The sequence below is a fragment of the Nocardia aurantia genome, assembly GCF_009604425.1.
Lineage (GTDB): Bacteria > Actinomycetota > Actinomycetes > Mycobacteriales > Mycobacteriaceae > Nocardia > Nocardia aurantia.
This window is the reverse complement of the sequence record NZ_WEGI01000014.1, coordinates 1-56,050: the sequence shown is the minus strand read 5'-3', so window position 1 is coordinate 56,050 and position 56,050 is coordinate 1. Positions and strand designations below refer to the sequence as shown.

Sequence of the window (56,050 nt, the reverse complement as noted above, 5' to 3'; positions counted from 1 at the left end):
CGGGCGATCAGCTCGGTCAGGGAGGGGTGTGTCATACGAAACCACCTGTTTCATAATGCGGAATGCTTTCCGCCATTCGATACTCACGGTAGGCCCCGGGTCTGGTCGGGTCAATGTCTTCGCCGGCCGGGCATTCGAGGCTCGCGCCCTGGTCGGGGCAGCGTTCAGCGGCGCGGGTGGACGTGCCCCGAGGGGGACCGGGCACGTCCGCCCGCGCGCTGCGAACCGGTGCGATGATCAGCCGACGAACATGTCGTTCACCGCCCGGTAGGCATAGGTGTAGTTGCGGGCGTTCGCCAGACCGGTGACGTAGCCCTTCAGCTCGCGGGTGGCCGCGGCGTTGCCGGTGGCGTACAAGCCGGCGATCGCGCTGCCGTCGCGGCGCAGCACCCGCGCCGAGGGGTCGATCGCCAGGCCGAGCGAGCACAGGCCGACCCCGAGCACGTGCAGGGGTAGCGCATAGAAGGGCGCCGTGGCGACCGCGCCGAGATTGGGGTTGGGGTAGCGGGGATCGCCGTACGCCTTGCGAGCGAAAGGCAATGAGCCCCTTCCGAAGTCGGCGTCCTCGCCCGTTTCGGCGAACCGGTTGAACCGCGCGACGGTGGCCGCCAGTCCCGGCTCGTCGATGCCGAGTCCGGTCGCGAGTTCGCCCAGCGAGTCGAATCGCAGGACGTCGGCGGGATGGTCGGCGCCGGGGGCGTAGGGACCCAGCGGGTAGTTGCGGCGGAACGATTCGTCGAACACCAGCCAGCACGGGAAGTTCGCCCACTGCTTGCGACGCGAGTCGAAGCTGCGCAGGCCGCGGATGAGCGCACCGTAGTAGCTCTCGTCCCCGAACCGGTTGCCGTCCCGGTTCACGATGATCGAATGCGGGAAGCCGAGGTTCTCCAGCAGCTGGCTGAACAGCGGCTCGTCGCTGCCGGGGTGGGTATGGTCCTCGAAGCGGGCGCCGAGCACCACGAACGGGTCCGCGCCGCGGACGACGGTCGCGCCGACGCTCTGCGCCAGCGTGAGGCCGTCGCCGGAGACGACCGGCGGGGACGCCTCGATCAGCTCGGGGACGTCCTCGAGTTCGGCGGCGTCGGGCGCGTTGCCGTAGCCGCCGACGGCGAGGAGCACGCCCCGGGTCGCGGTGATCTCGACCCGGCCGTCGGGGCCCTCGGCGATCACCCCGGTCACGCGGCCGTCCTCGTGGCGCAGGGCGACCACGCGATGTTCGAGGCGGCACTCCACGCCGCGGCGGACCAGCGCCGCGCGGGCGAAGCCGGCCGCGAGGCCCACACCGTGGGTCAGCAGGTCCTCGTCTTCCCGTTTCGCGGCGAGGGCGAGCCGGGCCGCGACATCGCCGGCGAGCACGTGATAGCTCTCGTCGCGCGTGACGCCGGTGCGGTAATAGACGCTGGGGCGCAGGTGTTCTCGCCACGGGCCCAGGTCCGCGCCCGGCACCGCGCACTCGAGCAGGCGGCCCTGGGCGGTGGAGCCGGGCGCCGGCTCGTACAGATCGGCCGCGTCCCGGATCAGCGAGAACGGCACACCGGCCGCGGCGAACCAGCGGGTGGCCTCGATCGCGGACTCGAGATATTCGCGGCGGGCCGCGCGGTCGACCGGACGACCGCTGCCCTGCACCTGGTCGAGGTAGTCCTCGGTGGCGGCCAGGGTGTCGCCGCCTACGTCGAGATGGTTGGCGCCGACCCAGCAGAATCCGCCGCTGTAGGCGGCCACGCCGCCGATCATCGCCGAGCGCTCCAGCACGAGCACCCGGGCGCCCAGGTCGTGGGCGCGCACCGCCGCGGCGAGACCGCCGAGACCGCCGCCTACGCAGACGATGTCGTATTCGGTCGCGCTCATCGGGCCGCCACCGGGCCCGTGCCGCGGCCGGACGCGATCCCGCGGCGATGTCCGCCGCTCGAACGGGTGATCGGCGTCGAACCGGTTCGGATCATGGCGTAGTCCTCTCGGGTCAGAGCACGGCGACCGGCGCGATGGGGCTGCCGGTGCCGCCGGGCAGTCGCAGCGGGGCCGCCACGATCAGGAAGTCCGAGCCACCGCGCTCGGCCAGGGCGTCGGCGAGCTCCTCCAGGGCCAGGTTGTGCAGCAGATGCACGCCCAGATGCACCAGCGACAGCACATGGATCGGCAGCCGGTGCTCGTCGACGGCGGGGAAGTTGTCCGCCGAGCCGTCGGTGCCGAGCAGTCCGCAGTCGAGTTCGGCGACCACCCGCATCGCGCTGTGGTGCAGTCCGGCGATCGGCCCGTACTTGTGCTCGGCGGTGCGGCCCTCGGCCGCGGCGGCGCTCGCCGCACCGGCCACCGCGCGCGCCCGGCCGGTGCGCACGATCAGGGCGTCGCCGGGGCGCAGGTCCGGGGCGGCCGCGCGCAGGTCGTCCTCGGTCACGGGGTCGCCGCCGGCCAGGTGGTCGACGCCGCGCAGCCGCGGGACGTCCACCAGCACGCCACGGGTGACGACCGGTCCCCCGGCCAGCATGTCGCTGACCGACGCGCCGGTCATGTCGACCATCGACGCGAACGGGCGGCCGTTGTAACCCACACCGCCGTAACCGATGTGGCACAGGGCGTCCATATGCGTGTTGTCGAGCCCGTGGCACTGGATGTGCACCTGGTCGCTGGCGGCCTGGACGTCGCCGCCGGCGTTGGAGCCCCAGGCCGTCACCATCTCGTGGCGGACCGCGCGGTCGAGGCCCTGCGGGTAGTAGGGCGGGTCGGCCGGGTCCAGGGGCCGCCCCAGCGACACCACCGTCCCGGTCCGGACGGCCGCGGTCGCCCGCAGCACGTTCCGCGTGGTGACGAGGTTGAGGGTGCCGCGCTCGTCCTCGGCACCCCACCGGCCCCAGTTCGGCCGGACCCCCAGGCGAACGGCGTGCTGGTAGACCTCGTCCGGAGCCATCTGCTCGGTCACTGTCCGTACCTCCCTGGTCATCCGAGGAAATCGCGGTAGATGCGCATGGTCGCCGCGGCGGCGGCCGGGTCCGGATCCGGCCACCAGACCGTCGCCGGGGTGGGGACGATCGTGAGGAGGTCGCCGGATACCAGGGTCGCCGCGTCGTCCAGCGCGTTGGCGAGCATGTCGTGCGGTCCCGCGGTGAGGATCGCGGGCCGGCGCAGGTGCGGCAGCCGCGAGCGGGTGTCGTAGCCGAAACCGGCGCGGTAGGCGAGGTCGTAGGTCGTCCCGCTCTCCAGGATGCCCACCGCGTAGAGCTGGAGTTCGGCCGCGGCCGGGATGCCGATCGCGCGCGTCGACGCGTGCTCCACGCGATACCAGGGCCAATAGGAGAACATGTCCCGCCGCCAGTTCCAGATCAGCTGCAGGTGCAGGCCGAACGGATCCGGGGCGAAATCCGGGAAGTAGTTGGCCAGCAGGTCGTCCCGGAATTCCGGGGTCACCATGACCGGCGCCTCGTAGACGCCCTTGCCGATCCGGTCGGGGGCCGTGATCGTCATCTCCAGCGCGACGCACGCGCCGGTGTGCGAGCCCCAGACGTCGAAGGTGTCCCAGCCGAGGGCGTCGGCGACCGCGAACGCCTCGCGAGCGAGTGTGGCGATGTCGGGGACCCGGTCGAGGGGCTGCGACAGTCCGTTGCCGAAGTAGTCGATCGCGACTGCGGTCCGGTCCTCGGCCAGGCCGCGCAGGACGGGAGCGAACTGGGCGGACGAGCCACCGCCGGTGGGCAGCACGAGCACCGGCCGGCCGGAGGAGCCCGCGCGGCGCAGGTGAGCGACGCCGTACTCGGTATCGAGGTACTGGTGCCAGATGTCGGTGCCGGGTGCGGGTGCGGTGGGTGCCGGTTCGGCGCCGGTGCCGCCCGTGGCCGGTTCCAGCAGGCCGGGGAGTTCGCCGAGGGTGGTGAGCCGGGCCGCGTCGGACAGTGCGTCGAGCACGCCGGGAAGCGCCTCTGCCGCGAGCCGCCAATATGTGCCGAACGCCGCCGGATCGGTAACTGCCGCAATGAATGTCGCGCTGAGATCGGCGACGTCGGGCAGCGGCGTGCCGGAGGCGATCGGCAGAGTCGGGTCGTCGGCCCGGATCAACCGGCGGTCGCGCAGGAAGGACCAGAACGCGTTGAGATGGGTGCCGTCGTCGCGGGCCGCCGGTGACGGCGGCACGAGCCCGTGCCCGATCCAGCCGAGCGCGGCATCGACGCCGACCACAACGGTCGTCGCCGGCCGCAGCCGGCGCGCCACCTGCGGTACCAGCGCCACGGAGAGCTCGAACGCGACGAGGTCCACCGGCTCCTCTCCCAGGAAGGCGAGGCTCTCGACGACGGCCACGGCACAGTCGTCGAGGGAGGTCAGGGCCACCTGCGCCGAACCGCCCACGCCGGGCGGCTCGACCACGATCACCCGGCGGCCGGGCGCCACGGTGCGCAGGTCGTCCAGCAGTGCGGCGGCGGCCCGGGTGGGTCCGGCCAGCGCTACCAGCGCCGGTCCGGCCCCGCCGATGTACAGCCGGATCTGGCCGTACCTGGTGGTGACGTAATGCTTGCCGCTCATGCACGTACCTCGGCCGTCTGCCCGCTGGTGACGGCATGCCGGTCGCTCATGCGTGCTCCTCGGCGGCGTGCAGGGCGCGGTCGATCTCGGGCACCGCGATCTCCGGGTCGAGCCCGAGGTGCCGGGCCACCAGGTCCGGGTTCTCGTCGAGTTCGGCGGGGGTGCCGGAGGCGATGATGTCGCCGCGGTGGATGAGGTAGGCGTGGTCGCAGATCGGCAGTGCCTTGGCCGCGTTCTGCTCGACCAGCAGCACCGTGGCGCCGGCGGCGTGGATCTGCGCGATCGCCTCGAAGACGATGTCCACCAGCGCGGGCGAGAGGCCCATCGACGGCTCGTCGAGCAGGATCATCGTGGGCTTGGTCATCCAGGCGCGGGCGATCGCGAGCATCTGCTGCTCGCCGCCGCTCATCAGCCCGGCGATCTGGGACTTGCGCTCGGCCAGGCGGGGGAACAGCTCCCACACCTCGTCGAGCGCGGCCGTGCGGCTCCGGCCCCGGGCGAACGAGCTGAGCTGGAGGTTCTCGAGGACCGACAGCGGCGCGACGACGAGCCGGCCCTCGGGCACGAGCACGAGGCCGCGCCGGGTGATCCGGTGCGCCGCGCGGCCGGTGATGTCCTGGCCGTCGAACGTCACCGTCCCCCGGGCCGGCTCGAGCAGGCCGGCGACCGTGTTGAGCGTCGTGGACTTGCCGGCGCCGTTCGCGCCGAGCAGGGCGGTCAGCGAGCCGCGCTCGACCGAGAGGGACAGCCCGGACAGGGCGGGAATCGTGCCGTAGCGGACGTCGAGGTCGTCGACGGTCAGGATGGGAGACATCGGGGACCTCTACTTTCCGAAATAGGCGCGCCGGACCTCGGGGCGGCGCAGACACGTCACGGGTTCGTCCTCGGCGATGACCTCACCGGCGGCGATGACCGCGACCCGGTCACAGCTACGTTCGAGCAGCCGCATGTTGTGCTCGACGACGACGATGGTGATCCCCTCGGACCGCAGCCGGTCGAGCAGATTCGCGATCGGCAGCCAGTCCGCGTCGTTCATCCCGGCCGTGGGCTCGTCCAGGAGGAGCAGTTTCGGCCGCATGGCGAGGGCACGGGCGATCTCGATGCGGCGCTGGTCGCCGTACGACATGGTCTCGGCGAGCAGGTCGGCGCGGTCGGCGAGCCCGACGAAGGCCAGCATCTCGTCGGCCGTGGCCCGGATCTCGGCGCGGTCGCGCCGGTCGGTGGGCGACGAGACCAGGCTCGACAGCAGCGAGGCCCGGCGGTGCCGGTAGGTCCCCGCCTCCACCTGTTCGCGCACGGTCAGCCCGCGGAACAGCCGGATGTTCTGGAAGGTGCGGGCGACCCCCAGGGCGCTGATGGCCCGGGCGTCGCGGCCGGTCGCGTCCACGCCGCCGATGGTCATCCGGCCGCCGCTGAACGAGCCGAAGCCGGTGAGCAGGTTGAGCAGCGTCGTCTTGCCGGCGCCGTTCGGGCCCGCGACCCCGTAGATGGTGGCGATTGGGACGTCGAAGGTCACCGAGGACAGCACGTGCAGGCCGCCGAAGCTCTTGGAGATCGAGTCCAGGCCGAGCGCCACGCCGGTGGCCGCCGGGCTCCGCTGCTCGGTGATCGCGCCGCTCATTCCGTCACTCCCGCGTTCTCCAGTGGCCGACGGTCGGCGTCACGTGACGCCACGCGCGGGCTGGCTCGTCGCTTCTCCCGCCGGCGTCGCCAGCGCAGTGGGTCGACCAGTCCGCCCGGCAGGAAGCGGATGATCGCGAGCAGCAGGACGCCGTTGATGATCGACTGCCCGACGGTGATGTACTGGCTGATGTAGACCGGCAGGCCGGTGAACACGATCGCGCCGATCACCGAGCCGGCCCAGTGGTACGCGCCGCCGAGCACCACGCAGGCGATGACGGTGACCGACAGGTCGACGTAGAAGGTGTCCGGCCCGATATAGGACAGCTGCGACGCCTGCATCGCCCCGCCCACCGCGCCGATCGCGCCGCTGAGCCCGAACGCGATGATCTTGACGCGGGCGACCGGAATGCCGAGTGCCTCGGCAACGGCCGGATCCTCGCGGGTGGCGTCGGCCGCGACCCCGAACTTCGAGCGCCGCAGCGCGAACAGCAGCAGACAGACGACGACGAGCAGCCCCGCCATCTCCGGCATCGACATCGTGTAGGGCACGACCTCACCGGCCGAACCACCGGTGCTGTCACCGAAGTTGACGACGAACACGCGGGTGATCAGCACCAGCGCCACGGTCGCCAGCGCGAGCCAGTGACTCGACAGTTTCAGGAAGACGCGGCCGACCAGCAGGCCGAAGACCCCGGCGGCCGCGGCGCCGAGCAGGATCGCGGGCCACAGGCCGAGACCGGTCTCGGTCAGCAGCCAGACCGAACCGAAGGCGCCGATCGCGGCGAAGGTGACGGTGCCGAAGCTGAGCAGTCCGGTCCACAACGTCACGTAGGTGCTGAGCGCCAGTACCGCGCCCGCCATCGCGAACATGGTCGCGCTCTGCAGAAGGACCAAGGAGGGGTTCATGACATCACGCCCTTTGGAAATTGGCCGTACCGAGCAGGCCGGTGGGACGGGCGAGCAGCACGACGAGTACGAGGCCGAAGGTGATCGCGTCCTGGTAGCCCGCCGAGATGTACGACGCCGACAGGGTCTGGACCACACCGATCAGCAGGCCACCCAGCGCGGCGCCGCGCACATCGCCCATGCCGCCGATCACGACCGCGGCGAAGCCCTGGAGCAGCAGACCGTCGCCCAGATTGAAGTTGAAGCTCTGCCCACCGGCCAGCAGGATCCCGGCCAGCCCGGTGACCGCGCCGGAGAGCAGCGCCGCCCCGATGATCATGGTCCGTGGGTTGATCCCCGCGATCTGCGCGGACCGCTTGTCGTAGCCGACCGCGCGGATCGCCGCGCCGATGTTCGTGCGGTGCAGGAGGTGATAGACGCCCGCGATCACCACCGCGGCGAGGATCACCGCGAGCAGCTGGCTGGACAGGATATCGATCGAGCCGATCTCGATCCGCCCGCGCGGGACCGACGAGGGCGGGAACCCGACCGGGGTGGCGTGGGTGGCGATGCTGAGGACCTCGCGCAGCGCGATCCACATGCCGATGCTCGCGATGACCGCGCCCAGCAGCTGCACGCCCCGGCGGCGCAGCGGCTCGAACGCGATCTGGTCGACGAAGACGGCGACCAGGCCCGCGGCGAGTACACCGGCGATCACGGCGAGCCAGTACGGCAGGCCCGCGTCGTCGATGGCGAAGTAGGTGATCATCGCACCGTAGGTCGCGTAGACACCCTGGGCCAGGTTCAGGATCTGCATCGTCGAGAAGACGATCCCGAAGCCGACGGCGAACAGGGCGTAGATCGACCCGGTACAGATGCCGTTGATCAGCTGTTCGAGAAACAGCACGGTAGGTCCTCTCGGGATAGTGCCCGGTCAGCGGCCGCGGAGCCGCGCGGTGGCGGCGGCTCCGCGGCGCTCGGGTGGAGCGTCAGTTACCGGGGGTCCAGGGCGCGATCGCGCCGTCCGGTGCGGTGTAGTGGACGGCCTGCACGCTCGGGGCGGCGTTGAGCTGACCGTGGTCGAAGGTGACCTTCCCGTAGACGGTGTCGAGCTCGGTCATCTGGCCGAGGGCCTTCGCCAGTCCGGCGCGGGTGGTGTCGTGACCGGCGGCCTTCAGGCCCATGGCCATGGTCCAGATCGCGGTGAAGCCCTGTGCGGCATAGTCGTCCGGATCGTCGCCGTACTTCGCCTTGTAGTCCGCGGCGAAGGTCTTGCCCGCGCCCGTGGCCGAACCGGCCAGGAAGTAGACCGGGAACGGGACGCTGCCCAGGGCCGCCGGCTGCGACTTGTACACGCCGGTGCCGCTGATGGTCTCGCCGCTGACGACCTGACCCGCGTAACCCTTGTCGTGCAGGGCCGCGATGAGCCCGACCGCGTTCGACTGGGTGCCGACGACGACGATCGCGTCCGCGTTCTTCTGGATCAGGTCGGTCGCCGCGCCGGTGAAGTTGGTCTGCGTCGAGAGCGTGTCGACCTGGCCGACGTTGCGCACGCCGGCCTCGGTCATGCCCTTCTTGAAGGCGTCGGCCTGCGACACGATCCCCGAGTTGTCGGTCACCACGCCGTAGGCGACGGTGGCCGGCTTCCTCTGCTGGGCGACGGTCTGCGCCAGCTTCTCGTTGGCGGGCTGCGGCATGGTCACCGTACGGAACACGTACGGCGGTTCGGCGAGATTCACATCGGTCGCGCCCCACAGCACGAGCGGGACCTTCTGCTTGTCGGCGATCGGTTTCGCGGCCCCCGCCACCGTGCTCAGAATGCAGCACGCGATGCCGGTGACGTCCTTGTCGGCCACGAGCTGGGACACGACCCCGGCCGATTTCGCCGGATCCTCGGACCCCTCCTTCGCGACCAGTTCGATCTTCTTGCCGCCGCCGATCAGGTCGCCGTCGTTGATCTCCTGGGCCGCGATGCGCGCCCCGTTCGCGAACGTCTTGCCCGCGCCGGCGATCGGGCCGGTCTCGGCGACCACCATGCCGAGCTTGATCGTCGCGTTGCCGCCGCCGCTGCCGTCCTTCGCGCATGCGGTCGCGGTGAGCGCCGTGGCCGCTGTCACGGCCACGGCGATGTACCACGCCCGGCGCATGCCTCGCCGTGTCCGAATGGGGGATGTCGTTCCGCGCACGGAGTCTCCTAGCTCGCCGTTGGGCTGGGCGGCTCGACCGAACCGGGCGCCGCAGACGTCGCCCGCTCGGTCGAGACTTGTGATGACCGTCATATGGTCCGTTCCGTATTCCGAACCGTGGTTCGGAATACGGTCACACTAAACCGGCGGAGTGATCTGCGTCAACATTTCGCGGCAAATGCCCGGTAATCGGCGGACCCGAGCGGCCGGAGCCTCCGTTCGTCGGCAAAATACGCCTGTTCGGAACGCACCCGGCGCCCGGCCACCCACCCCGGACCGCACGGACCGGCCGGGGCGGAGTGCGGCCGGGCTCAGGAGTTCAGATGGGCGGACAAATCGGCGGCGAACTCGACGACGCGCGCCACGGCCCGCTCGCGCAGACCCTCGGCGAAGCGATTGGTCGGGCCACCGACACTCAGCGACGCCAGCGCGTACCCGTCCGGACCGAGCACGGGCGCCGCGACCGCGCACACGTCGTCGATGTAGTCCTCCGCGCTGAAGGCGTACCCCTGCTCGCGGACCTCGGCGAATTTGGCCCGCAAGGCGTCATGCTCGGTCGTGCTGTGGTCGGTGAACCGCCGGCGTTCCCCGGCCAGCGCCGCCGCCTCGATCTCCGGCGAGAACGCCGCCAGCACGACCGGCCCGGCCGCGACGTGATACGGCAGCACGGCCCCGGCCGCGAGGCCGTGCACCCGCACCGGATTGCTGCCCACGATCGTCTCGATCGTCACCGCGCCGTGCGGGCCCGGGACCATGAGGAACGCGGTGTCCCCGAATTCGTCCGCCAGCCGCTGCATGTACGGCAGCGCCTCGTTGCGCAGATCGAGATCGGCCCGCGCGATCGCGCCCAGGACCAGCAGCCGCGGACCCAGGCGATAGTCGCCGTTCGCCGACCGGACCAGCCACCCCACCGCGACCAGAGTCTGCAGGAGCCGGTAGGTGGTGGTCTTGTTGTAGCCGCTCTCCCGGGTGAACTCGCTCAGCGACAGTTCGCGGCGGTCGGTCGTGTAGAGGTCGAGCAGCCGCGACCCCTTGATGATGGACCCGACGATGTTCTTCGGGTCGAGATCAGGCTCCATGCCCGCAGCGTACCGGAATGCGGAACCCGGTTCGCAAACCGCGCCGCACTCGATATCGGAGATCGCGAACGGTCGCCACCCCCGACTCGGCACCCGCACTGACCTCCCGTCGAAGTCGTTGCGTGATAACGAATCTGGGACCCCGAGCCGCTGAACCGGTATCGTGTGACCACGAATGTCGGTTCAGCCGAACGTCATCGGACGAACCGGGAGCACCGACGAGAACGGCCGGACGCCGGGGGCAGCGCGAGCAGGGTGGCAGGGGGAGCCCGTACGGTCTTCCACACTCGCATCCACCCAGGCGCGCTGTGGAATTCGGTCGTACATGGGAGGGCGGGAAGTCGTGAGCGACAGTGATCCGGCGACCGGGGTGGAACCGTCGCCGGCGACGATGGCCGACGAGCGAATCGGTGTCAACGCCGCCGTCGCCGCGGCGGTCACCCGGTGGGTGGGGTCGATGCCCGCCCTGTACGTGGTGCTGGCGGCCTTCACCGGATACATGGCGTCGGCCGCCGGACGGGGTCCGCTGCATCGGCTCGACCCGTACCCCTTCCCGTTCCTGCTCTTCCTGAACAACGTCGCCCAGTTGATGCTGTGCCTGATCATCCTGGTCGGGCAGCGGGTGCTCACCGCCGCGGCCGACCGTCGCTCGGTGCAGACCTACGAGAACGCCGAGGCGATCTTCGCTCAGGTCGCCGATCTGCAGGCGCATCTGGACCGGCAGGATCGGGTGCTCAGCCGCGGGCTGAGTCTGCTCGAGACCAGCCCGCACCCGTGGATCGAGCAGCATCGGGTGCAGGACCCGCCGCGGGCCGCCGACCAGGCGGTCGGCCGCAACGATCGCCTGGCCGCGTGGCTCGCGACACGACTGGGCAGCGTGTGGGCGTTCTATCTCGCGGCGGGAACGCAGGTGTTGTGGATCGTGCTGGCCCAGACCGGGATTCAGCGATTCGATCGGTACCCGTTCATGTTCATGACATTCCTCTCGACGCTGGCGCAGCTGGTGTTCATGATCGTGATCATGGTCGGCCAGGACGTGCTCGGCCGGGCGGGCGACCGCCGCTCCGAACAGACCTTCCTCAACGCGCAGGCCGTGCTGTTCGAATGCCGCCGGATGGCACAGCGCCTGGCCGCACAGGACCGCGTGATCGGCAGCCTCACGGGCTACGTCAGCACCCAGGTCACCGAACAGCTGGCACAGGCGGTGCACGACACCAGCGAACGCGTCGACCATCAGGCACGGGTCCACACGGCCATGGGCGGCCGGCAGGCGCCGCCCGACGCGGACGTGCTGCGCGGCTGGGAGCAACTCTCCGATCGCGAACGCGGCGACTGTCGCGCACAGGCACGCCGGATCGGTGAGAACCTCGCCGCGATCGGCTGTTTCATGGTGCCCGCGGGTGAGGAGACACCGGCGGCGACCTTCAGCGACGCGGAGGTCCGGATGCTGGCACGCCTGGAATACCAGCGCTGGATCGAGCAGCGGATCACCGCGCACAGTACCGGCGCACACCCCCACGACGACGCCGTGGCGCTCCCGTGGGACGAGCTACCCGAAGCCGCCCGGGTCCGGCATCGGCAGGCCGCGCGGCGGATCCCGGGCGTGGTCTCCCGCGCCGGCTTCCAGGTGCTGCGCGGATCCCCGCGACATCCGCCGGCCGCCGATGCCGGGCAGCGGTGAGCCGGCGCCGAGGTCCCCGGCCCGTGCCGAGAGCGCCGATTGTGCTGTGCCGGTGCGGCATTCAGGCCGCGCGCCAGGTGTTGCGGTAGTCGCTGGGCGCCAGGTGGAGGTGGCGGGCGAAGGCGGCGCGCAGGCCGGCGGCGGTGGCGAAGCCGGACTGCGAGGCGACGCGGTCGATCGTCAGGTCGGTGAGTTCGAGGAGCTCCTTGGCCCGCCGGAGCCGCTCGCGGACCAGCCAGTCGCCGGGCGTCCGGCCGTGGACCTCGAGGAATCGCCGAGCATTGCCGTCTCGACGCCTCTACCGCCTTTCCAGTGGTGCACGCCGCTCGCCGGATGCCGGCGAACCCGAAGAACCCGATGCCGACTCGGACCGGCCGGTAACGGATGCCGTCAGCCGACGCGGGCCGTGATCAGCCGCGCCACCTCGGCGGGCCGGGTGTCGAGATAGAAGTGCCCGCCCGGGAAGGTGGTGAGCTCGAATTCGCCGGTGGTGTGGGCACGCCAGCGTTGGGCCTGTTCGGTGGTGACGGTCGGATCGTCCTCGCCGAGCAACACGGAAATGGTGCAGCGCAACGGTTCTCCGGGACGATGAACGTAGGTCTCGACCGCCTGGTAGTCGCTGCGGACCGCGGGGAGTACCAGCTCCGCGAGCGCCGGCTCGGTGCGCAAAATCTCCACCGAGGCCGGATCGTCTGCCAGCCGGGCCAATTCGTCGATCAGGCCGGCGTCCGTACCGCGATGCAGGTCGCCGTCGTAGGGCGCGTCGGGGGCGATGCGCCCCGACGCGAACAGGGTGGTCACCGTGCGGCCACGCGCCTCCAGCAGGCGCGCGGTCTCGTACGCGATCGTCGCGCCCATACTGTGCCCGAACAGGGCGAATCGCACCGGCGGCCAGGTCAGCAGGTCCGCGGTGACCCGCTCCGCGGTGGCGGCGAGGCCCGGTAGCGGCAGGTCGTCCAGCCGGTCCTGGCGGCCGGGGTACTGGACCGCGAAAACGGCGGTGCCGGAGTCGAATTCCCGGGCAAGCTCGCGGAACGCGCCGATGGATCCGCCGCCGGGCGGAAAGCACACCAGCACGGTGCCCGGGTCGGTCGCGGAACGCAATTGCCGCAGCCACGTGGTTGCGGGTATGCGCCCCAGCATCTTTCGCTCCCTCTCCGCACGGTTTCCCGCCGGTGACCTTAGCGGGCCCGCGCGGGCGGGACTCAGCCGAGTGCCCGGAACACCCGCGCGAACTCCGCGCCGGTGATCAGGTTCGTGGCCGGGGCGAGCAGCCACAGCACCGCGATCCCCTGGAACATCGTGAAGTAGAACTTCGCGACCGCCGAGGCGTCCTCCTCCGCCATGTCCGGAAACGACTCTCGCAGGGTCGCAGCCAGTTCCACGCAGGCCCGGTCGGTGGCGTCGGCCATGATGACCTGGGTCTCCGGGGACCGGGTGGCGGCCATGCCGTTCTCCATCCCGAGCACCAGCTGGTCGCGATTCCGCTCGAGGATGCCCAGCAGCCCGTCCACGGTCGGGGCGAGCGACTCGGCCGGCGTGCGGCCGGCGGCCGCCGCGCGGATCACCGCCTCGAAGTCGTCGCCGATCTCGGTGCCCATGGCCTCCAGCACCGCCTCCGCGATGAGCCGGTCCTTCGAGCCGAAGTGATAGCCGATGGCCGCGAGGCTCACCCCGGCGGCGCTCGCGATGTCACGGGCGGTCACCTTCGCCAGTCCCCGTTCGAGGATGGCCTTGCGGGCGCCCGCCAGCAGATCTTCACGGTTTCCCATGCCAACCACCCTATCAGCGTCTTAGACATTTGTTCTAGACACCCGTGCCAGACCGTGTTACACATATGTCTGAGACATTCGAACCAAGCAAAGGACCCACCTCATGAGCACCACCCACGTCCTGATCGCCGGTGGCGGAATCGCCGGGAATGCCCTTGCGCTGCAACTGCTCCGGGCCGGCGTCCAGGTCACCGTCGTCGAGCGGGCCGAGGCCCCGCGGCCGGGCGGGCAGGCGGTCGACCTGCGCGGGCCCAGCAAGGAGGCGGCCGAGCGGATGGGCCTGCTGCCGGGCATCCGCCGCCACCAGCTGCACGAACTCGGCCTGGTCTATGTCGACGGGTCCGGCCGCGAATACGCCCGGATGTCGATGGAGTCGATGGACGGCACCGGACCGGTCGCCGAGATCGAGATCACCCGTGGCGACCTGAACCAGGTGCTGCTGGACGAGATCGCCAAGGCCGGCGACCCGGACTACCGCTACGGCGACTGGATCGAGGCCATCGAGCAGAACCCCGAGGGCGCCGACGTCACCTTCGCCTCCGGCCGCACCGGCCGCTACGACCTGGTCGTCGCCGCCGACGGCGTGCACTCGGCCACCCGGCGGCTGGCCTTCGGACCGGAGGAGCGGTTCGCCACCTACCTCGAGGGTTACTGCGCCTTCTTCACCATCCCCACCCCGGCCGGGATCGAACCGGGCTGGATGGCGATGCACACCGTGCTCGGCGCGGCGATCGCCATCCGGCCCGACCGCGATCCCGCCACCGCCAAGGCCATCCTCACGTTGCGTACCCCGGAGAATCCGGCGCTGCGCCGCGACGTCGCCGCGCAGAAGCAGTTGATCCGCGACATGCTGGCCGGCGCCGGCTGGCACGCCCGCCTCGTCCTGGAGACGATAGAGCACGCCGACGACTTCTATTTCGACTCGCTCACCCGGGTCGACATGCCGTCGCTGGCCACGGGCCGGGTGGTCCTGCTCGGCGACGCCGGCTACTGCGGCTCACCGATGACCGGCATGGGCACCGCGATGGCGATCGTCGGCGCCTACCTGCTGGCGGGCGAAATCGCTTCCACCCCGGGCGATCTCACCGGCGCGCTGGCCCGTTACGAGGAGAAGGTGACGCCGTTCCTCGCCACCGCCAAGCAGATGCCCGGCGGCGGCATCAAGATGATGCTGCCCTCCTCCCGTGTCGTGGCCGCGATGGGCCGGTTCAGCATGCGGATCCTCACCTCGCCGGTGGTGATGCCGCTGACCCGGAAGATGTTCATGCCGAAGGACGACGGCTTCGAACTGCCGGTCTACTGAGGGCGTATCCCGGTTGCCGGTGCGCCGGTGCCCCGGGCCTAAGCTGTCCGGGTGCGCCAGAAGATCATCATGGATGTCGACACCGGCATCGACGATTCCCTCGGGCTGCTCTACCTGCTCGCCTGCGACGATGCCGAGATCGTCGGCATCGCTTCCACGGCGGGCAACGTTCCCGCGCGCCGGGTCGCGGCGAACAACCTGGCATTGCTGGATCTGTGCCGGGCGCCCGCCGTCGAGGTCGCGCTCGGCGCCGACACGCCGCTGGCGATCCCGTTGCGCACCACCGAGGACACGCACGGGCCGCAGGGCATCGGTTACGCCGAATTACCGCCCTCGCCCCGGCCGCTGTCACCGCGGACGGCCGCCCGGATGTGGGTGGATCTGGTCCGGGAGCATCCCGGCGAGATCATCGGACTGTGCACCGGCCCGCTCACCAATCTCGCACTGGCCCTGCGGATCGAGCCGCAACTGCCGCTGCTGCTGAAACGGCTGGTGGTGATGGGCGGGGCGTTCGACCACCCCGGCAACACCACCCCGACCAGCGAATGGAACGTCCATGTCGACCCGGAGGCGTGGAAAGAGGTCTTCGACGCCTTCGGCGCCGCCCACGCCCACCCGCGGCCGCTGGTGTGCGGGCTCGACGTCACGGAGACGATCGAGATGTTCCCCGCACATCTCACCCGGCTCGCCGAGGTCGCGGAAAGCCTTCCCGCACAGGAGGTCTCGGAGACCGATCCGCCCGGCTCCCGATCCAAGGCCAGCAATCCGATCGTCCGGTTCCTCACCGACGCGGTGCGGTTCTACTTCGAATTCCATCAGCAATACGACCAGGGCTACCTCGCCCACATGCACGACCCGTTCGCGGCCGCCGTGGCGCTGGACCCGACCCTGGCCGTCACCCGTCCCGCCACCGTGGACGTGGAGCTGACCGGAACCCTCACCCGCGGCGCCACCGTCGCCGACCGGTCCGGCATGTGGGGCCGGGAACCCAACGCGGACATCGTGATCGGCACCGACCCGGCCGTGTTCTTCGAGCGGATGATCGACAAGGTCGGCACGTTCGCCCGCGCGGTGTATCCGCCGGAGCGGTAGGAGGTTCGGATGCACGGCGCGGAACCCGGGTACGTCGCCGATTTCCAGCGGCGGCTCGGCCTGCCCGGAATCGTCGACGTGCACACGCATTTCATGCCGGAATCGGTGATGCGGAAGGTGTGGGCGTACTTCGACGCGGCCGGTCCCATGACCGCGCGGCCGTGGCCGATCACCTATCGTGACGGCGCCGAGCAGCGCCTGAAGACGTTGCGCGACTTCGGCGTCCGCGCCTTCACGGCCCTGGTGTACGCGCACCGGCCCGGTATGGCGGCCTGGCTCGACGAGTGGACCGCCGAATTCGCCGCCGCCACCCCCGACTGCCTGCACACCGCCACGTTCTACCCCGAGCCCGGCGCGGCCGGCTACGTCGCGACCGCGCTGGCCGCCGGAGCCCGAATATTCAAGGTGCACATCCAGGTCGGCGACTTCTCCCCGATGGATCCGCTGCTCACCGATGTCTGGGCGCTGCTCGCCGACGCGGGCACCCCGGTGGTGATCCACTGCGGCTCCGGCCCGGTACCCGGCCGGTTCACCGGCCCCGAGCCGATCGCCGAACTGCTGCAACGCTTTCCGGCACTGCGGCTGATCATCGCACACCTCGGCGCCCCGGAGTACACCGCGTTCCTCGACCTCGCCGACCGCTACGAGCACGTGCGACTCGACACCACCATGACGTTCACCGATTTCTTCGACGCGGTCGACACCTTCCCGGCCACCGCCCTCCCCCGGCTCGCCGACCTCGGCGACCGCATCCTGTTCGGCAGCGACTTCCCCAACATCCCCTACGCCTACGGCCATGCGCTGTACGCGCTCGAGCGGCTGGAACTCGGCGACGACTGGCTACGCGCGGTCTGCCACGACAACGGGGCCCGGCTGTTCGGGATCGACTGATCGGCACAGGGTCGGCCGGCGTCCCGCTTGCCGTTGGTTATCCACGCGGATAATGTTATCCGCGTGGATAACGAACACGTCGGCGATGGTCGCGATCACGATGCGCCGCGACGCCACCCACCGGTAACCGTCCCCGCGGCCGGCGAGCCGGTGCGTAGGTGATGGCCACCCGGCAGGCGGCGACCGCGGCCCGCAGAGAGCAGATCACCGGCACCGCGATCGCGTTGCTGGGCGAACTCGGCTATCAGGCCACCACGTTGGAAGCCATCTGCACGGCGGCCGGGCTCAGCAGCAAGCGGCTGATCACCTACCACTTCTCCAGCAAGGACGAGCTGTTCGCGGCCGTTGCCGATCAGATCGCCGCCGACGCCGAGGCGTCAGTGCGGTCCGCCCTCGAGGCTGTGACCGGGGCCCGCGACCTGCTCGCCGCCGTCATCCGGTCGAACGTGGCGTTCATCGCCGGCCACTTGCCGCAGATGCGGGCGCTCCAGCAGATCCTGCTCAACGGCGGTCATGAGGCCTGGGAGCGGCACCACATCGAATCGCAGAACGGGCTGGCCCGCCTGTTCGAGCAGGGACAGCGAACCGGCGCCTTCCGATCTTTCGATCCGCAGGTCATGGCGGCAGCGCTGCGAGCCTCCATCGACGGTGTCGTCCCGCTCTTCTCCGCCGGCCTCGATCCCGTTGTGTGCGAAAACGAACTGGTCGAACTGTTCGACCGCGCCACCAGCGCACAACCCTGACACGAACGCCTCCCCGGCCCCGCATACGAAGGACTCGGCAATGACAGACACCACGGTTCCCGGACGGACGTACGTCGTGACCGGCTCCGCATCGGGCATCGGCGCCGCGACCGCGACAATGCTGCGCGAGCGCGGCGCCGAGGTCATCGGTTGCGATCTCCACGAGGCCGACGTCCAGGCGGACCTGTCCACCCCCGAGGGACGGCAGTCGCTGGTCGACCAGGTCACCGCGCGTGGCCCCATCGACGCGGTGCTCGCCATCGCGGGCGGCGGTAGGACCGGCCTGCTCGAAACCAACTACTTCGGCGCCGTCGCGACACTCGAGGGGTTACGGCCGCTGCTGGCGCAGAGTGCGGCACCCCGGGCCGTGGTCGTCTCGTCGACCTCGTCGCTGGCACCCGCGGACGAGCGCGTCATGCGAGCATGTCTCGACGGCGACGAGGCCGCCGCCCTCGCCTACCTCGACGCGGACCCCTCCCTCGGCGGCCCTACCGGCGCCTACGGCATAGCCAAGCGCGCGCTGAATCGCTGGGTACGCACGGTCGCCGCGACACCCCGCTGGGCAGGCGCCGGCATCGCCCTCAACGCCGTCGCACCCGGCGTCGTCGACACCCCCGCGGCGGCCTGGATCTTCGCGAACGAAGAGACACGCACCGCCGTGGAAGCGTCAGCGCCACAACCGTACGGCGGCTTTCCCGGGCACCCGGAGTGGGTCGGCGAACTCATCTGCTGGCTCGCCGGCGCGGACAACCGATTCGTGACCGGACAGATCATCTTCGCCGACGGCGGTTCGGAGACGGCACTGATCGGCGACCTGCACTGGCGCTGACCGGGAGGTCTTGCACCTGCACTGTCCGGGAGGTTTGCACCTGCACTGTCGTGGGCGTCCGCACCTGCACTATCCGAGGCGTCCGCACCCGCACTGTCCGGGACGTCCGCACCTGCACTGTCCGGGACGTCCGCACCTGCACTATCCGGGACGTCTGCGCTGGCACTGACCGGGCGACAGGCCAGGCTCGTGCACGTCGACCAGCGACCGATGGGGCTCGTGCGCATCGACCTGGCAGACCCGGCTCGTGTGCGTCGACCCGGCAGGTCGGGCTCGTGTGCGTCGACCCGGCAGGTCGGGCTCGTGTGCGTCCGGTGACACGATTCCTTGCGGCACCCCATCCACCGCACAGTCAGAGACGGCCTAGTTGTCGAAGGTCCGCAGAATCTCCTCCGCCGCCAAGGCGGGAGTCAGCGAACCGGTGCGAACCTGCTGTTCCACTCGGGCGCGGACGGCTTTCACGTTCGGGTTGTCGGCCAGCCGGCGCAGGAGTTGATCGTGCACCATGGTCCAGGTCCAGTCGACCTGCTGGCGGCGGCGTTTCTCGGTGAATTCCCCCGCCTCGGTCAGCACCCGGCGGTGTTGCAGGACGGTATCCCAGAAGGTGTCCAGGCCGGTGCCGTTGAGGCCGCTCATGGTGAGTACCGGTGGCCGCCAGAGGCTTTCGCGCGGATGGATCAGCCGCATGGCGCCCTGGAGTTCTCGCGCCGCCGCCTTGGCCTCGATCTCGTGCCGGCCGTCGGCCTTGTTGACCGCCACCAGATCCGCGAGTTCCAGTACGCCCTTTTTGATGCCCTGCAACTGATCGCCGGTGCGGGCCAGCGTGAGGAAGCAGAACACGTCGACCATGTTGGCGACCGTCACCTCGGATTGGCCCACGCCCACGGTCTCGATCAGGATCACGTCGTAGCCGGCGGCCTCGAGCAGCACGACCGTCTCACGGGTGGCCTTGGCGACGCCGCCGAGTGTGCCCGCCGTCGGCGACGGCCGGATGAACGCGTCTCGCTCCACCGACAAGCGGGCCATCCGCGTCTTGTCACCGAGGATGGAGCCGCCGGTGCGGGTCGAGGAGGGATCGACGGCGAGCACCGCGACCTTGTGTCCCTGCCCGATCAGATACATGCCGAGCCCGTCGATGAAGGTCGACTTGCCCACCCCCGGAACGCCGGTGATGCCCACTCGATTCGACTCGGCGCCCCCCGGATCCGGGAGCACGCGCAACAGCAACTGCTGTGCCTGCTCCCGATGGTCGCCGCGTGTCGACTCCACCAGCGTGATCGCCCGCGCCAACGCCGGCCGCTCACCCTTGCGCACGCCCTCCGCCAACGCGTCGACGTCGATCGCCCGCCGGCCGGCGGCACGAGCACCCGCCGCCCGCGGAGCGGCCGAGCCCACGCCGGCCACCGAGCCGAGCCGCGGATGCCCGGCCGGCGTCCAGTCCGACCGGATGCCTGCCGTCCCGGCGCCGGCCGCCGGAATCGCGTCCGGCACCCGCCCCGAATCCGCAACGCTCCCATGCGTATCGGGTCCAGCGACAGGACCCGCGCCGGGCCCGGGGTCCACCGGACCGGCGGACACACCGGGCCCGCGATCCACCGGACCGGCAGACACACCGGGCCCGCGATCCACCGGACCGGCAGACACACCGGATGCGGACCCTCGCACCGAATCGCGATCCGCACTCACCGGCCCGGCAACCTCGCCGGGTATCGGGGGCGACTGCGGACGGCGGGCCGAATCGACCGGCCCCGCAACCTTTTCGGGCTCCCCGACCCGCTCCGGGCCGTCACCGGAATTCATCGCCGCCGTGCCGGTGGCACCGGTGTGTTCCGGTTGCGCCCGCGGCGCGGCCGCCGGTCCGGACCCGGTGGGATCGGCGGCTGTGGCACGATCACGCGCCGTCGGGTGGCCGGGATGCCCGGCCGGGCCCGGCGGGGTGTCCGCACTCATTCGGCTCCGGCGGATTCGTCTGTGCTCGACCCGATTTCGTGGCCGAGGTCGGCGGCGAGCTTCTGCAGCAGGTCGATCGCCGAGTCGGCGATGACCGTGCCGGGCGGGAAGATCGCCGCCGCGCCCGCTGCGTACAGCTCGTCGAAATCGCCGGGCGGGATGACGCCGCCGACGATCACCATGATGTCCGGGCGCCCGGCTTCGGCCAAGGCCTGCCGCAATGCGGGCACCAGCGTGAGGTGGCCGGCCGCCAGCGACGACACACCCACGATGTGCACGTCGTTGTCGGCGGCCTGCTGCGCCACCTCCTCCGGCGTCTGGAACAGCGGGCCCACGTCGACATCCATGCCGAGGTCGGCGAAGGCGGTGGCGATCACCTTCTGGCCGCGGTCGTGGCCGTCCTGGCCCATCTTCGCGACCAGGATGCGGGGGCGGCGGCCCTCCGCCTCGGCGAACTCCTCCACCAGGGCCATGGCCTTGCTGATGTTGGTCACCTTGCCGGCCTCCTCGCGGTAAACGCCCGACAGCGTACGGATCTCGGCCTGGTGGCGCCCGTACACCTTCTCCAGCGCATCGGAGATCTCGCCGACGGTGGCCTTCGCGCGGGCAGCGTCGATGGCCAGGGCCAGCAAGTTATTGTCCATGCCGCCGTCGGAAGAGGCCGCGGCGCGGGTCAATTCGGCCAGGGCGCGCTCGACCTCGGTGGAGTCGCGCTCCGCGCGCAGCTTCTGCAACTTGGCGTTCTGCTCCGCGCGGACGCGGGTGTTGTCGACCTTCAGCACCTCGATCGGGGTGTCCTCGTCGACCTGGTACTTGTTGACGCCGATCACCGGCTGCTGCCCGGTGTCGATGCGGGCCTGGGTCCGGGCGGCCGCCTCCTCGATGCGCAGCTTCGGGATGCCCTCCGAAATCGCCTGCGCCATACCGCCGTGCGCCTCCACCTCGGCGATGTGGGCGCGGGCCCGCTGCGCCAGCTGGTGGGTCAGCCACTCCACGTAGTAGGAACCGCCCCACGGGTCGATCGGCCGCGTGGTGCCCGACTCCTGCTGCAACAGCAGCTGAGTGTTGCGGGCGATGCGGGCGGAGAAGTCGGTGGGCAGCGCCAGCGCCTCGTCGAGGGCGTTGGTGTGCAGCGACTGGGTGTGGCCCTGGGTGGCGGCCATCGCCTCCACACAGGTGCGGGCCACGTTGTTGAACACGTCCTGCGCGGTCAGCGACCAGCCGGAGGTCTGCGAATGGGTGCGCAGCGAACGGGATTTCGCGTTCTTCGGCTCGAACTGCTGAACCAGTTCGCTCCACAGCAACCGGCCCGCACGCAGCTTCGCGACCTCCATGAAGAAGTTCATGCCGATCGCCCAGAAGAACGACAGCCGCGGCGCGAACTGGTCGATCGCCATGCCCGCGTCGAGACCGGCGCGCAGATACTCCACGCCGTCGGCCAGGGTGTAGGCCAGCTCCAGATCGGCCGTCGCACCGGCCTCCTGGATGTGGTAGCCGGAGATGGAGATCGAATTGAACTTCGGCATCTTCGCGCTCGTGTACGCGAAGATGTCGGAGATGATCCGCATCGACGGCTTCGGCGGATAGATGTACGTGTTGCGGACCATGAACTCCTTCAGAATGTCGTTCTGAATGGTTCCGGCCAGCTGCTCCGGCTTGACGCCCTGCTCCTCGGCGGCCACCACGTACAGCGCGAGGATCGGCAGCACCGCGCCGTTCATGGTCATCGAGACCGAAACCTGGTCCAGCGGAATGCGATCGAACAGCTCCCGCATGTCCAGGATCGAGTCGATGGCGACACCGGCCATGCCGACGTCGCCGGTCACCCGGGGATGATCGGAGTCGTAGCCGCGATGGGTGGCGAGGTCGAAGGCCACCGACAACCCCTTCTGGCCCGAGGCCAGGTTGCGGCGGTAGAAGGCGTTGGAGTCGGCGGCGGTGGAGAAGCCGGCGTACTGCCGGATCGTCCACGGCTGGTTGACGTACATGGTCGGGTACGGGCCGCGCACGAACGGCGCGACACCCGGCACGCTGTCGAGCGGATAGCCCTCGGCGACGATGCCGTCCCGGTCGGCGCGGGTGAACACCGGCGGCACGTCGATGCCCTCGGGGGTGGACCACACCAGCTGATCCGGCGTGTACCCGGTGGCCGCGGCGGTATCCGCGACGAACGAATCCACCTGCGCGGCAGTGACTTCGGCGTCGGTCGTGCTGCCCAGCGGCACCTCGGCGAAACTGCCGATCACATGCTTGATCTCGGTCATGTCTATGCTCCCAGCTTTTCCAGCAGGCCGGACAGGGCCGCCACCGCGTCGATGCGGGCCGTGAGGAATCCGTCGGGGCGCTGCGCACCGGTCAGATCGGCCACGGCCTTCTCCGGACCGGCGAGCAGCACCGTGCGCACCCCGGCCGCGCGCAACTGCTCGACCGCCGCGGCGGCGTCGGTGCCGTAGCGGGCGTCCGAGCCGCACAGCACGGCGAGGGTGGCCCCGGCCGCGCCGGCCGCCTCGGCGATGGTCTCCCCGGTCAGCGGGCCCGGGTTGATCGTCTCGATGCCGCCGGAGGCCAGCAGATTACCGGTCCAGGTGACCCGGACGTTGTGCTCGGCGACGGTGCCCAGCGGGACGAGCAGCGCCTGCGGGCGGTGATCGTGTGCGGCCAGGTACACGTCCGAACGGTCCCGCAGCGCCTCGAACGCCGCGCTGTACCGAGCCACCGGGCTCGGCACCCGAGCGGCCTCGGACAGCGGCTTCTCGGCGAGGTCGGGGAATTCGCTGACACCGGTGACAGCCGTCTTGCGGTGTGCCACATCGGATTCGCGCTGTGTCCGCACCGCGGCGATCCGATCCGCGAGCAGCCCCGAGGTCAGCGCCGCGGTGTAGCCGCCCGCGGCCTCCAGTTCCTGCAGGAAAGCCCAGGCCCGTTCGGCGAGGGCGTCGGTGACGCTCTCCACATACCAGGAGCCGGCGCCCGGATCCTGGACGTGACCCAGATGCGACTCCTCGAGCAGCAGCAGCTGCGTATTGCGCGCCATCCGCTGCGAGAACGCCTGCGACACACCGAGTTCCCCGGCGGGTAGCGCGGCGTCGAAGGGCTGCACCGTGACCAGGTCCGCCCCGCCGACGCCGGCGCCGAAGGCGGCCAGCGTGGTACGCAGCAGGTTCACCCACGGATCGCGCCGCGTCGTCATCGCCGCGGAGGTCACCGCGTGCTGGGGCGCGTTACCGAAATCGGGGGCGCCCAGCTCCTCGGCCACGCGGGCCCACAACCGGCGCCCGGCCCGGAATTTCGCGATGGTGCCGAACTGGTCGTCGGTGGCGGCGAACCGGAACACCAACTGCCCCAGCGCATCCGCGATATCGATCCCGGCGTCGGTCAGCGCGCGCAGATAGTCGAGCCCCGCGGCGATCGCGGCGCCGAGTTCCTGGGCATCGGAGGCGCCCGCGTTGTGCAGGGCGACGCCGCACACGGTGATCGCCCGGATCGTCTCCGGCCGCGCGATCGCCTGCCGCGCCAGCTCCACCGCGGTGTCCAGATCGGTATGCGAGGTGTCGTTGAACCGGCTGGTGAGCGGTGTCGCCCCCAGCGCGATCCGGACGTCGGCCGGTTCCGCGGCGCGGTACTCGTCGAGCAGCGCGAAGATCCGCGCGGCGACGGCCGCCGCGTCTCCCCCGGCGTCCAGCGACAGCGGGGCCAGATCGAACAGCATCCCGCGCAGGGCGGCCGGGAGGTCGGCCACCGGCACACCGCGCTCGCCGGCGCCCAGCCACACCGCCGTCACCCCGTTGTCCAGCGCCACCAGGAGCTCACGGTTGACCGCCGCGGCGTCGGGTCCGCCGAACCGCTGCGCCACGTGCCAGCCGCGCCGGACGTCGCGTGTGCCGTCGCCACCGCGGACGAACGGGAACCCGCCCGGCAACGGCTGTTCGGGCAGTTCGTCGCGGCGGGTGTACAACGGCGCCACGGTCAGCCCGTCGTAGGTGGTGACGTCGAGCAGCCGCTCGGGCTCCGCCGGTAGCTCCGACACCTCGACCCTGCGAGCCTTGGCCAGCACTCCGGCCACGCCCTTACGCCATGCGGCGTACTCGGGAACCGGATCCGCACTCGGATCTGACGCAATCGCCATCGCTCGCGTACCTCATTCCACTAAAGTCCGATATTTCAGCTCTACCGGATACCGTGGCGTCGGCTCAAACCTTCGCACCGGATTCGCATCGCACTGTGCGGATCGTTCACAGCCGGTCGTGCTCCGATCCGCACCGCCGAAACCACCCGAGTGGTCGCCCGAACCGCCGTGGTCCGTGCTGCCGATGCTAGCCCCGCTCCGCGATGCCGGACCCGGCCGAGGCGTCTTCGCACCCGTTGCGAGAAGCCGCCCCCGGTCGGACGGCGTGTCGGATGGTGGCGGGCGCCGCCCCTGCCGGGCCGGGCCCCGGACCGGTCCCGGTAACCTGGCGCGGTGCTGAGCAAGTTCCGGGATCCGCGCACGCTGGTGGCGCTGGCGGTGGTCGTGGCACTGGTCGCGATCGCGGTTCTGGCGCCGCATCCGGCCCCGCAGCAGATCCGGGACTGGGCGAAATCGGCCGGACCACTGTTTCCGCTGGTCTTCCTGCTGGTGCACACGCTCGTGACGGTGGCGCCGTTCCCGCGCACGGTGTTCACGCTCAGCGCGGGCCTGCTGTTCGGGCCGGTGCTCGGCGTCGCGGTCGCGATGACGGCGACCACGATCAGCGCCATCCTGGCGTTACTGCTGGTCCGGCTGCTGGACCGCGATCAGGTGGCCACCCGGCTCACCCACCCGGCGGTCCGGGCGGTGGACCGGCGACTGGCCCGCCGCGGCTGGCTCGCGGTCGGCTCGCTGCGGCTGATCGCCCCGGTCCCGTTCTCGGTGATCAACTACTGCGCCGGTCTGTCCTCGGTCCGGATGCTGCCCTACGTGCTGGCCACCGTGATCGGCATCGTGCCCGGCACGATCGGCGTCGTGGTGCTCGGCGACGCGCTCACCGGACGGACAGATCCGGCGCTGCTGGTGCTGTCGGGGGTGTGCATCGCGATCGGAGTGATCGGCCTGATCGTCGACGCGCGCTGGCGGATCGACGAGATCGTTCCCGAACCGGCCGAGACGCCGGGCTAGGAGGCTGCTGAATAAGCCTGGTTTCGGGTGGCTGGCCGCGCTGTGCGCGGTCAGGCACCGGTTTGTTTCTGGTGGCGAATCCGGTGGGGCTGTCGGGGAATTGCGGGTGTGCTCGGACTGGGTGGCGGCAGGGTGTCGCGGCCGGGGGGCGGGTCAGGCGATGACCCAGGTTCCGGCGGTGCTGGTGAGGCCGAGGTTGAGCAGTCGCCGCAGGTTCAGGGCGGCCATGCGCCGGTGCAGCCAGTGATCGTTGGCGGAGGTGCCGCGGTAGCGCAGTTTCCGGCAGCGGCCTTTCGGGCCGATGAGCCAGGAGATCGATCGCTCGACCATGGGTCGGTGCTGGCGGTAGGTCTCGACCAGTTCGGGCCGCTCGCGCCAGTCGCGGCGGGCTCGGCGCAGCAATTCATGTTGCCGATGCAGGTTCAGGGTGCGTCCGGATTTGCTGGCGGTGCATTGCGCCCGCAGCGGACACCCGCGACACGCGACGCCGAACACGACCTTGTGTTGTGCGGTGATCGAGCGGGTGACCCCGTTCGGGCAGGTCACGGTCGCATCATCGTGAAAGGCGAAGTCGTCGACGGTGAACCCGCCCTCGACAGCAGGACGCAGCGGAGCTGGTTCGATGATCGCGGTATGGCCCCGCTCGGCCAACTCCGCGCGCAGGTCTCCGGTGCCGTATGCGTTGTCGCCCAGCACTTCTCGTGTCCCGTCCTCACTGTCGAGCAGGCTCAGGGCGACGACGGCTTCGTGGTTGTCGCCGCCCGCGCCGCGGGTGAGCGTGCCGTCGGTGAACAGGCCGGTGTCGGGTTCGACCACGACGTGGGCCTTGTAGCCGTCCTGGCGGTTGTGCACGGTTTTGTGGACGTGGCGGGCCTCGGGATCGACCACCGAGATCACCCGATCCCCGGCGACGCCGCGCGCGATGCGCCAGCGCCCGTCGGTGCCGTCGGAACCCTCGGCCGGTTCCACGTCCTGCCCGGCGACCAGCGCCAGCAACGCCAGCGCCTGCGCTGCCTTCTCGGTCACCTCGTCGTCGAATTCGTTGCCGGTCAACGCGTTCACGACCGCCGTCGCGTCGTTCACCAACGCCGATACCAGTGCTTCCCGCGCCGCGGTGTCGTCCCAGGCGATGGCGGGCTTGCCCGGATCGTCGTAGTCGTGGGCGCGACACTCGGCGGCGATGACCGCCGCCGCGCCGGGCACTTCGCGGCGCACCCGCCGGATCGCGGCGATCAACTGGGTCACCGTGTCCTGGGTCGCGACCGCGTCGTCGAGCACCACCGAATCCAGTGCCCGCTTCGTTCTACCTTGCAGCACACCGGTTTCGGCGATCACGGCCCGGACCACGTCGAAGATCCGGTTCGGGTTGCCCGACCGCGCCAGCCGCCGACGCCAATAGGTCAGCGTCGACGCATCGAACCCGGCGTCGTCGAGCGCCAGCCCGCACGCCACCTTCCACCGCAGATCGCACCGCAGCGCAGCCACGGTTTCCCGATCCGACAGATCGTGCAGCGCCTGCAACACCATCACCGACGCCGCGACCTCGCACGGCAGACTCGGCCGCCCGGTCCTGCTCGGGAACAGATCCTCGAACATCCCCGCAGGGAACACCTCCCGGCGATGCCCGGCCAGGAACGCGAACACACTGCCGGCCGGGACCAGATGCCCCACCAACCCCGCCGCGTCCATCAACTCCGGATTCGCCCCACACTCACCCTGCACCCCAATAATTCGTGTCGGCCCGGTCCTCCGGACCGGGCCGACACACCACGTTATTCAGCAGCCTCCTAGAGCCCGATACCCGCGCGCAGCCGCGCGTCGAGGGCCTCGGACTCGTCGGCGGTGAGCGCGCCGATCCGGTCGTTCAGCCAGGGCCGGTACACGGGATGCAATTCCAGTGCGTCGGCCCAGCCGTGGCCGGTCTGCGTGGCCAGCAGGTGGCCGGGATCGGCCTCGGAGAGCGGCACCACGTGCAACCAGCGGTAGGGCGAGTCCAGCACCGACGGATCGGACACCACCACCACGGCCCGCTGCCGGGGCAGCGCCTCCCCGCCGGGATTGGTGGGTGCGCAGTTCCAGACCTCGCCGCGCAACAGGCGTGGTTCCGTCATCCGCGCTCGCCGAGCGCGAGCCGCGCCTGTTCCCCCGCGGCGAGCCGCGCCTGCTCTGCCGCGGCGAGCCGGGCCTCTTCCGCCGCGGCGGCGGTCGTGGTCAGCGCGTCGTCCTCCGGCACGATGGGCATGTGGGCGAGGCTGTCGCGAACCAGATCCCGCCGTACCGCGTCGTTGATCACCGCCGACACCGATCGGCCCTGGGCGGCGGCCGCCCGGGTCACCCACTCGTAGACCGTCGCGTCCAGGCTCACCGTCAGCCGCGTCGTCTTGCCCATGCCGCCGAGGATACGGCGGCGGCCGTCAATTCCCGGGCAGCCCGAGACCGCGTGCCAGCGTCGGCCACGACTTCTTCAACTCGTCCTGCCAGTAAGCCCAGGAATGGGTGCCGGTCGACGGGAAGTCGTAGGTCGCCGGGATCCCGAGCTGATCCAGCCGGTTCCGCAGATTGTGCGCGCAGTAGTCGGTCACCGTCTCGAGCACCCCGCCGACGGCGACCTGATTGGCCAGCCCGCCCACCCCGGGCTGCCCGGACGGATTGTTCAAGGTGTCGTACCGGCCCGGCAGCCCGGAACCGTTGGAGATGAACAGGTTCAGGCCACGCAATTGATCCGCGTGCATATACGGGTCGTTGGCCGCCCACATCGGATCGTCCTGCGGCCCGTACATGTTGTCGGGACTGCCGCCGCCGTCGGCGAGGACGAGAGTCACGAAGTCGTGCCCGACATGGTCGCTGATCTGCGCGCAGCCCGACAGTGAGGCCGCCGACCGATACAGTCCCGGCGCGGCGATCGGCAATTGCAGGACCGAGGTGCCCGACATCGACAACCCCGCGATCGCGTTGGCGCCGGTGGTCCCGAGCGAGCGATCGATCAGCGGCGGCAACTCCTCGGTGAGAAAGGTCTTCCACTTGTTCACCCCGAGCACGGGATCCGGCGCCCGCCAGTCCGTGTAGTAACTCCACTGCCCGCCGATCGGCTCCACGACGTTGACGTGTTTCCCGCCGAGGAAACCCAGCACATCGGTGCGAGCGTTCCAGGTGGCGGTGTCCTCCCCGCCGCCGGCCCCGTTGAGCAGATACAGCGTCGGCGCCGACGCGCCGGTATCGGCCGGGCGCTGCACGAAGACCTCGATATCCTTGTCCATCGCCGCGGAATACACCTGCAACGTCAGCCCACCACCGTCGGCCGCCCGCACACTGTCGATGCGGGAACCGTCGTCCGAGGTACCGGCGGCCGGCAGCGCGGCGGGATCGGCGGCCGCCGGCCCGGCGCCGATCGGCGCGCATGCGATGACGGCGGCCAGTGACGCGGATATAACCAGGCTCGCTCGTGCTCTCGGCAGGCGCACGCCGTAACTCCTTCGGGAACAGTTGCTTTCACGGTTCGACAACGACAGCGGCCACGCTGCCCGATCCGAATGACGCTTCACTGGATCCCGGCTGGGTATTTGCTGAGAGCATTGGAATTCGCGGAGACCGAACGAGGACCCGCCACGCGAATTTCGCGTGACAGGTCCTCGTATCGTTTTTCGGCGGTGCCGCGAGACCTAGTTGTAGAGGTTCGGTCCGCACGTCGGCCAGGCACCGATACCCTGGCTGCCGAGCACATTCTCGGCCACCCGGATCTGCTCCTCACGGCTGGCGTCGGCGGGATTGCCCGAACCGCCGTTGGCCTCCCAGGTACCCTGGGTGAACTGGAGACCTCCGAAGAAGCCGTTACCGGTGTCGATGTTCCAGTTGCCACCGGCCTCGCACTGCGCGACGGCATCCCAGTCGTGGCCGTCGTCGGCGGAAGCGGTGCCGGCCAGGGCCAGCGGGGCGACGGCGAGCGCGCCGGCGACGGCGGCGAGACCGAGGGCACGCGGGGTGAATTTACGGTTGCGGGTCATAACGTTTCCTGCCTGCACCCAAACCACCCGCGCGAATTTGCCAGCGGGTTCCCGTCCCCGGGAATCTTGGGTTGGAACTCGACGCGGGACGGGATTACCGGTGTTCTGCGTTTCGAGTCTCGGCCCGGTTGTCCGGGTTGCCGACGACCATAACGAACAAATCACGGCAGATCACGTGTCGATAACTGCTATATAGCAGGATGCGATAACCGGCGGACCGGTCATTTCCAGCCGGATGCGGGGAGCGGCCGAGTAGCTGCGTTCCAGTAATTACATTGATGTAATGTGACGCAGTTCACTCACTGCGAATCGCCGCTACCCGGCGCCGACGGCCAGCGATCGATCACTTCGAGCAGAGTCTGCCGATCCGAGGGCAGGCCGGGAAAACGGTCGGCGCTCCGGAGCTGCTCCAGGATGTCGTCTCGATATCCGTGCGCCAGGCGCAGCATCGGGAGATTCTCGGCACCGGGTGCGGGCTTCACGACGCCGCCCTGTTCCGACTTCGCCCCGCGCCACGCCTCGCTCACGGTTCTACGCCGGGATTCCGCCTCGGCCAGCCAGCCCGACGCCTGTCTGAGCACCTCGTCCTCGGTGAGATCACCGGCCAGCAGCAGGCCGCCGCATTCCGGGACCACGAGCATCGCCGAACCCAGGTGCTGGAGGCAGCGGCCGATACCCAGGTCGTGTTCCATCTTGCGGTAGCTGTCGAGGGCGGTCTGCCAGCAGCGCAGCGCGCGACGAGGCTCACCGCGCATCCACCACAGCACACCCATCGTCTCGAAGGTGTGTGCCCGTCCGGACGGATCCCGGCCACGGTCGGTCAACGCCTCCGCCAGCGTGAGCCGATTCCACGCGGCGTCCAGGTGGCCGAGGCGCAGCTGCACGACGGCGGTCTCCAGCAGAATCGTCACCTGCCCCGGTACGTCCGGCCGCACCGACAACGACCAGGCCCGTTCCAGATGCGGGAGGGCCTCGGCATCCAGTTCCCGTCTCCGTTCGGCATCCGATTCGGCTGTCGTGGGGGCGGGCGCATCACCGGTCGCCGTAGCCCCGGGCTGCGCACCCGCACCGATCAGCATGGCGCATGCGGATTCACGCCGTCGGCGTCGCGACACGCCGTCCCGGAGCTTACGAGCCGCGCGGTTCCACCAGTTGCCGGGAATTTCCGGCGCCGTTCCGGCGAGCAGCGCCCGCGCGTACCGGTGTTCCCAGCGCACCCGCAGGCTCCAGGAATATCGAAACGGCCGGACCCGTGGCCGCTTTCCGAGATCTTCGCCCGACCGGATCCGCAGCGCCTCGTAGATCTCCGGGAGACGCCGCTTGTCGACGATGTTCACCAAGGTGGAATCGATGTCGAAAGCGTTCTCGCTCAGACCAATTCGGGAATGCCACAGATCGAGCGCATCCGCGATCCGTGCCAGATCCACCACCGTCGCGTCGGACCGCGTCACCGGTTTCGCAGCCTCCAGTCGATTCACGCACTTCGTAATCAGGTCTCGCAGATACTCTTCTTCCGTGGCGAACCACCGCTGGGCGCCGGCACTGAGCTCGATGGAATCCAGCGCTACGGCCCATCGTGCGGCCCGATCCGCATAGTGGCGAACCAAGGCGGGCAGCGCGGCCTCCGAGCGCGATCTCTCGATCGCCGCCGTCACGGATCCGCGCGACTCCTCCCCGTCGTTGTTCTCGCCTTTCGGTTCCCGCGCGAGATGCAGGCGGTCACGTCCGATGCCGACCAGGAATTTGCCACTCTTCAGCTTGTCGATCTCGTCCACCACGGTGGCGTCCGGAAGTCTTTCGTCCGGAAGGCTTCCTGGGGCCGACAGGATCGCCGCGACGACATCGTACAGTGCGCTGACCTCGAACTGGTCGACGGGCAGGTCGTACAGTATGGCCGCGATCGAGTGCCGGGCCGGAACTTCCGGAGCCTCCGGAATTTCGGGATCGCCCGTTGTCCGAAACCCGGAAACCGGCGGCGGAGGCGGTACCAGGTCAGCGGTCAGCGCCAGATCCTGGGCGATGCGCCAACGCTCCCGGACGTCGGTGCCCCACCGCCAGATCACGTAACCGACCGACAGCACGACGAGGGCGATCGCCACCCACAGTCGCACCTGTCCGAACACCGCGGCGACGCTGCTCTCGGTGATCGCGCCCTCGACCAGTTTGCCGGCGAGATCGACCAGGATCTCGCCGCCGAGCAGGGCCGGAGGACCGATCAGCCCGGCCCACAACAGGGTTCGCGGCGGGGTGATCAACGACAGCCGCGACGGCCGCTCGGTGCGGTTCTCCGGACTCATCGCAGCACGCCGCCGAAGAGGCCGGGCACCAGGAATCGTCGCCAGGTGAACCACAACAGCAGCACCGGCGGCACCGCCGACACCAGCGCACCCGCGGCGAGATAGCTTGTCTTCTCGTTGAATTCGCGCGCCTCACCCCACAACAGCACCGACCAGGGACTGATGTCGGCGCCACTGACCAGCAGCCCGACGAAGAAGTCGTTCCACACCTGGATCAGCTCCAGCACCGCGACCGCGCCGACCGCCGCACGGGCCCGCCACATCGTCTGCAGCACAGCCGAAGCGGGGGCGGTCGAGCCGCGCGGCGTGCCGGCCTCCGCACTGTCCGACGGTGGCAGCAGCGCGCCGCGCAGGATCAGCACCGCCATCGGCAGCCCGATCGCGGCGTGCACGAGAATCAGGGTCGCGCCGGAAAGACCCGTGAGACTCAAGGATTCGGCCGCCTGCCGAATCGGGCCCACATACATCTGCGCGGGCAGTACCGCCAGCACCACCAGCAGGACGACACTCCAGCGCGCCGGCATCCGCTCGGGGCGCAGTGCGGCGAGCTGGTAGGCGACCGGCAGCGCGGCACCGAGCATCAGCGCCGTCGCCCAGGCCGCCACCTCGAGAGTGTTCTGCATGGCGCGCCACAAGGTTTCGTCACCCCAGATGCTCTGCGGACCGTAGAACACCGGGCCGCCGGTGCCGGCGAAGCCGACGACCAGCAGCAGGATCAGCGGCGACAGCGCGATGAGAGAGGGCGTCCAGACCCGCAATCCGTGCCAGGCCGACAACGGTTCCCGGACCGGGTCGCGCCGCGGCGCCGTCCGCACCCAGCTGGTGCGAAGCCCGCCCACGTCGATCTGCAGGACCCAGACGATCAGGCCGACGATGACGACCAGCGGTATCGCATACACCGCCGCGTCGCCGGTGTGCGGAGTGCCGGTGGCCAGCCGCCACCAGTGCACCGTCGCGCTGTCCAGCGAATACTGCAGTGCGCCGGGCACCGCGATCAGCACCGCGTCGAAGACACGCGCGGCGGCGATCACCGAGGCCAGGCCGATCACGAGTACGACCGGCCGAGCCAGCCGTACCAGCCGGAACACGGAAACCTCCTCCTCGTTCGCACCCGGGTAGAGGTACGCACGCCGCACCGGATCGGCCTCCATCGCCGCGATCGCACCCCGGAACAGCACGAGGATCACCCCGAACCAGGTCCACAGGAATGCCGCGAACAACGCACCCATGTACCAGATATATTCTCCTGCAATACCTTTCACCAAGCCCCCGGACCTGGCCCAGCTCACGACGAGCCGGGCGAGCACCCCGGTGGCGAACGCCGACACACCGAACGGCAGCACCACCGGCCAGGACATCCACCAGGTGTTACGCCATCTCCAGGCAACCCCCAGCCCGACCCAGAGCATGGCCAGCATCAGGGCCACCCACAGCAGCGTGCGCCCGTAGGCCCCGCGCCCGGCGGGACCGAGTTCGACGGTCACCTCGATCGCCGCCACCACCGCGACCACGAACGCCGCCGTCCAGGCGTTCCACATCGGCCGTGTCGCGAGACCGTCCGAATGTCCCTCCGGCTTCGGCCGGTCCGGCCGACCATCGGAATTTCCCACCGGCGACCCCGCACCACCCTCCGGCGAATCCGCACCACCACCCTCCGGCGACCCCGCATCACCCTCCAGCGACTTCGCATCACCCTCCGGCGAATCCGCATCACCCTCCGGCGAATCCGCATCATCCGCCGACGGGTCCGGAACTCGCACCGCCGACTGTGCGCTTTCCGATTGTGGCTCCGCGCTTTTCGCCGCCGTGTCCGGGCTTGCCGCCTGCGGTTCCGTACCTTCCGCCGCCGGCTCGGCGCTTTCCGCCCGGCTCTCCGGGTCGCCTACCTGCCGCTCGGAATCCTCCGGATCCCCCGCTCGTCCGGAAACCATCGCGTCGGCCGGCGAATCCTTCTCCGCCTCAGAGCTTTTCGAATCGTGCGCCCGATACTTCGCACCGTCGCGGTGCGGCAGCAGATCCCGCCATCCGTGCGCCTCGGCCAGCTGCGGCGTGATGTCCCGCCGCCACAGCAGCACCAACGCGATCGCGGCGAGCGCGAACACCACGCACCAGATGACCAGACCGGCCTGTGCGCGCACCGCGCGCTCCACGGTGAACCCCGCCGGGACCACCAGCAACAGCAGCACCAGCACCGCCGCCGGGACGTACACCAGGAACGACAGCCACGGCAGTCGCCGACCGGCACGCAGCGGCCCCGCCATCCGGCGCGTCGCGACCTCCAACTTCAAGCCGTGTGCCTTGATCTCGGAATCGGTCATCGCAGCCTCTTCTCGGCCGCGATCATGCCGTCCACCGCTTGCTGCGCCGCCTTCTCCGGGTGGCTGCCGGTGCCGACGGCTTTCAGCAGGTCGGTGAGCACGTGCCACAAGCCGTTGCGGCGGCCGGCCGCGCCCATCACATCGGCGAGGCCGAAGGCAGCCCATTCGTTGAGATGCGCGGCGATGTCCTTCAAGACCTTCCAGTCGGGAAGCGGCTCGGTGTCCCGGCGCGGCACCAGGAATCCGCCCGGGTTCTGGACCCAGGAGGCCGCGGCCTGCGGCACGGCCAGCCGCCTGACGAGATCTTCCGCGGCGGGGCCTGCCTTCTCGGTCATCACCATGACGTCACCGCCGCCGAGTCGCGGAGCGTCCATGCCGGGGGCGCTCGCCGGGAACCAGGTCACGCCGACCTCGTCGTCGGACCGGTGGGCACGCTCGATCGCACTGCGCACGATCGGTGCGGCGAAATCGGGAGCTGCCACCATAGCGGCCAGCCGATGTTCGAAAACGGCGCGGACCGCGTCGGGGAACTGCGAGGTCAGCGCGCGGCCGACGCCGCCGGGAAAGACTCCCGGCGCACCCCACAGGGAGCCCAGCTGGACGAACGCGTCGTAGATCGGGACGATGTTCCAATTCCGTTGCTCGCCGGCCCAACTCGCGTCCTGCAGGACCTGATACTCGTAGGGCGATCGGCTGTGGAGAATGTTCTCGAACATATCGGCCAGCACCCAGCCGTCGGCGGCGCCGAGCGCCAGCAGCGCGCGACCCGGTACGGCATGAGCCGGCCAGTCCGATACCGTCCAGTGTCGCGGCGCGTCCGGATCACCCGGGAAGGCTGTCCGGTCGTACCACACCAGCGATTTGGCGGCGGCCTTGAACGGCACGGCGTACGGCTCGCCGCGCGGCCACAGAAGTTTCCGCCAGGCTTTCCCGTAGTTCAGCCGCTTGTCGTCCTCGCCGTGATTCTTGCCGTCGGTCGACCACAGCCCCGCCGGGGCCGGTTTCAGTCGGCCGGGCGGCGACGACCTGACCTCACCGACGGTGGGCAGCATCACGATCTCGGGAGCCGAGTGGCCGCGGGCCGACAACGCCGTATCGATCTCGTCGCCGAGAGGGACGACCTCGATCACGGCATCGCCGGGAGCCGCCCGCGGAAGTCCGGCGAGTACCTTGCGGAAGGCCCGGAGTTCGTCACCGCTCCACGGCACCGCCACGCGGATCGCCGTGGCGCCGGTGCCGAGAACTCCCGGCGCGCATCCCGCCAGGATCGGCGCCAGCACCCCCGCACGCAGAATCGTCCGCCGCGCAACCATATTCCCCCATCACCGCATCCCCGCAGCTGGTGTTGTTTGTAGGGGAAACCCTATCGGCCGCTGCGGGTTCGGATCGGCGGAATGCGAGATTTCAGCGCGCGGGCCTCATCGGGCCGGCGGGTAGTCCGGCGGTTGCCGGCGGAATGCCGGAGGCTGCTGAAGGGGCTGCGACGGCGGCGGGGTCTGCAACGGCTGCTGACCTGGCCCCGATTGCTCGAACCGCGACGGCGGCACGCCGGGCGACAGCTGGGGCCGGACCGGGGCGGCGGGTGTGATCGGATCGACCGGGGTGGCCGCCGCGGCCTCCGCGGCCCGCACCGCGCGTTCGGCCGCCGGATCGGTCTTCACGTCGAACCAGTCGGCGACCTCGTCGGAATCGTCCTCGGGCGGCGAACCTCCGTCGTCGTCGGGTGCGGACTCGTAGCGGAACACGCCGTCCTCGCCCTGGCTGCCGAACTGTTTCGCGAAGCCCTCCAACGCCTTTCCGAAATCACTGGGCACCACCCAGACCTTGTTGGCGTCGCCCTTGGCGACCAGCGGCAGGGTCTGCATGTATTGGTAGGCAAGCAGTTCCGGCGTCGGTTTGCCGTGTTTGATGGCGGCGAAGACCTTTTCGATGGCCTTGGCCTGACCCTGGGCCTGGAGGTAGGCGGCGGCCCGCTCACCCTGGGCCCGCAGGATGCGGCTCTGGCGTTCACCTTCCGCGGACAGGATCGCGGACTGCTTGGCGCCCTCGGCGCCGAGGATCTGCGACTGCTTGGCACCCTCCGCGGTCTTGATCTGCGCCTCGCGAGTGCCCTCGGCGGTGAGGATCATGGCCCGCTTCTCGCGGTCCGCCTTCATCTGCTTCTCCATCGACTCCTGGATCGACGGGGGCGGATCGATGGCTTTCAGCTCGACCCGGGCGACCCGCAGGCCCCAGCGGCCGGTGGCCTCGTCGAGCACGCCGCGCAGCTGGGAGTTGATCGCGTCGCGCGAGGTGAGGGTCTCCTCCAGGGTCATGCCGCCGACCACGTTCCGCAGCGTGGTGATGGTCAGCTGCTCGACCGCGGCGATGTAGTTGCTGATCTCGTACACCGCGGCCTGCGGCGTGGTGACCTGGAAATACACCACGGAGTCGATCTGCACGGTGAGGTTGTCCTGCGTGATCACCGGCTGCGGCGGGAACGACACCACTCGCTCGCGCAGGTCGACCCGGGCGCGGACCCGGTCGGCGAACGGCACCAGGAACGTCAGCTGGCCCGACACGGTCCGGGAGTAGCGGCCCAGGCGCTCGATCACCGCGGCCTCGGCCTGCGGCACCAGCGCGATCGACCGGAACACCACCACCACGACCAATATGACGAGCACTATCGCGACGATCAGTACAGCCATCACGGCCCCTTCCAGACGACGGCGTGCGCGCCGTCGATCTTCATCACGTAGACGGTCTCTCCCTCGGGGTACTCCTCGGTGGGGTCGAGCGGTCGCGCGCTCCACACCTCACCGCCGATCTTCACCAAACCGGTGTGCTCGTTGACCGTCTCCACGACCCGTGCCGACTTACCCGGCAGCGCGTGCACATTGGTGGCTACGGGAGGCGGAGTCGCGAAGCGCCGCAACAATATCGGACGCACCAGGAACAGCAGCGCCACCGCGCTGACGCCGAACACGACCGCGCCGCCGACGACCGGCAGGTGGACCACCCCGGTCACACCCGCGGTCACCAGCGCGGCTCCGCCCAGCATGAGCAGCGTGAAATCACCGGTGAGCATCTCGGCCGCCGCGAGCAGGACCCCCGCGATCAGCCATACGACAGCGGCCACGACTCCACACTAACCGCTCCGGCGGCGGCAACGCGGGCAAGAACGCGCAAATCCTTGCCGAGGCGGTAGTTTCGACCGGGTGCGGGAGTACGGCGATATCTATACGGGGCACACCCACAAGCAGCGGCGGGCCGTGCCGGAGGTGGTGGCCGAGCGTGATCTGGTGGTCGAGGACGCCGCGAGCGGATTCTGCGGGGCGGTGATCGGATTCGACCGCAGTTACGACGGCGAATTCGTGAAACTGGAGGACCGGCACGGCGCGGTGCGGTTGTTCGCGCTGCGCGAGGCCGCCTTCCTGATCGACGGCAGTCCGGTGACCCTGGTCCGCCCGAAGGCCGCCGCGCCGAGCGCGCCGGTCCGGTCCGCGTCCGGCTCCACCAGGGTGGCGGGCCTGCGGGCGCGGGTGGCCCGCACCAACCGGATCTGGGTGGAGGGTGTGCACGACGCCGCACTGGTGGAACGCGTCTGGGGCCACGATCTGAGGGTGGAGGGCGTCGTGGTGGAACAGCTCGAGGGCCTGGATCATCTGGCCGCCCGGCTCACCGAATTCGAACCCGGGCCCGGGCGGCGCGTCGGGGTGCTGGTCGACCACCTGGTCACCGGTTCGAAGGAGACCGGCCTGACCACCGGCCTCGGCGAACACGTGCTGGTCACCGGTCACCCCTACATCGACGTGTGGCAGGCGGTACGACCGGCGGCGGTCGGCATCGAGGCGTGGCCGCGGGTACCGCGCGGCGAGGACTGGAAGACCGGCGTGTGCCGCCGGCTCGGCTGGGGCACCCCGCAGGACGGCTGGCGCCGCGTCTACAACGCCGTCGAATCCTTCCGCGATCTGGAGGCGCCGCTGATCGGCGCGGTGGAACGGCTGATCGACTTCGTCACCGAGGAATCGGAGCGGTAGCGGCCGGTCGATGAATCCGGCCGGATCGCCGGCGGTCGGCTCGCGGATCCGGAAGGCCCCATTCGGGCACGCCCTCAGAGACCGGCGCATCGCGACGGCACAGGCCGCGTCGATCTGCGCGGTGGCCGGCACGGCCCCAATTCGAGCACGCCCAGAGGCCGGCGTGTATCGCGGCCGCGTCGATCCGCCCGGTGGCCGGGACGGCCCGAATTCGGGCACACTCAGAGGCCGGCGTGTGTCGCGGCGGCGTCGGCCGCGTCGATCACCGCGTCGATCTGGGCGATGGTCGGGACCGCGCCGATGGCCTGATTGCGGGGATCGTCGCGGGTGCGGCGCAGGACGCCCTCCCGGATGACCGCGATCTTCCACAGGCCCAGCGCGTGCCAGAAGCCCAGTGCGGCAACATCTCTGGCGGTCGCCGCGACATACTCGGTGACGAGTTCCGCGCGAGAAGGGAACCCGGGCAGCGCGCACATCGCGAAACTGTCGGTCTCACGCTCGCCGGGTTGCGGCCAGTACGCCAGCAGACTGCCCAGATCGGCGAGCGGGTCGCCGAGGGTGCACAACTCCCAATCCAGGACCGCGGTGATGTCCCCGCCGACCGGGTCGGTGATCACGTTGCGGATGTGGAAATCCCCATGCACCAAGCCCAGTTCGCGCTGGGGCGGGATTGCGGCACGCAGTCGCTCGGCCAGGCGGTCCACCCGGGGCACATCCCGGGTCTTCGTCCTCTCCCACTGCGCTGTCCAGCGTTTCAGCTGCCGTTCGGCGTACGGCTTGTGACTGGCGAGATCGGCCAGCCCGGTGTCGTCCAGGTTCACCGCGTGGATCCGAGCCAGGGTGCGCGGCAACGCGATTCCGACGGCTCGTCGGTGTTGCGGGGACAGCGCCGCGGCGATCACCGGACGATCGATCACCAGGCCCGCGACGTGTTCCATGAGCACCACCGGCACCCCGTCGTCGGTAGCCAGGTCCACAATTCGTGGCACCGGGACGTCGGTGCCGGCCAGCGCGGTGAGGATGCGGGCTTCCCGGACGACATCGTGGGCGGAGGACAGCAGCCGGCCCAGCGGCGGGCGTCGCAGGATCCAGCGGCGATCGTCGGCATCGGTGATCTCGAAGATCAGATTCGATTGACCGAGACCGATCCTGGTGGCCCGCAACGGAAGCCGATGATCAAGACCCGACGATGTGAGCCATTCGACCATCGCCGCCTCGTCGAGATCGAACCCGTCCGGCCCCGCCGGACGGATGAGTGCATGGAATATCTTGTCGCCCATAGTGCGTCTCTGCTCCGCTCGCGGCTACCGTCAACACTTCCCGGCCGACGACGGCCGGGCCACGATGGCCCGAAATTCGCCGGTCCGGAAGGCGGCCTCCCGACCTCGGCGAACACATCCATCGCGGCCTCGGGGATGCGTTCGCGGGTCTTCCCACGCGGCCGGGTACCGGTGGTGACAGGATCGGTGGTCACAGCGCCAGACTACGCAGCCCGCACGGCTTCCCGGGCATCTGCGGAGCCGCGCGGCCCGGTCCTGGTGCCCGCCCACAACACCCCCGCCACGATCACCGCCAGCACCACACCGGTGCCGAACACGGTGAGGTCGAAGGACCGCGCCGCCGGCCACCCCGCCTCCGACCGAGCCGACCCCGCCAGAAACGGCACCACGAACAACACACCCACCGCCAGAACAGCCTCTACAGCAACGACTTTCGGAAAATGCCGCACCGCGACCCGGAACAGCCCGGCTTGATCCCCACTCGCCCGAGCCGCCTCGATACCCGGCAGCAGTACCCGCGCGTTGTAACCGCCCGCCCCCAGCATCACCACCACCAGAGCCAGCTTGATCGCCAGATAGCGCCCGTACGGCGTCGTGAACAGCTGCGCCGGCGTCCCGACATGCGTCCACGCCAGCCAGGAACCGCTGACCACCAGCACCCCGACCACCCCGAGCGCCACCGACCCGAACCGAACCCAGATCCGCCCCCAATCCTCGGCGACCCGCCCCGAACTGTCGCCCGCACCGAACCGGCCCATCAGCCCAGCGAACGCCAGCACCAGCAACCCGCCGGCCCACACCAGCGCCCCCGCGAGATGCGCGACCGTCAACACGGCCCGGACCGTACTCGCGGTGTGCACCGGCCCGAACGTCACCGCCGGCACCCCCACGGTCACGATGCCGAACAGCACCACCGCCCACCCCCACGCCCGGGCACCCCACACCGCCGTGGCGAGAAGCGCCAGCACCAGCGCCAGGCAGGCCCCCAACTGTGTCGACGCGACCGCACCGGCCCCCACCGAACTCCCCCGCGTAGCCGGCGCGTGCAGATACCGCTCGACGACTGCCCTGCCGAACGCGGCCCGGAATCCGGTCTTCTCGGCCCGCGCGACCTCCGAGAAGAATTCGAGCAGCGTCGTGACGGCAACCAGAATCGCTGCCGGAACCCCGAGCCGCCGCACCCGTCCGGCCACCACCCCACCCGTCGACTCCGCCGGTGCCAGCCACGCCACGGTAGAACCGACCCCCACCGCAACCGCCAACCCGACGTAATACCCGGCCTCGACCACCACTCGCCCCACACCCGGGGCAGGCGGCGCGGCCACCGCCAGCACAGAAACACTCGACACGCGAGTGACGGTAACGGCTCCGCCTGGGAGATCGCTGGTAGCCGACTGCGGGGTTGCGGCAAATTCGCCCCGAGCCACCGCCGACGAATCGCCCCGCCGGCAGCGTGCGTAACCGTCGGGGGCGTCACGCGAGGTTCATCCGTATCGAAGCCGGAAGTGGTTGTCCAGCAGCGGAATCGGATCCAGATCGGACAGGTCGTGACCGGCGTCGACGTGGTCGGTGAAATCCTTGCCGTCCCGAGCCTGGACGATGCGGATCTCGCCCACCAGCCCGAGCAGGGTGTGCGCGACCGCCACCGCGCGCCGGTATCCGGGCGGGTCACGGTCCGCGACGATCCAGACCCGTTCCGCCCCTTGAAGATGCACGGCGTGTTCGGGACGCCAGTTGTGCGCGCCGCCGGCGTTGGTGGTGGCGATCGCACCGGCGTGCCGGGCGGTGTCCGTATCCGCTTCTCCTTCACAGACATACACGTCGGCGCCCGCGCCGATACCGTCCAGCACTTCCGGCAGCCGATACGGCACCTTGTCGAAACCGCCGTTGCACCAACCGGTTCCGGTCCATCGCTGCTGCCAGAAGTGTTTCGCCCGGCCGCCGAGATGCGGGGTGTGCACGCGGATCACCCGGCCGAGAGCGGCCCCACCGCGCCCGGTGTAGACGTAGGTCGCCGCCACTCGGCCCGTCCCCGTCGCGGGCCCGAGGTCGGGCTTGCGGACCGTCAGTGGCAGTCCGGCGGCGAGTACCGCGCGATCCGCGAGACCGATCGAGTGCCCGTCGGCGGACGGCCGGGCCGCGAAGGCCGGCGGCGGGCCGTCGAACAGATCGCGTACCCGCAGGCCGAGACGGTCGAGCACCTCCTGGTCCCGGCAGCCGGCGAAGCATCGGACGATCGTCTTCCGCTTGCCGTGGTTGTAGACGATGCCGAGCGAGGGCCGATGGCGGCGGCCGTCGGCCTCGTGCACCGGGCAGAGGTACCGGACCCAGTCGCCGCTGCTGCGGCCGGGTCCGCTGACGCGGATGAGCGCCTCGGTGACGGTGTCCCAGGATCCGTGGATACCCATGGTGGTTCCTCTCCACCACCGGTGTACCGCGCGCCGGAACCCCAGTGCCACAGCCGCTTACATCCGCAATTTCACCCACACCATGCCCTGCCCGCTCTCCGCGGGCGCGGTGATCTCGCGCGGCTCGAAGCGATCCAGCCGGTACCCCAACCGCCGCGCCACCGCCGCGCTGCGCACATTGGCGGCGTCGCAACGGATCTCGGCCCGGTCCACTCCGGGCAGCGCCAGTGCGATGTCGGTCACCGCGGCGGCGCAGCGGGTGATCACACCCCGCCCGGTGTGCGCGGCATGGCACCAGTAGCCGATCTCCAGCGCACGATCACCGAGCCGGTCGTGCAGGCCGATCGCGCCGAGCACCGCGGCGGTGTCGCCGGTGGTCGCGAAGATGCCGTAGTTGTATCCGCCCCCCGCGCCGGGCCACGCATCGATGTCGATCGCGCGGATCCGCTCCAGGGTCAGCGGTTCCGCGAGCCAGTCCATCCAGGGGTGGATGTGTTCGTACGAGGCGTCGACCGCCTCGAATCTGGACATCAGATCCGCCGGCTGCCACCGCCGTAACAGCAAGTCGCCCAGGTCGATCCGCTGCGGCGGGGTGACACCCGGCGCGAGCGCGCGCTGAGGTTCGCCGATCATCCGGCCATGGTGACCGCGGCGGGGGCGCACCGCAAGCCGATTTCCCCGTGCGGGGCTACTCCGATTTCGAGTAGTCGGTGCTCAGCCAGCGTTCCGGGCGCATCCGGATGATCAGCGACTCCGGGCCGAGGTTCGCCGTGGTGAATTCCGCGCCCTCGGCCGCGCCGAGGTAACGGTCCGCGATCGCGCGGGCGGTCCCCGGATCGGCGGCGGCGATGCCGACGACCGGTCCCTCGGCGGTGACGTACCGGTACGGCGGCTGTTCCACCTGGGCGGTGAGCGAGAACCGGCCGGCGGCGCGGATCAGCCGCTCCTTCACCGATCCGGCCTCGGTCCACAGCAGCACCTCACCGCCGGGCTGGTAGCCGTACCAGATCGGGACGGCCAGCGGCGCTCGATCCGGTCGCTCGACCGCGATCACGCCCACGTGCGGCTCGGCGAGGAAGGCAGAACGTTCAGCCGGGGTCATCTTCGGCATGGCGACGGTCCTCTCGGTGGAAACCACGTGATCCGGACCCGATCACGATACCGGGCCGGGACCGGCGGTCACCTCGACGGTGTTCCCGTCGGGATCGCACAGCACCGCCACGCGCCGGCCGCCGCCGATCTCCAGCGGGCCGTGCAGGACGGCGCCGCCGCGCTCGGTCACCCGCTCGACGGTGGCGTCGAAATCGTCGACGTGGAAGGTCAGGTACCGCAACCCCGTGACGTCCATGAACGCCGCCGTGCGATCGGCGGCGGCGGGCGGCCGGGCCGGCACCATCACCTTCATCGAGACACCGTCGCTCTGCAAGCGATGCAGTGTGCCGGAACGGGATTCGCTCGGCGGTACTCGGCGCAGGCCGAAGGCGTACACATAGAAGTCCACGAGCGATTCGTCGGCGGCGACGAGCCCGATCTCGACCTGTCGCACGGTCATTTTCGTCACCTCACGCTCACCTGAATGATCTTCTCCCGAACAGAGAACCAGATTCCGCCGGTCCGGCGCGTGGTTTCGGCCGAATCCGGCCGTCCAGCACGATGCCGAGCGTGACCACTGGTTATCCTCGAATCATGTGCTCTCCCAGTGCCACGCTGACGGTGTGGGCCGGCTCGTGGCTGGCCGGGCGTAGTGCCCCCGATGACGTGCTCGACGCGTTGCGAGCGTGGGCGACGCGCCAGACCGTGGCCGCCGGTGATCCGGTAACCGGCGGGCATACCGGCCTGCCCTGGCCCGGCGGCGACGCACCCGACGGGCAGGGCGCCGGAATCATGGTGCTGCTGAAGCTGATTCGCGAGGAGGTCGCGGACCCGCGCGGCCGACTACGGCTGGTACTGCCGGTCCCCGGTGACGTCCGCGGCCTGCCCGCGGCGAGCGAGTTCGGCGCCGCCGCGCTGGAGGCCGAGGAGGGCGTGCTGATCGGCGTTCCCGGCGCGGAGGGCATCGGCCTGGTGCCGCAGTGGGCCGCCGAGGACACCATCCAGTGGACGGTGTTCCGCACCACCATCCCCGCGACGCCGGAGCCGGACATGCCGCTCGGCGAGGCCGAGTACGCGATGCGCCAGGCCGTCCGCGATGCCGCCGACGCGCTGATGCGATTGCAGACCACCGGCCTGAACTCCGGCGGTGAGGACCCCCGCGAGATGGTCGAGGCCGAACTCGCCGACTACGCGCGCCACGAGTACCCGGATTCGATCCCGCTGCGGGCCCGCCGCATTCTCGACACCGCCGATCACGTGGCGGCCATCCTCACCGTCGCCCAGCGTGAGCCCGCCTCCGCGCCGACCTCGGCCAGCGCGTTGTCCGCCCAGGAGACCCTGCTGCGGCCGCTGTGGAACGCGATCCGCGCGGCCCGGCTCGCGGCGGTGCACGCCGCGAGTTGATTCAGTGCTTGCGCACGGTGCGTTCCGCCGTGCCCGGCTTCCAGATGTGCACGTCCATGTGCCCGTCGCGCACCTCGACCGCGGACGCCCCGGTGATGTCGGCGGCGAAGAACGTGTCGAACGACTCGTCCCGGAAGTCGATCTCCGTCTCCTCGAACAGCGACTGCAACCACCTTGCCCGCAGCGCGCCGTCGCGCACGTCGGTCACCGTGCCCCATACCTTGGCGTCCCCCTCCGCGACCTCGGTGTCGACCGTGGCGGTGTGCAGGCAGAACCGCGGATCACGTTGCAGGTCCTTGAATTTCGTGGTTCCCGGCATGCCGACGAGCCACAGCCGGTCCTCGAACACGCGCGGTTCGATCGGGCTGATCCGCGGATATCCGTCGGAGCGGGTGGTGGCCAGCAGGCACAGATTCTTCGCCGCGGCGTGCCGCCGCAGGAAGATCGCCGAGATGAGCGGGGCGGTGGTCGCGAACTCACGCCAAGTCGTCATGTCGGGCACCGTAGTGCAGGGCACCGACATCCACGGACCGCTCGGGAATCCGGGCTCCCGATCTGGTTGAATGGCGGTTCGTCGCACTGATTCCCAGTATCGAGGCGGTCACCGTGCAGAATTCACCACGCAGTACCCGACCGGTCGCGACCGGAGCGCTCGCCGCGGTGACGCTCGCCGCGGCCGCCGTCGTCGCCACCGGCCCGGCCCAGGCCGTCGTCGGCGGCACCGAGGCCGCGCCGGGCGCCTATCCGTGGCTGGCGGCGATCGGCACCCCCGCCTTCGCGATGCGGCCCGCCGGCCAGTTCTGCGCGGGCGCGCTGATCGCGCCCGACCAGGTGATCACCGCCGCGCACTGCGCGGTGCCGGCGCAGCAGACCCCGGAAGCGCTCACCGCCACCTTCGGCCGCGACGACCTGTCCGCGACCGGCGGAATCACCGTCGGTATCAAGAGCATCCGGATCGACCCGAGGTTCCGGGTATCCATCTTCGACAGCGACCTCACCTACCACCACGACCTCGCCGTCCTCACCCTGGCCGAGCCCGTCCCGGTGACCCCGGTCGCGGTCACCACCCCGCGCGGCGACACCGGCACGGTCGTCGGCTGGGGCGCCACCACCGACGGTGACTGGGCCAATTCGCGCCTGCACACCGTGACCGTCCCGCTGGCCGCCGACACCGACTGTGTCACCGCCTACGGCACCGAATTCGATGCCGGCGAGGCGTTCTGCGCCGGCTCCCCCACGGCCGACACCGGCGAATTCGACAGCGGCGGGCCACTTCTGGTCGACGGTAAACTGGCGGGCATCACCTCCTGGGGCAAGGGCTCGGCCCAGCCGGGTTATCCGGGCGTCTACGCGCGGGTCGCCTCCACCACCTTCTGACCCGGAACAGCTTGCCGCGCAACAACTCTCTCTTCCAGCCGGCCGGTCACAGCGCGAGCTTCACCGCCATCGCGATACCGCACCCGGCCGCCAGCACCCGTAACGTGTTGTTCGGCAACCGCCGCGCGATCCCCGGCCCGACCCGGCCACCGAGGAAGAAGCCGACCGCCAGCGGAGCGACGAAACTCCAGTGCACCGGCCCGAATCCGGCGAAGGCGATCGCCGCGGCCCCGTTCGAGAACATCGCGATCACGTTCTTCACCGCGTTGATCCGATGCGGCGGCCACTGCGGGAACATGGCGGTCATGATGGCCAGCACCAGAATTCCGCCGGCCGCACCGAAATATCCCGCGTAGACGGCGGCCCCGAACAGCGCGGTCCACAGCAGGGGGCCGCGCCAGGGCGGTTCGGTGGTCCCGCGTGATTCCCGCCGCCGCGCCAGATACGGCTGGCCCAGTAGGAATATCGACGCACCGCCGATCAGGAACGGCACCACCGCCTGGAAGGTCGACGCGGGCGCGAGCAACAACAGTGCCGATCCGGCCGCCCCGCCGACAGCCGCGACCAGGCCCATCCGCCACACGATCCGCCGCGTTCCCCGCAACTCCGCCCGCGACCCCGCCGCCGCTCCCGCCCCGATGAACACCAGCGACACGGTATTGGTGACATTCGCCGACACCGGCGACAATCCGAGCGCGAGCAACGCCGGATACGACACCAGCGACGCCAGGCTCACCAGCACACTCACCAGCCCCGCCGCGAACCCGACCGCCACCAATTCGGCCACGTCGACGCCGGTCACCGCCACCCGCCCAACACACACAACCCTTACTCATCCGCCCGGCGAACACCGGCCACGGCCACCGCCGATCGCAGACATCCTATGAATTCGGCCCGGCAATCCACAACGCCACGGCCACCGATCCCGTATGCGACGGGTCACACCGCGGTAGCCCCCTCCAGCGACGAGATCCACTCCTCCAGCCGCCGCCCCTCGGCCGCCATCATCGCCGGATCACGAAAGGTGTTGGTGAGCAACGATATCCCTTGATAAGCCGCGAGCAGCGCCACCGCCAGTTCCGCCGCGTCCGCCCGTCCCATCGCGACGAACTGCGCCTCGATCCACGCGAGCAGCTCCCGCATCACCGCGGCCAGCTCCGCGTCGAGACCGTCGGCACGCTTGTCCAATTCGGTGGCGAGCGTGCCCGACGGGCAACCGAACAGCGCGGCGGTCTCCCGCTGCGCCACCCACCCCCGCACCAATGCCCGCAACCGATCCCCCGGCGTCCCCTGCCGCTCCAAATCCCCGAGCACCTCGCGCAGCGTGCGGGCATGCGCCCCGATCGCGGCCTGGACCAGCTGATCCTTGGTCTTGAAGTAGTAGTAGACGTTCCCCACCGGCACCTCGGCCACCCGCGCGATATCCGCGATCGTCGTCTTCTCCACCCCCTGCTCGTGAAAGACCCGGGCAGCGGCATCCGCGAGCCGCTCCCGCTTCCCCGCCCGTACCGGAACTGAGTCAGTCATACGACTAACTATAGACAACCTTTCCGCCGTCCCCTAAGGTCAATTGAGTCAGCCAACTAACTAATCAAGGAGACCTCATGATCGCGGTGACCGGCGCGACCGGAAACATCGGCAGCACCCTGGTGCGCACCCTCGCCGACGCGGGCGAACAGGTGGTTGCCCTCTCCCGGGGCGAACGCCCCGTCACCCTCCCCGAGGGAGTCGTCCACCGCCGCACCGACATCGGCGACCCGGACGCCCTCGCGGCCGCCGTCGCCGGCGCCCGGGCACTGTTCCTGCTCATCACCGGCCCCCAGCTCACCGAGGGCCCGGCCCCCAGCGAGCTCCTGGAAGCCGTTGCCGCCCAAGGTGTCCGCCGAGTCGTCTTCGTGTCCTCCCAGGGCGCGGTGACGAGACCCGGCAGCGCCGGCTACGCCCGCACGCTCGACATCGAAAAGGCCTTGGCCGCATCGGATCTGGAGTGGACGGTGCTGCGCCCCAGCGGTTTCGCGTCCAACACCTACGCCTGGATCGAACCGATCCGCGGAGACCACCCGGTCACCGCCCCCTTCGCCGACGTCCCCCTGCCGACAGTCGACCCGGCCGACATCGCCGCCGTCGCCGCGGTCGCACTCCGCGAGGACGGCCACCACGCACAGACCTACACCCTCACCGGCCCCGAACTGATCACCCCACGCACCCAGGTCCGCCATCTCGCCGAAGCCCTGGGCCACCCGATCCCGTTCCGGGAGGTGTCCCGAGAAGAGGCCTACATCAACATGATCCGCTTCATGCCCGCCCCGGTCGCCGACCACACCCTGGACATCCTCGGCTCCCCCGTCCCGGCCGAACAGCAGATCACCCCCGACATCGAGGCCGTCCTGGGACGTCCGCCCAGGTCATACCGGGAATGGGCGGAACGCAACGCCACCGCCTTCCGCACCCCCATCACCCCCGCCCTGCAAGCTTGACACCGTCAAAGGTGTCCAGATCGTCCCGTGTCCGCCGACACCCGCGCCGGTCCTCGACACCGGCCTAATCAGTCGGCGGTGAGCACGATCTTGCCTCGGATGTGTCCCCGGGCGTCGCGCTCGTGCGCGGCTCGGGCGTCCGCGAGCGGGAACGTGCTGTCTATCGCGACGCGCACCGTACCCTCGGCGAGTAGTCGTCCCAGTTCGGCGAGTTGCGCGCCGTTCGATCGGACCTGGATGCCCGAGACCGTGACGCCCAGTTCCGCGATCTCTCGCTCGTCGTAGTCGCCGTAGTACACCGGATACAGGGCACCACCGCGCCGGAGCGTGCGCAGAAAGCGGCTGCTGCGGGGTCCGCCGACGGTGTCGAGAACGAGGTCGACGTCACCGGCGGCGTCCTCGGCGCGGTTCTGGGTGTAGTCGATGAATCGGTCGGCCCCGAGCTCACGCAGAAACGATTCGTGCGCGCCCGACGCCACCGCGATGACTTGTGCGCCTTTCCATTTCGCCAGTTGCACGCCGAAGTGCCCCACGCCGCCCGCAGCGCCGTTCACCAGCACCGTCGTGTCGGCGCCGAGGGTCATCGGGTGATGCGGAGTCGTCTGGAACGGCGAGGGATGGTCGTGCCCGACCTCGATGAGGAACTGCCACGCTGTCAGCCCTGCCATGGGCGCCGCGGCCGCGTGCACGTGATCGATGCCGGCGGGCTTGGGTGCGAGGTCGGATGCGGGCGCGGCCACATATTCCGCGTACGCGCTGCCGTCGGGGCCGGGGAAGCGAATCATGCCGAAGACCTCGTCGCCGACACCGAAGCCGGCCACATCCGCGGCGACGGCCGCCACGACTCCCGACACATCCGTGCCCGGGATGACAGGCAGGTCGATCGTCGGTCTCATGTGCGCCGGCACGATGGTCAGCCCGTCGCGCAGATACCCGTCACGCGGATTGACGCCGACGGCGTGAACGCGAACGAGCACCTCGCCGGGCCCCGGTTCGGGTCTGGGCACCTCGTCGTATCGCAGCACATCGGGACCGCCGTGCTCATGCACCCGGATTGCCCTCATCGTGCGTGCCGACATCGTTTCTCCTCACCCTGCCAGGGGATATCCTGATCGGATCACTGATCCAAATATATGGATCACTGATCCGATAATACGGATCGCTGATCCACATAGGCAAGGGGACCGATGCGGGCCGACGCCAGAAAGAATCGCGACCACCTACTCGCCGTGGCGGGCACCGTCATCGCCGAGCAGGGCGCCGAGGCGTCCCTGCGCGACATCGCACGCCAGGCCGATGTGGGGCTCGCGACGCTGTTCCGCCACTTCCCGACCCGCGAAGCGCTGCTCGAGGCCCTGCTCCGGGTGAACTTCGACGAGTTGACCGCCCGGGCGGACGAACTCGAGCAATCGAGCTCCCCCGACGAGGCGCTGCTGCTGTGGCTGCGCGACTTCATCGCCTACGCACACAACTACCGCGGCGTCGCGACCGCCATGATGGCCGCCATCAACGACCCGCAGTCCGCACTGCATGCCTCGTGCGTCACGATGCGCGCGTCCGGCGCTCGACTACTCACCCAGGCACAGGCCCAAGGCCTGGCGCGCAACGACATCGACGGCACCGACCTGTTCGCCCTGGGCGGCTCGCTCGCATGGCTCGGCGAACACCCCAAGTTCGCCTCCCGCACCGACCACCTCTTCGAAGTCATCGCGAGCGCAATCCTCACGAATCCATCACCATGACATCGTGAGACGACCTGCGTCCACACCTCGATGATTCCGACGGGTGAGGCAGTGCGCTCCGATATCGAGCCGGCGACGGTTCACGCTCGGGATGTCCGCACGGCCGGTGCCGGGGGACGGTCCGGATGCGGCTGGAATGGGCAGTGCCAGTGGGGTTCCACGGGGCGGCCGGAGTATTGGCATGCCTGTGAGCCGGACGCGGGGTTGAGCAGGGCCGGGTTCACCGAGCCCTGCAGTCTGATGTCGCGGGTGCGGATCAGTCGCTTGAACGTGTCGAGCAGACCTTGTTCGCGTAGCCACACGAATTGCGCATGTGGGTTGAAAACTATTGTCGGGTAGGGGAATCGGCGCGCGAATCGGGATGCCGCGCCGTGCATGCCGACGATGTAGTAGGCGTGGCCGCCGATGCTGAAGGAGAATCGGGGATCTCGCGGGTCGCCGGCGGTGTCGGGATCCCAGCCGTACCGCGGGGCGTCGATATCGTGCATCAGCTGCAGGTGGGCCCACAGCAGTCGTTCGAACTCCGATTCCGAACCGATCGGCGGACCGGTGAACATCGCCGTGAAGGAGGCGAAGTTGCCGGGATATGTTGTGTCCCGGGCGAATTCGTAGAGATCGGCGCAGACCGACGTCGCGTCGCGCACGGTGCCGAGTTCGGGATAGACCCGGACCCGGCATTGCCCGCGGCGCACCGACGACCGTGCGCCCAGGCAGGGAAAACCTCTGCGCAGCACGGTATCTCGAAACAGGGCCGGCATCGGCTCGGTCGCCACGACGGACCCGGCTCAGAAACGACCGCCGGCGATCGCCGCGGGGACGGTGATCCGCCCGGTCAGGGTCACCGCGCCGAAGCTGGGTGCGGTTTCGCCGCGGGCGCCCGGGTCGGCGAACACCAGGGCGCCGGTGGCGGCCGGTTCGGCGACCTCGGCACCCGGCGCGGGAGCATCCGGCAGGAAAACGGTCACCCGCGCGGTCCGCACGAGCGGGCCTCCGCGGCCGACCGATTCGTGCCGAACGGTGCCGGTGAGCCGGATACCGGCACCGGGCGGCAGGTCCTCCGGCGCGCTGAGCAGCTCGTGCGTTCCGTCGAACGGACTGTAGGCATCCCCGAGTTCGAGTCGCAACTCGCCGGTTTCGGTCGCGTAGGTGAGCGTGACACTGGTGGCCGAGAGTGTGTACGTGGCTTGTTCGGTCATAACAATTCCTCGGTTGGACCGGATCGAGCACCCGTGCCGATGGTAGGAGCGGGCGCGCGCCGGGACACGCGTAGTCGGCTACCCGATGTGGGGCGTCGTCCGAACGTTCACGCGGGTGACGGCGAATAGCGGACACGATGTCGTGCGCCCCTTCCGCTGCCTCGTGAGGCGGGGTACTCTTGTCGCAAATCCGTTGAAGTAATCTTCGACGTCGGGGACTCATAATAACGTTGATCTCGGTTGGCACAAGATGACTTGTGAAGCTTTTGCATGCTCCGAAATGCCGGACGATGCCGGCACCGCTTTGTCCACTATGTCCCTCGCGCTTTCGAAGAACCCGCGTACGGAGCCGGTCCTGTCGCCGGCCGTCAGTTTCCGGACCCCGCCCCCGGCGCTGAGTCCTGCCTACCCCGCAGTGGACCCGGCTCTGCGGACGCATGCGCGAGAAATGCTGAACGAAGCTTTCGAATGGTGCGGTGCGCGATTCCCGTTGGCGGAACAATTTTCCGAGGCGGCCACGCCGTCTCCCGCGATCCGGTACGCGTACCTACGCCGGGCGCGGGAGGGCGAATATGTGGGCTCCTCGTCCGCCCATTTTCCGGGCGAGGTCGTCCTCGCCGCCGGGTGGCCGCTCGAAAATCCCTATTGGCTGGCATCGGTCATCGCTCACGAAACGGTTCACCATGCTCTCTTCGGCCGCGAATCGGTCGACAATCCGGTCCGGCCCGGGTCGCTCGGGTACTCGCCGTGGCGCCGCACCACCAGGCCGGGCCGATCGGTATGGCACGCTTTCTGGACATTCACCTGCCAGTTGTCGGTACTCACCGACGCCGTCCGCGCGGCGCCGCGCCTCGCCGACGAGGATCGCGACCTACCGAGTTGCATGGCCGCGATGGCCGCGCGGATCGACCGCTGCCTCGACTCACTACACCGATTCGAGGTGGTCACGGATGCCGAATTGCGACGCTGTGACACCGCCTGGAACACGACGCGAGACAGTTGTGCGCGCCTGCGCATTCCATATTTCACCGCGCGCGTCGACGCCGAGAAACAGGCTGTCGACGACGCCTACCTGACCTGGGCCGAACAATTGCTCGGCCGGCAAACTCCCGTCGCGGACACCGCGATGGTGCACAGATAAGGAGAAAGACAATGACCAAGCCCGGACTTCCCAGTGAATTCACCGAAAAGATCACGAATACCCTTCGTGAGATGGAAACTCAGGAGAAGGATACGCTCGCCGGAATCGGCTCCGTCGCGCTGGAGTCGGGTGACGCCCTCTGGTACGTCGTGTACCGGACCGACGTGACCGAGCCCGAACTGATCGAACCGGTCGAATAACTCACGATTACGGACTACGCATATGCAGTCGAACACGGCCGTCATGGACACGATGCCGGACGAAACGGCCTGGCGGGGAATCAACACATATCTCGACACCTACGCCGACGTCGGTCCCGACGATATCGTCGTCATTGCCTATACCGAGGACAGCCGAGTGCCCGCGGCATGGGTTGCCACGGCACTCGGCTACCGCGGGACCGCGGCCCGGCTGGTCGGTATGCGACCGCTGCGCGACTGCGGATTCGCCGAGCGGCTCCGGGCGGCGTTACCGGACGAGCAGCACTCGTTCGCCCGGCTCGTGGTACTGACCCTGGAGCGAGACACCATGTCGCACAGCGACGTGATTCGCGAGGTGCTCTCGCGGCTCGATCCGGATCGGTGCCGCGTCGTCCGGATGGTCAATGCGGGCCCGGAACTGTTCCGGTCCGGCTTTCTGGTCGCGCCGGCGGAGTTGTCCGCGAGGAATACGTCGGTACTCGAAAAGACCATGTCCGCCAAGCGATTACGTATCGTCTGCCCGGGCGGGACGAACCTGCGCGTCGAGCTCGACAACGCGAGATACCGCTGGATCAGCAACCGGGGAGTGTGGCGGCCCGGGAGGTTCGTCGTGCTCCCGGCGGGCGAAGTCGCGACGTTCCCCGCATCGGTCTCCGGCACACTGGTGGCCGACTTCGCGATCAACGTCAACACGATCATGCGCGGCGACGCCCGGTTGTCGCGCTGCCCGGTCGAAGCCGAGATCGAGCAGGGGCGGCTGGTCCGCTTCGACTGTTCGAACCCGGAGATCACCGAATTCCTGACGATGTGCTTCGGTCGCGAAAACGCCTGTCGCGTCGGAGAACTCGGTTTCGGCACCAATCACGGCATCCTGTCGCCCATTCCGCTCAACTCACATCTCAACGAGCGAACGCCCGGCGTGCACATCGGCTTCGGCCAGCACAACCAGACCGATGCGCTCACCGGGTACGGGTGTGATATCCATGTCGATCTGATCGCGCGCGGCGGGACGGTGTGGGCGGACGATGACGGCAGGCCGCTCGAGCTGGCAGAGCTGATTCCCTCGGCCGCACCGCATCCGACCGTGCATCGGGACGAGGACTTGACCTCTCCGGACGATGATCTGGACGGGGATTGTTGTGGTGCCCTGCCCGCGAGTTGACGGCATCCGGCTACGCCGGGCCCGGTACGACGACGGTGGCGAACTCGGGCGCATCGAGTTCGCCACCTGGTCGACGACGGTGTCGCCGGCCCCGCGGCCGGGCCCGGACGATGGGTTCTTCGACGGCCGGAGACATCCCGACGATGTCCTCGTGGCGGAGACGGACCACCGGGTAGTCGGCTATTCGATACTGCAACAAGAGTTTTCGGTGCCATCCCATCACCACGTCCTGCAATTGACGGGACTCGCGGTGAGCCCTGCCTATCAGCGGTCCGGGATCGGCCGGCAGTTGGTGCACGGCGCCGTCCGCGACGCCGGCCTGGCCGGGGCGCGCAAGGTCACCCTGCGCGTGCTCGCCTCGAACACTGCCGCGCAGATCTTGTATCGCGCTACCGGATTCGTTGTCGAAGGCGTTCTCCGGGCGGAATTCCTGCTGGACGGACGCTATGTGGACGACGTGCTCATGGCACGCGCACCAACCCCGCCCGCGATCGAGAGGGCGGGATGAGTCTGTTCACCGGAAAGACGGTCCTGGTCACCGGGGCCGCCAGCGGGATCGGGGCGGCGATGTGCCGGCGCGTGGCCGACGGCGGCGGCCACGTGGTGCTGGCCGACGTGGACGTCCGGGCGGGACAGGCGTTGGCCGAGGAACTGGCCGGCGTATTCGTCCGCACCGATGTCGCGGACGTCGCCGACAACGTCGCCGCGGTCCGGACCGCCGTCGAGAGTTTCGGACGGCTCGACATCGCGCACCTCAACGCCGGCATACCCGGCTCGGCGTTCGGCCGCAGCCGCGCAGAATTGCCGGTCGACATCGAACGCTACCGGCGGGTCATGGCGGTCAATCTGGACGGTGTCGTGATCGGGGTGCGAGCGGCCGTCGATCAGTTCCGCCGCCAAGGCGGCGGCGGAGCGATCCTGGCCACCGCCAGCATGGCGGGCGTCCACCCGACACCGGGCGGTGAGATCTACAGTGCGTCGAAACACGCTGTGGTGGGCCTGATCCGATCACTGGCTCCGCTGCTGAGGCACGAGCGGATCTCGCTGAACGCCCTGTGCCCGGCATGCGTGGATACCCCGATGCTCAGAACCGTGCTGCCCGCACTCCGGGCCACCACACCGGACATCGAGATCGTGTCGGCAGCCCACGTCGCCGCCGCGGCGGAACATGTTCTGGCAACGCGACGTACCGGCGGAGCATGGCAAATCGACGCCGGCGAACATCCCCGGCCGATCCCTGTCCCGACGGAGAGCCGATAATCACCCGAGGTCACAACGTCCGCAGGAGGTGCAGCCAGTGCGGTCGTCCGGTCCGCGAACGCGGCGGTCGGCAACTGAGCTGGGAACACCATTCCTGCTGACTCCCCGAAGCGCTATACCCCCGCGATATGTGTCCATTTGCCGAAGCCCGACAGGGTTTCGACCATGCGGTAGTGACCCGCGCTGTCGATCACAGCGGTCGCCCCGCCGCCGTTGTTCACATCGACGAAGAGGACGGCCCCGTCGGGGGTTCCGGTGATGTGTGTCCATTTGCCGAAGCCGGAGAGGGTTTCGACCATCTCGTAGTGACCGGCGGCGTCGATTACGGCGGTTGCCCCGCCGCCATTGTTCGCATCGACGAAGAGAACAGCATCTCTGTTGGCGGACACGATGTGTGTCCATCTGCCGAAACCGGACAGGGTTTCGACCATCCGGTAATGGCCCGCACTGTCGATCACGGCCGTTGCCCCGCCGCCATTGTTCGCATCGACGAAGAGCACGGCCCCGTTGGCGGCTCCCGTGATGTGGGTCCATTGGCCGAAGCCGGACAGGGTTTCGACCATGCGGTAATGGCCCGCACTGTCGATCACCGCGGTCGCCCCGCCACCGTTGTTCGCATCGACGAAGAGCACCGCGTCCTTGTTGGCGGACACGATGTGTGTCCATCTGCCGAAACCGGACAGGGTTTCGACCATCCGGTAATGGCCCGCACTGTCGATCACCGCGGTCGCCCCGCCGCCGTTGTTCGTATCGACGAAGAGCACGGCCCCGTCACCGGCGCCGGTGATGTGGGTCCATTGGCCGAAGCCGGACAGGGTTTCGACCATGCGGTAATGGCCCGCGCTGTCGAGTGTGGCGGTCGCTCCGCCGCCTGAGGTTCACCCTGTGCAGCGGACACCGATTTAGCAGGATCGTGGTCCTGCTGGAAGGATGTCTGCTATGCCTCCGTCTCGTAAGCGCCGTTCGTACACGGCCGAGTACAAGGTCGAGGCTGCTCAT

At 69.7% G+C, this 56,050-nt stretch carries 55 protein-coding genes and 1 pseudogene (1 of these 56 cut by a window edge); 17 read left to right on the top strand and 39 right to left on the bottom strand.

Features of this window, described 5'->3' with window-relative positions; all coding sequences use genetic code 11:
• From NRB56_RS29990 to NRB56_RS29945, 10 genes are all read right to left on the bottom strand, one after another.
• A protein-coding gene (locus NRB56_RS29990) for an isocitrate lyase/PEP mutase family protein (RefSeq protein WP_153347711.1) crosses the window boundary here: on the bottom strand, window positions 1–35 show its 5' portion. The gene continues 838 nt to the left of window position 1, outside the view; only the first 35 of its 873 coding nucleotides appear in the window; its start codon is at window positions 33–35; its stop codon lies beyond the left edge, outside the window.
• 202 nt (window positions 36–237) lie between these two features.
• Window positions 238–1,848 carry an FAD-dependent oxidoreductase gene (locus tag NRB56_RS29985; RefSeq protein ID WP_153347710.1) on the bottom strand — a complete coding sequence of 537 codons (1,611 nt, stop codon included), beginning with the start codon at window positions 1,846–1,848 and terminating at the stop codon, window positions 238–240.
• A gap of 112 nt (window positions 1,849–1,960) precedes the next feature.
• Window positions 1,961–2,917: a cyclase family protein gene (locus NRB56_RS29980; protein ID WP_194291042.1), complete on the bottom strand. Its 957-nt coding sequence runs from the start codon at window positions 2,915–2,917 to the stop codon at window positions 1,961–1,963.
• 17 nt (window positions 2,918–2,934) lie between these two features.
• On the bottom strand, window positions 2,935–4,509 hold the full coding sequence (locus NRB56_RS29975) for an alpha/beta fold hydrolase (RefSeq protein WP_153347708.1): 1,575 nt from the start codon (window positions 4,507–4,509) through the stop codon (window positions 2,935–2,937).
• A gap of 46 nt (window positions 4,510–4,555) precedes the next feature.
• The gene (locus tag NRB56_RS29970) at window positions 4,556–5,323 is read right to left on the bottom strand and encodes an ABC transporter ATP-binding protein (RefSeq protein ID WP_153347707.1); all 768 of its coding nucleotides are present in this window, start codon (window positions 5,321–5,323) and stop codon (window positions 4,556–4,558) included.
• Between the two features lie 9 nt (window positions 5,324–5,332).
• Window positions 5,333–6,130, bottom strand: coding sequence for an ABC transporter ATP-binding protein (locus NRB56_RS29965; RefSeq protein WP_153347706.1), 798 nt, complete (start codon window positions 6,128–6,130; stop codon window positions 5,333–5,335).
• On the bottom strand, window positions 6,127–7,038 hold the full coding sequence (locus NRB56_RS29960; protein ID WP_153347705.1) for a branched-chain amino acid ABC transporter permease: 912 nt from the start codon (window positions 7,036–7,038) through the stop codon (window positions 6,127–6,129). Before NRB56_RS29960 ends, NRB56_RS29965 begins: the two co-directional genes overlap by 4 nt.
• Window positions 7,039–7,042: 4 nt before the next feature.
• Entirely contained in the window at window positions 7,043–7,924 is an 882-nt protein-coding gene (locus NRB56_RS29955; RefSeq protein ID WP_153347704.1) for a branched-chain amino acid ABC transporter permease, read from the bottom strand.
• 82 nt (window positions 7,925–8,006) lie between these two features.
• On the bottom strand, window positions 8,007–9,140 hold the full coding sequence (locus NRB56_RS29950; RefSeq protein ID WP_194291041.1) for an ABC transporter substrate-binding protein: 1,134 nt from the start codon (window positions 9,138–9,140) through the stop codon (window positions 8,007–8,009).
• A gap of 374 nt (window positions 9,141–9,514) precedes the next feature.
• Window positions 9,515–10,282 carry an IclR family transcriptional regulator gene (locus NRB56_RS29945; RefSeq protein WP_153347702.1) on the bottom strand — a complete coding sequence of 256 codons (768 nt, stop codon included), beginning with the start codon at window positions 10,280–10,282 and terminating at the stop codon, window positions 9,515–9,517.
• A 343-nt stretch (window positions 10,283–10,625) separates the two neighbouring features.
• On the opposite strand from NRB56_RS29945, the gene NRB56_RS29940 reads away from it, so the two are divergent.
• Window positions 10,626–11,963, top strand: coding sequence for a DUF1003 domain-containing protein (locus NRB56_RS29940; RefSeq protein WP_194291040.1), 1,338 nt, complete (start codon window positions 10,626–10,628; stop codon window positions 11,961–11,963).
• A gap of 61 nt (window positions 11,964–12,024) precedes the next feature.
• On the opposite strand, the pseudogene NRB56_RS29935 reads toward NRB56_RS29940, so the two are convergent.
• The 3 genes and pseudogenes from NRB56_RS29935 to NRB56_RS29925 form a co-directional block, all read right to left on the bottom strand.
• Window positions 12,025–12,231: pseudogene (locus NRB56_RS29935) on the bottom strand (helix-turn-helix domain-containing protein); the annotation flags it as partial.
• A gap of 122 nt (window positions 12,232–12,353) precedes the next feature.
• A complete protein-coding gene (locus NRB56_RS29930) occupies window positions 12,354–13,106 on the bottom strand; it encodes a thioesterase II family protein (protein ID WP_153347700.1) in 753 nt (250 codons plus the stop codon).
• Between the two features lie 62 nt (window positions 13,107–13,168).
• A complete protein-coding gene (locus NRB56_RS29925; RefSeq protein WP_153347699.1) occupies window positions 13,169–13,735 on the bottom strand; it encodes a TetR/AcrR family transcriptional regulator in 567 nt (188 codons plus the stop codon).
• A 103-nt stretch (window positions 13,736–13,838) separates the two neighbouring features.
• Between NRB56_RS29925 and NRB56_RS29920 the strand changes: the two genes are divergently transcribed.
• The 5 genes from NRB56_RS29920 (at window position 13,839) to NRB56_RS29900 (ending at window position 18,593) form a co-directional block, all read left to right on the top strand.
• The gene (locus NRB56_RS29920) at window positions 13,839–15,038 is read left to right on the top strand and encodes an FAD-dependent monooxygenase (RefSeq protein ID WP_153347698.1); all 1,200 of its coding nucleotides are present in this window, start codon (window positions 13,839–13,841) and stop codon (window positions 15,036–15,038) included.
• 69 nt (window positions 15,039–15,107) lie between these two features.
• A complete protein-coding gene (locus tag NRB56_RS29915; RefSeq protein WP_153347938.1) occupies window positions 15,108–16,130 on the top strand; it encodes a nucleoside hydrolase in 1,023 nt (340 codons plus the stop codon).
• 9 nt (window positions 16,131–16,139) lie between these two features.
• Entirely contained in the window at window positions 16,140–17,021 is an 882-nt protein-coding gene (locus NRB56_RS29910) for an amidohydrolase family protein (RefSeq protein WP_153347697.1), read from the top strand.
• A gap of 161 nt (window positions 17,022–17,182) precedes the next feature.
• On the top strand, window positions 17,183–17,764 hold the full coding sequence (locus NRB56_RS29905) for a TetR/AcrR family transcriptional regulator (protein ID WP_153347696.1): 582 nt from the start codon (window positions 17,183–17,185) through the stop codon (window positions 17,762–17,764).
• 40 nt (window positions 17,765–17,804) lie between these two features.
• The gene (locus NRB56_RS29900; protein WP_153347695.1) at window positions 17,805–18,593 is read left to right on the top strand and encodes an SDR family oxidoreductase; all 789 of its coding nucleotides are present in this window, start codon (window positions 17,805–17,807) and stop codon (window positions 18,591–18,593) included.
• Between the two features lie 363 nt (window positions 18,594–18,956).
• Here the strand turns inward: NRB56_RS29900 and meaB are convergent, their stop codons facing one another.
• From meaB to NRB56_RS29885, 3 genes are all read right to left on the bottom strand, one after another.
• Window positions 18,957–19,997 carry a methylmalonyl Co-A mutase-associated GTPase MeaB gene (meaB, locus tag NRB56_RS29895; RefSeq protein ID WP_406603550.1) on the bottom strand — a complete coding sequence of 347 codons (1,041 nt, stop codon included), beginning with the start codon at window positions 19,995–19,997 and terminating at the stop codon, window positions 18,957–18,959.
• Between the two features lie 542 nt (window positions 19,998–20,539).
• The gene (gene scpA / locus NRB56_RS29890) at window positions 20,540–22,807 is read right to left on the bottom strand and encodes a methylmalonyl-CoA mutase (RefSeq protein ID WP_153347694.1); all 2,268 of its coding nucleotides are present in this window, start codon (window positions 22,805–22,807) and stop codon (window positions 20,540–20,542) included.
• Window positions 22,808–22,809: 2 nt separating this feature from the next.
• Window positions 22,810–24,669 (bottom strand): methylmalonyl-CoA mutase family protein, encoded by a 1,860-nt coding sequence (locus tag NRB56_RS29885; RefSeq protein ID WP_153347693.1) that lies wholly within the window; start codon window positions 24,667–24,669, stop codon window positions 22,810–22,812.
• A gap of 333 nt (window positions 24,670–25,002) precedes the next feature.
• Between NRB56_RS29885 and NRB56_RS29880 the strand changes: the two genes are divergently transcribed.
• A complete protein-coding gene (locus tag NRB56_RS29880; RefSeq protein WP_319943739.1) occupies window positions 25,003–25,677 on the top strand; it encodes a TVP38/TMEM64 family protein in 675 nt (224 codons plus the stop codon).
• 153 nt (window positions 25,678–25,830) lie between these two features.
• Here the strand turns inward: NRB56_RS29880 and NRB56_RS29875 are convergent, their stop codons facing one another.
• From NRB56_RS29875 to NRB56_RS29830, 10 genes are all read right to left on the bottom strand, one after another.
• Window positions 25,831–27,399, bottom strand: coding sequence for an IS1182 family transposase (locus NRB56_RS29875; RefSeq protein ID WP_406603546.1), 1,569 nt, complete (start codon window positions 27,397–27,399; stop codon window positions 25,831–25,833).
• Window positions 27,400–27,464: 65 nt separating this feature from the next.
• A complete protein-coding gene (locus NRB56_RS29870; RefSeq protein ID WP_227838454.1) occupies window positions 27,465–27,788 on the bottom strand; it encodes a hypothetical protein in 324 nt (107 codons plus the stop codon).
• Entirely contained in the window at window positions 27,785–28,066 is a 282-nt protein-coding gene (locus tag NRB56_RS29865; RefSeq protein WP_153347692.1) for a ribbon-helix-helix protein, CopG family, read from the bottom strand. The genes NRB56_RS29870 and NRB56_RS29865 overlap by 4 nt, the downstream gene beginning before the upstream one ends.
• A gap of 25 nt (window positions 28,067–28,091) precedes the next feature.
• Entirely contained in the window at window positions 28,092–29,138 is a 1,047-nt protein-coding gene (locus NRB56_RS29860; RefSeq protein ID WP_319943738.1) for an alpha/beta hydrolase, read from the bottom strand.
• 198 nt (window positions 29,139–29,336) lie between these two features.
• The gene (locus NRB56_RS29855; RefSeq protein ID WP_153347691.1) at window positions 29,337–29,678 is read right to left on the bottom strand and encodes a transglycosylase family protein; all 342 of its coding nucleotides are present in this window, start codon (window positions 29,676–29,678) and stop codon (window positions 29,337–29,339) included.
• A 299-nt stretch (window positions 29,679–29,977) separates the two neighbouring features.
• Window positions 29,978–31,975 (bottom strand): hypothetical protein, encoded by a 1,998-nt coding sequence (locus tag NRB56_RS29850; protein ID WP_153347690.1) that lies wholly within the window; start codon window positions 31,973–31,975, stop codon window positions 29,978–29,980.
• The gene (locus NRB56_RS29845) at window positions 31,972–34,293 is read right to left on the bottom strand and encodes a hypothetical protein (RefSeq protein ID WP_153347689.1); all 2,322 of its coding nucleotides are present in this window, start codon (window positions 34,291–34,293) and stop codon (window positions 31,972–31,974) included. The genes NRB56_RS29850 and NRB56_RS29845 overlap by 4 nt, the downstream gene beginning before the upstream one ends.
• On the bottom strand, window positions 34,290–35,606 hold the full coding sequence (locus tag NRB56_RS29840) for an ABC transporter substrate-binding protein (protein WP_153347688.1): 1,317 nt from the start codon (window positions 35,604–35,606) through the stop codon (window positions 34,290–34,292). Before NRB56_RS29840 ends, NRB56_RS29845 begins: the two co-directional genes overlap by 4 nt.
• A 105-nt stretch (window positions 35,607–35,711) precedes the next feature.
• A complete protein-coding gene (locus NRB56_RS29835; protein ID WP_153347687.1) occupies window positions 35,712–36,980 on the bottom strand; it encodes an SPFH domain-containing protein in 1,269 nt (422 codons plus the stop codon).
• A complete protein-coding gene (locus NRB56_RS29830) occupies window positions 36,980–37,411 on the bottom strand; it encodes an NfeD family protein (RefSeq protein ID WP_319943737.1) in 432 nt (143 codons plus the stop codon). Before NRB56_RS29830 ends, NRB56_RS29835 begins: the two co-directional genes overlap by 1 nt.
• 79 nt (window positions 37,412–37,490) lie before the next feature.
• On the opposite strand from NRB56_RS29830, the gene NRB56_RS29825 reads away from it, so the two are divergent.
• On the top strand, window positions 37,491–38,312 hold the full coding sequence (locus tag NRB56_RS29825; RefSeq protein ID WP_319943736.1) for a DUF3097 domain-containing protein: 822 nt from the start codon (window positions 37,491–37,493) through the stop codon (window positions 38,310–38,312).
• A 221-nt stretch (window positions 38,313–38,533) separates the two neighbouring features.
• On the opposite strand, the gene NRB56_RS29820 is transcribed toward NRB56_RS29825, so the two are convergent.
• From NRB56_RS29820 to NRB56_RS29795, 6 genes are all read right to left on the bottom strand, one after another.
• Window positions 38,534–39,592: a phosphotransferase family protein gene (locus NRB56_RS29820; protein ID WP_194291039.1), complete on the bottom strand. Its 1,059-nt coding sequence runs from the start codon at window positions 39,590–39,592 to the stop codon at window positions 38,534–38,536.
• Window positions 39,593–39,795: 203 nt separating this feature from the next.
• Complete coding sequence (locus NRB56_RS40270) at window positions 39,796–40,941, bottom strand: CopD family protein (protein ID WP_153347686.1); 1,146 nt, start codon at window positions 40,939–40,941, stop codon at window positions 39,796–39,798.
• Between the two features lie 135 nt (window positions 40,942–41,076).
• Window positions 41,077–42,000 carry a hypothetical protein gene (locus tag NRB56_RS29810; RefSeq protein WP_153347685.1) on the bottom strand — a complete coding sequence of 308 codons (924 nt, stop codon included), beginning with the start codon at window positions 41,998–42,000 and terminating at the stop codon, window positions 41,077–41,079.
• Between the two features lie 57 nt (window positions 42,001–42,057).
• A complete protein-coding gene (locus NRB56_RS29805) occupies window positions 42,058–42,633 on the bottom strand; it encodes a GNAT family N-acetyltransferase (protein WP_153347684.1) in 576 nt (191 codons plus the stop codon).
• A gap of 55 nt (window positions 42,634–42,688) precedes the next feature.
• Window positions 42,689–43,111 (bottom strand): pyridoxamine 5'-phosphate oxidase family protein, encoded by a 423-nt coding sequence (locus tag NRB56_RS29800; RefSeq protein ID WP_194291038.1) that lies wholly within the window; start codon window positions 43,109–43,111, stop codon window positions 42,689–42,691.
• 42 nt (window positions 43,112–43,153) lie between these two features.
• Complete coding sequence (locus NRB56_RS29795; RefSeq protein ID WP_153347683.1) at window positions 43,154–43,552, bottom strand: VOC family protein; 399 nt, start codon at window positions 43,550–43,552, stop codon at window positions 43,154–43,156.
• A gap of 134 nt (window positions 43,553–43,686) precedes the next feature.
• Between NRB56_RS29795 and NRB56_RS29790 the strand changes: the two genes are divergently transcribed.
• Window positions 43,687–44,496 carry a hypothetical protein gene (locus tag NRB56_RS29790; RefSeq protein WP_153347682.1) on the top strand — a complete coding sequence of 270 codons (810 nt, stop codon included), beginning with the start codon at window positions 43,687–43,689 and terminating at the stop codon, window positions 44,494–44,496.
• A 1-nt stretch (window position 44,497) separates the two neighbouring features.
• Here NRB56_RS29790 and NRB56_RS29785 read toward each other — a convergent pair whose 3' ends face one another.
• On the bottom strand, window positions 44,498–44,989 hold the full coding sequence (locus NRB56_RS29785; protein ID WP_153347681.1) for a pyridoxamine 5'-phosphate oxidase family protein: 492 nt from the start codon (window positions 44,987–44,989) through the stop codon (window positions 44,498–44,500).
• 113 nt (window positions 44,990–45,102) lie between these two features.
• Between NRB56_RS29785 and NRB56_RS29780 the strand changes: the two genes are divergently transcribed.
• A complete protein-coding gene (locus NRB56_RS29780) occupies window positions 45,103–45,873 on the top strand; it encodes a serine protease (protein ID WP_319943735.1) in 771 nt (256 codons plus the stop codon).
• Between the two features lie 46 nt (window positions 45,874–45,919).
• On the opposite strand, the gene NRB56_RS29775 is transcribed toward NRB56_RS29780, so the two are convergent.
• Window positions 45,920–46,696, bottom strand: coding sequence for a sulfite exporter TauE/SafE family protein (locus tag NRB56_RS29775; RefSeq protein ID WP_319943734.1), 777 nt, complete (start codon window positions 46,694–46,696; stop codon window positions 45,920–45,922).
• 116 nt (window positions 46,697–46,812) lie between these two features.
• Window positions 46,813–47,400, bottom strand: coding sequence for a TetR/AcrR family transcriptional regulator (locus tag NRB56_RS29770; RefSeq protein ID WP_153347679.1), 588 nt, complete (start codon window positions 47,398–47,400; stop codon window positions 46,813–46,815).
• Between the two features lie 77 nt (window positions 47,401–47,477).
• Between NRB56_RS29770 and NRB56_RS29765 the strand changes: the two genes are divergently transcribed.
• Window positions 47,478–48,350 carry an NAD(P)H-binding protein gene (locus NRB56_RS29765; protein ID WP_153347678.1) on the top strand — a complete coding sequence of 291 codons (873 nt, stop codon included), beginning with the start codon at window positions 47,478–47,480 and terminating at the stop codon, window positions 48,348–48,350.
• A 68-nt stretch (window positions 48,351–48,418) separates the two neighbouring features.
• On the opposite strand, the gene NRB56_RS29760 is transcribed toward NRB56_RS29765, so the two are convergent.
• The gene (locus tag NRB56_RS29760) at window positions 48,419–49,429 is read right to left on the bottom strand and encodes an NADP-dependent oxidoreductase (RefSeq protein ID WP_194291037.1); all 1,011 of its coding nucleotides are present in this window, start codon (window positions 49,427–49,429) and stop codon (window positions 48,419–48,421) included.
• 108 nt (window positions 49,430–49,537) lie between these two features.
• Between NRB56_RS29760 and NRB56_RS29755 the strand changes: the two genes are divergently transcribed.
• Window positions 49,538–50,092 (top strand): TetR/AcrR family transcriptional regulator, encoded by a 555-nt coding sequence (locus NRB56_RS29755; RefSeq protein ID WP_153347677.1) that lies wholly within the window; start codon window positions 49,538–49,540, stop codon window positions 50,090–50,092.
• 80 nt (window positions 50,093–50,172) lie between these two features.
• On the opposite strand, the gene gntA is transcribed toward NRB56_RS29755, so the two are convergent.
• Window positions 50,173–50,850 (bottom strand): guanitoxin biosynthesis heme-dependent pre-guanitoxin N-hydroxylase GntA, encoded by a 678-nt coding sequence (gntA, locus tag NRB56_RS29750; RefSeq protein WP_153347676.1) that lies wholly within the window; start codon window positions 50,848–50,850, stop codon window positions 50,173–50,175.
• A 27-nt stretch (window positions 50,851–50,877) separates the two neighbouring features.
• Complete coding sequence (locus tag NRB56_RS29745) at window positions 50,878–51,288, bottom strand: hypothetical protein (RefSeq protein WP_153347675.1); 411 nt, start codon at window positions 51,286–51,288, stop codon at window positions 50,878–50,880.
• A gap of 250 nt (window positions 51,289–51,538) precedes the next feature.
• Between NRB56_RS29745 and NRB56_RS29740 the strand changes: the two genes are divergently transcribed.
• From NRB56_RS29740 to NRB56_RS29720, 5 genes are read left to right on the top strand one after another with little or no spacing between them, the layout of a single operon-like run.
• Window positions 51,539–52,429: an aKG-HExxH-type peptide beta-hydroxylase gene (locus NRB56_RS29740; RefSeq protein WP_153347674.1), complete on the top strand. Its 891-nt coding sequence runs from the start codon at window positions 51,539–51,541 to the stop codon at window positions 52,427–52,429.
• An 11-nt stretch (window positions 52,430–52,440) separates the two neighbouring features.
• Window positions 52,441–52,629, top strand: coding sequence for a hypothetical protein (locus tag NRB56_RS29735; RefSeq protein WP_153347673.1), 189 nt, complete (start codon window positions 52,441–52,443; stop codon window positions 52,627–52,629).
• 22 nt (window positions 52,630–52,651) lie between these two features.
• Window positions 52,652–53,791, top strand: coding sequence for a M29 family metallopeptidase (locus NRB56_RS29730; protein WP_153347672.1), 1,140 nt, complete (start codon window positions 52,652–52,654; stop codon window positions 53,789–53,791).
• Window positions 53,748–54,299 (top strand): GNAT family N-acetyltransferase, encoded by a 552-nt coding sequence (locus NRB56_RS29725; protein WP_153347671.1) that lies wholly within the window; start codon window positions 53,748–53,750, stop codon window positions 54,297–54,299. The genes NRB56_RS29730 and NRB56_RS29725 overlap by 44 nt, the downstream gene beginning before the upstream one ends.
• Complete coding sequence (locus tag NRB56_RS29720; RefSeq protein WP_153347670.1) at window positions 54,296–55,051, top strand: SDR family NAD(P)-dependent oxidoreductase; 756 nt, start codon at window positions 54,296–54,298, stop codon at window positions 55,049–55,051. Before NRB56_RS29725 ends, NRB56_RS29720 begins: the two co-directional genes overlap by 4 nt.
• Before the next feature lie 113 nt (window positions 55,052–55,164).
• On the opposite strand, the gene NRB56_RS29715 is transcribed toward NRB56_RS29720, so the two are convergent.
• Window positions 55,165–55,878, bottom strand: coding sequence for an NHL repeat-containing protein (locus NRB56_RS29715; RefSeq protein ID WP_153347669.1), 714 nt, complete (start codon window positions 55,876–55,878; stop codon window positions 55,165–55,167).
• Between the last annotated feature and the right edge of the window lie 172 nt (window positions 55,879–56,050).

Excerpts from the sequence above, each read along its gene's own strand:
- NRB56_RS29985 (WP_153347710.1), bottom strand. The coding sequence starts at position 1,848 with ATGAGCGCGACCGAATACGACATCGTCTGCGTAGGCGGCGGTCTCGGC.
- NRB56_RS29975 (WP_153347708.1), bottom strand. The coding sequence starts at position 4,509 with ATGAGCGGCAAGCATTACGTCACCACCAGGTACGGCCAGATCCGGCTG.
- NRB56_RS29970 (WP_153347707.1), bottom strand. The coding sequence starts at position 5,323 with ATGTCTCCCATCCTGACCGTCGACGACCTCGACGTCCGCTACGGCACG.
- NRB56_RS29965 (WP_153347706.1), bottom strand. The coding sequence starts at position 6,130 with ATGAGCGGCGCGATCACCGAGCAGCGGAGCCCGGCGGCCACCGGCGTG.
- NRB56_RS29960 (WP_153347705.1), bottom strand. The coding sequence starts at position 7,038 with ATGAACCCCTCCTTGGTCCTTCTGCAGAGCGCGACCATGTTCGCGATG.
- NRB56_RS29945 (WP_153347702.1), bottom strand. The coding sequence starts at position 10,282 with ATGGAGCCTGATCTCGACCCGAAGAACATCGTCGGGTCCATCATCAAG.
- NRB56_RS29930 (WP_153347700.1), bottom strand. The coding sequence starts at position 13,106 with ATGCTGGGGCGCATACCCGCAACCACGTGGCTGCGGCAATTGCGTTCC.
- NRB56_RS29925 (WP_153347699.1), bottom strand. The coding sequence starts at position 13,735 with ATGGGAAACCGTGAAGATCTGCTGGCGGGCGCCCGCAAGGCCATCCTC.
- NRB56_RS29920 (WP_153347698.1), top strand. The coding sequence starts at position 13,839 with ATGAGCACCACCCACGTCCTGATCGCCGGTGGCGGAATCGCCGGGAAT.
- NRB56_RS29915 (WP_153347938.1), top strand. The coding sequence starts at position 15,108 with ATGGATGTCGACACCGGCATCGACGATTCCCTCGGGCTGCTCTACCTG.
- NRB56_RS29910 (WP_153347697.1), top strand. The coding sequence starts at position 16,140 with ATGCACGGCGCGGAACCCGGGTACGTCGCCGATTTCCAGCGGCGGCTC.
- NRB56_RS29905 (WP_153347696.1), top strand. The coding sequence starts at position 17,183 with ATGGCCACCCGGCAGGCGGCGACCGCGGCCCGCAGAGAGCAGATCACC.
- NRB56_RS29900 (WP_153347695.1), top strand. The coding sequence starts at position 17,805 with ATGACAGACACCACGGTTCCCGGACGGACGTACGTCGTGACCGGCTCC.
- scpA (WP_153347694.1), bottom strand. The coding sequence starts at position 22,807 with ATGACCGAGATCAAGCATGTGATCGGCAGTTTCGCCGAGGTGCCGCTG.
- NRB56_RS29885 (WP_153347693.1), bottom strand. The coding sequence starts at position 24,669 with ATGGCGATTGCGTCAGATCCGAGTGCGGATCCGGTTCCCGAGTACGCC.
- NRB56_RS29870 (WP_227838454.1), bottom strand. The coding sequence starts at position 27,788 with ATGACGGAACCACGCCTGTTGCGCGGCGAGGTCTGGAACTGCGCACCC.
- NRB56_RS29865 (WP_153347692.1), bottom strand. The coding sequence starts at position 28,066 with ATGGGCAAGACGACGCGGCTGACGGTGAGCCTGGACGCGACGGTCTAC.
- NRB56_RS29855 (WP_153347691.1), bottom strand. The coding sequence starts at position 29,678 with ATGACCCGCAACCGTAAATTCACCCCGCGTGCCCTCGGTCTCGCCGCC.
- NRB56_RS29850 (WP_153347690.1), bottom strand. The coding sequence starts at position 31,975 with ATGAGTCCGGAGAACCGCACCGAGCGGCCGTCGCGGCTGTCGTTGATC.
- NRB56_RS29845 (WP_153347689.1), bottom strand. The coding sequence starts at position 34,293 with ATGACCGATTCCGAGATCAAGGCACACGGCTTGAAGTTGGAGGTCGCG.
- NRB56_RS29840 (WP_153347688.1), bottom strand. The coding sequence starts at position 35,606 with ATGGTTGCGCGGCGGACGATTCTGCGTGCGGGGGTGCTGGCGCCGATC.
- NRB56_RS29835 (WP_153347687.1), bottom strand. The coding sequence starts at position 36,980 with ATGGCTGTACTGATCGTCGCGATAGTGCTCGTCATATTGGTCGTGGTG.
- NRB56_RS29820 (WP_194291039.1), bottom strand. The coding sequence starts at position 39,592 with ATGGGCGACAAGATATTCCATGCACTCATCCGTCCGGCGGGGCCGGAC.
- NRB56_RS29810 (WP_153347685.1), bottom strand. The coding sequence starts at position 42,000 with ATGGGTATCCACGGATCCTGGGACACCGTCACCGAGGCGCTCATCCGC.
- NRB56_RS29805 (WP_153347684.1), bottom strand. The coding sequence starts at position 42,633 with ATGATCGGCGAACCTCAGCGCGCGCTCGCGCCGGGTGTCACCCCGCCG.
- NRB56_RS29800 (WP_194291038.1), bottom strand. The coding sequence starts at position 43,111 with ATGCCGAAGATGACCCCGGCTGAACGTTCTGCCTTCCTCGCCGAGCCG.
- NRB56_RS29795 (WP_153347683.1), bottom strand. The coding sequence starts at position 43,552 with ATGACCGTGCGACAGGTCGAGATCGGGCTCGTCGCCGCCGACGAATCG.
- NRB56_RS29790 (WP_153347682.1), top strand. The coding sequence starts at position 43,687 with ATGTGCTCTCCCAGTGCCACGCTGACGGTGTGGGCCGGCTCGTGGCTG.
- NRB56_RS29785 (WP_153347681.1), bottom strand. The coding sequence starts at position 44,989 with ATGACGACTTGGCGTGAGTTCGCGACCACCGCCCCGCTCATCTCGGCG.
- NRB56_RS29770 (WP_153347679.1), bottom strand. The coding sequence starts at position 47,400 with ATGACTGACTCAGTTCCGGTACGGGCGGGGAAGCGGGAGCGGCTCGCG.
- NRB56_RS29765 (WP_153347678.1), top strand. The coding sequence starts at position 47,478 with ATGATCGCGGTGACCGGCGCGACCGGAAACATCGGCAGCACCCTGGTG.
- NRB56_RS29760 (WP_194291037.1), bottom strand. The coding sequence starts at position 49,429 with ATGTCGGCACGCACGATGAGGGCAATCCGGGTGCATGAGCACGGCGGT.
- NRB56_RS29755 (WP_153347677.1), top strand. The coding sequence starts at position 49,538 with ATGCGGGCCGACGCCAGAAAGAATCGCGACCACCTACTCGCCGTGGCG.
- gntA (WP_153347676.1), bottom strand. The coding sequence starts at position 50,850 with ATGCCGGCCCTGTTTCGAGATACCGTGCTGCGCAGAGGTTTTCCCTGC.
- NRB56_RS29745 (WP_153347675.1), bottom strand. The coding sequence starts at position 51,288 with ATGACCGAACAAGCCACGTACACACTCTCGGCCACCAGTGTCACGCTC.
- NRB56_RS29740 (WP_153347674.1), top strand. The coding sequence starts at position 51,539 with ATGACTTGTGAAGCTTTTGCATGCTCCGAAATGCCGGACGATGCCGGC.
- NRB56_RS29735 (WP_153347673.1), top strand. The coding sequence starts at position 52,441 with ATGACCAAGCCCGGACTTCCCAGTGAATTCACCGAAAAGATCACGAAT.
- NRB56_RS29730 (WP_153347672.1), top strand. The coding sequence starts at position 52,652 with ATGCAGTCGAACACGGCCGTCATGGACACGATGCCGGACGAAACGGCC.
- NRB56_RS29725 (WP_153347671.1), top strand. The coding sequence starts at position 53,748 with ATGATCTGGACGGGGATTGTTGTGGTGCCCTGCCCGCGAGTTGACGGC.
- NRB56_RS29720 (WP_153347670.1), top strand. The coding sequence starts at position 54,296 with ATGAGTCTGTTCACCGGAAAGACGGTCCTGGTCACCGGGGCCGCCAGC.
- NRB56_RS29715 (WP_153347669.1), bottom strand. The coding sequence starts at position 55,878 with ATGGTCGAAACCCTGTCCGGCTTCGGCCAATGGACCCACATCACCGGC.